Raw genomic sequence first — 57671 nt, 5'->3', positions numbered from 1 at the left:
AGTTATTTAATTATGAACAAAACAAGATGCAATGTCGAGCGTTTCTTTTTGTGAACCAGTATATGAGTCTATGAGTGAGTATGATTTGGTCGTACTTCAGGAAGAGATTGCAGAGGGACGCCTGAAGGCCGGGGATGTTGGAACAATTTTAACCGTTTACAATGGCGGTAAAGCCTACGAAGTTGAATTTGTGACCCTTACGGGCGAATCGGTGGCTGTAGAAACCTTATTGCCGCATCAGATTCGGGAAGTACGTTCGTCGGAGGTTATGTCTGTACGTGATATTGAATTACAAAACGGACTGGATTCGTAAAGTTTTGATATTTACCCTTTTTCATAATGGTAAATATTCCTAATTTTGCAGTCCAAATTGCAAAAGCATGAGCAAAAAGAACAGCGGACTGGAGTTTTTGGAAGATCCAGACGCACTGGCCGGTCAGTTAGAACGGGCCGAAGACTTTTTTGAACAGAACCGAAACATTGTTTTAGGTGTACTGGGTGGCATTTTGTTGCTGGTGGTTGGTTATTTCGGCTATCGCTACTATATCAGCGAGCAGGATGACACAGCCCAGGTCGAAATGTTTCCATCGGTTTATCAACTCGAAGCCGATTCAACCAAGAAAGCACTGAATGGTGATGGCAAAAGCCCTGGCTTGTTGGCCGTGGCAAGCAACTACGGGTCAACCCCCGCTGGTAATCTGGCCGAATTCTATGCCGGCATTGCTTTGTTGAAACAAGGTAAATACGATGACGCTATCGAGCATCTGAAAGCATTCAGCTCATCTGATCTGCTGGTACAGGCGCGGGCCTATGCCCTCACAGGTGATGCGTACATGGAGAAGAAAAGTTTCGATGAAGCCGCTGATTATTACCGGAAAGCTGCTGATTATAAGTCGAATAAATATTTTACGCCTGGTTATCTGATGAAGCTAGCTGTTGCTTACGAGCAGGCTAAACAGAACGATAAGGCCATCGATACGTATAACGAAATTATCGAGAAGTATGCTCAGTCGGCTGAGGCTGGTAGTGCCAAGAAGTACAAATCCGTACTGGAGGCTACCGTCGGCGAGTCGTAAGCGTACTTGATTGAATCAATACAGCAAAGGACAAAGCCGAAGCCGGTTTTGTCCTTTTTTTTGACCCGGATTTATATGATTTTACTGACCGACTTTGATTTGAATAAGTTAGTTTTTCTGAGCCTCATATAAATCATTGGTACAAATCAATCACAGTATATCAGTACAATCATAAAAATCCCGGTTCAGAATGGCCACTGCTGCAAAAAGCCTGAGTGTATTTTCAACCAACGACTTACCCGATGTTAGTGAACGTCGGTTTGCCATACTGGTATCAGAATGGAATAGTGAAGTTACCGAAGCCTTGTTTGAAGGGGCTTATCAGACTTTGCTGCAATACGGAGCCAGAGCCGAACATATTGTCAGGGGTAATGTACCGGGCAGTTATGAGCTAACGTTAGGGGCTCAGTGGTTTGCCCAGCGCGACGATATTGATGCGGTCATAGCCCTTGGTTGTGTGATTCAGGGTGAAACCAAACACAATGATTACATCAACCACGCCGTAGCTCAGGGTTTAACCAATGTCGGCCTGAAAACCGGAAAGCCCGTTATCTTCGGCGTTCTGACACCCAACGACCAACAGCAGGCACTCGACCGGGCAGGTGGTAAACACGGCAACAAAGGTGACGAAGCAGCCATAACTGCCATCAAAATGATCGGATTACAAGAACAGGTTTATAGCAAGTTTTAACGAGTGAAAGAGTGAATGAGTGAAAGAGCGATATTCTGCTCTCAACTTGTTCGCTCTTTCACTCATTCACTCTTTCATTAATTAAAAATGCACGTCTGGAAATTTGGCGGCACGTCGGTTGGGAAACCGGAGCGTATGCAGTCCATCCGCCATCTGATTACTGAAGATAGTACCCCCAAAATTGTGGTGTTGTCGGCTTTGTCGGGCACAACCAATGCGCTATTGGCTATCGGCGAATCGTTGAAAGCAAACAACGATACCGATGCGAACCTCAAAATTGACACGCTGAAGGCGCATTACGACAGCTTTATTGGCGAGCTGTACAAGACTGCAGACGGTAAGGCCGCCGGGCAGAAAATTGTTGATAACGAATTTGCTTTTATTCGGTCATTGACCCGGATTAAGCCTTTCACGCTGAAGCAGGAAAAAGAACTGGTTGCCGAAGGTGAGTTGCTTAGTACCCAAATGTTTCAGGCATATCTGGAAGAAGAGAAGGTTGCATCTACCTTGTTGCCTGCTCTCGAATTCATGCGGATTGACGCCGATAATGAGCCTGAGATTGGATTCACAGAGCAGGCTTTAGCCGAAATGTTGCCTCAGCATGCCGACAAACAGATCATCGTTACCCAGGGCTTTATCTGCCGTAACCCACGGGGCGAAGTCGATAACCTTAAGCGTGGAGGCTCGGATTATACGGCTTCGCTGATTGGTGGGGCTATCCGGGCCGAAGAAATCCAGATCTGGACCGACATCGACGGAATGCACAACAATGACCCACGCATTGTAAAAAACACGTTCCCCGTTCGGGAATTGACGTTCGACGAAGCGGCCGAGCTGGCGTATTTTGGGGCTAAGATATTGCACCCATCTACCATTACGCCCGCCCGGATGTTTGGTGTGCCTGTGCGCCTGAAAAATACGATGGACCCCAGCGCTCCCGGTACATTGATTGCCGACCGGACAAGCGATCAGGTATTTAAAGCCATAGCCGCCAAAGATGGAATTACAGCGTTGTACATCCACTCGACCCGTATGTTGAATGCCTATGGTTTTCTGCGCCGGATTTTCGAAATCTTCGAGAAGTACAAAACTCCGGTCGATATGATTGCTACATCGGAAGTATCGGTTTCCGTTACAATCGATAATACCGAGCGTATCGAAGAAATTAAAGCTGAGCTGGGCGCCTTCTGTACGCTGGAAGAACCCGACTACGATCAGACAATCATCTGTATTGTTGGTAATTTTAGTGCCGACAACCAAGGAGTAGCTGTTCGGGTATTCAACGCCCTGAAAAATATTCCTATTCGGATGATTTCGTATGGAGGCACGGAAAGCAACCTGTCGTTACTCATTCATGGACAGTACAAAGCCGATGCGCTGAATGCTCTAAACGATGGCTTGTTTTCAGCCTAGATTTGCTAGCGAAATCCTGAACAGTTCGTCGAATCGTTTAGGATTATTTCAAACAGAAGAATTCTTAGCTGTAATTAAACGTCTTATCCAGACAAATTAATGCTACAACTACCCTTCATCCGTGAGAATAAAGAAACCGTACTGACAGGTCTTCATAAACGACATTTTGCCAATGCCGAAGACACCATTGATCAGGTGTTAAACCTCGACCAGCAACGGCGGGATACCCAGCGCGAACTCGATGATGTACTGGCGCAGTCAAACGCTAAAGCAGGACAGATTGGGGCATTGATGAAAGCGGGTGATAAAGCAGCCGCTGATGCCGCTAAAGCCGAAACGGCTGAGTTGAAAACCCGCTCGAAAGATCTGGGAGAAACGCTCCGTCAGATCGAAATGGCTTTGCAGGCTGTTTTAGTAACGATCCCTAATATTCCGCACAGTAGCGTTCCTGAGGGACGTTCGGCCGACGATAACGAGGTGGTGCTGGAAAATGGTGAGAAACCTACCCTTCATGAAGGGGCTCAGCCACACTGGGAATTAATCAAGAAGTACGACATCATTGACTTTGAACTAGGGGTTAAAATTTCGGGCGCTGGGTTTCCGGTTTACAAAGGCAAGGGGGCACGTATTCAAAGGGCGATGATTAATTTTTTTCTCGACGAAGCCCTGAAAGCCGGGTATCTGGAGGTGCAGCCGCCTATCGTTGTCAATGAGGATTCGGGCTTTGGAACGGGACAGTTGCCCGATAAAGAAGGCCAGATGTATTACGTAACGGAAGATAAGCTTTACCTGATTCCGACGGCTGAAGTTCCCATTACGAATCTTTACCGCGACGTAATTCTACCCGAGGCTCAACTGCCTGTCAAAAATGTCGGTTATACGCCTTGTTTCCGACGGGAAGCCGGGTCGTGGGGAGCGCATGTGCGGGGGCTGAACCGCCTGCACCAGTTCGACAAAGTTGAAATAGTACGGATTGAGAAACCCGAAAATTCCTATGCCGCACTGGAAGAGATGAGTCAGCACGTGCAGGGGTTACTGCAAAAGCTGGAATTACCGTATCGGGTATTGCGGCTATGCGGGGGCGATATGGGCTTTACGTCTGCCCTAACCTACGACATGGAAGTGTGGTCGGCTGCTCAACAGCGCTGGCTGGAAGTTAGCTCGGTATCGAATTTTGAAACCTATCAGGCAAACCGTCTGAAGCTTCGTTCGAAACTGGATGGCAAAATGCAATTGATGCATACACTCAATGGCTCTGCACTAGCCCTGCCCCGCATTCTGGCGTCTATTCTGGAAAATAATCAGACGCCAGAAGGTATTCGGATACCTAACGTTCTCGTACCGTATTGTGGCTTTGATCGGATTGACTAACGGTTAACAATCGCACGAGTAATTGCCGTAGCCCGGAAAGCGGGGCGATAAATTACCTGAAACACTTACGACTCGGTCGAGCGGGATGGTTTCGCCAGTGGCCAGTTCAAGCCATTCTGCGCCATTCTCGTAGGCAAGTTGTTTGATAAGTACGTCGGCCTTTATAAATTCATTTAAGTCGGTCAGATACTCCAGCCGGACAAATTTGCCGGGAACAATGGTAGCCCGAAAGTCGGTGTCAGAAGTTAAAAAATCGGCGTTATTCGTGTTTGTTTCCATACCTCAATAACAATTTGCCCAAACGAAACGTGCCACGGTTCCAGAACCGTGGCACGTTTCGTTTTATCAGAGAAATGCCTATCAGTAGCCTACACTTTCCAATTGCTTCTGGAATTCGCGCAGGATGGTTTCTTTCATGGCAATTTTACGTTTCTGGGTGCCGATTTTATTCAGGATCATCTTGTCTTCAGCATTGTTGGGGTCGAGTCCCTCGGCATCCTGTAAAGCAAACTGAAGGTCGTTTTTCTCCCGTTTGATCAGGTATTCCATTTCCCGGATTTTGGTTCGCAACTGCTCTGCTTTACTTTTTAATTCAAAAGCAGGGTATTTCCGGGTCAATACCCGACCCAGATAGCTCAACTCAAAAATCTTATCACAAGCTGCCCGGAACCGCTCATTCAGCACTTTATCCTGTAGCTTGAACGGTACTTTTACTTCTTTCCAGCTATTCAGTAAAACTTTGGCCCGGTCGGCAGCCGCAAAAATATCGGACTGTTTCGAGAGTCGTTCGGCTTCATCGGCCATTTTCATTTGAGCCTCAATGCGCGGATCAATCTTTGGCTGGATAACAATGCCCTTCGCGTCGTTATACTTCGTGTAGAACATCGTCGTAGCTTTTTTAAACTGTTTGTACAGTTTGCCACTTTTTTTGATGGGCACTTCGCCAACCTGCTTCCAGGCGTTGTTGAGCCGCCGAACTTCCTGGAAGGCCGCATCCAGATCGCCCAGACGATTGGCCCGGAAAGCAAGCCGAATCAGCTCATCATATTTTTCCAGACGTTCCTGAATGACTTTGTTCTGTTCATTAAAGAACTCACGACGCCGTTGGAAGAACCCGTCCAGCAACTCCTGAAAACGGCCTTCAACCTCAGCCTCGACCGACTTATCAACCGGACCTGTCTTGATCCATTTCGTCTTGATTTCCTGCAGGGCATCGGCTGTGGGGCGCCAGTCGTTGCTGTCGACAATAGCTTCTGCTTCGGCAATCAAGGCTTTCTTGATGTCGTAGTTCTTGCGTTGATTGACCGTAATCAAGTCGGCCAACAGTTTCTCCTGTTCATCCAGCCGCTCAAGCAGGGGCGGGAAGTCACCTAGTGCATCAAAACCGAGGAGTTTCTTGCGGAGCTGAACCAGTTTGGTCAGATAAGAGCCTTTGTTCTGCGCTTCGGCAATATCGTTCTCTAACTGGCTGACTTTGTTCTCAGCAATGATGAAGCGATTTTTAAAATAATCGAGCGCTTCCTGCTCGGTCCGTTTTACTTCGCCAATCTGGCGATCTTCATAATTCAGGTAGCCTTTCAAAAATACCTTTCCGTCTTTGACGTAACCGTATTCATCTACCAGTGAAGCGTTTTCCATTACTGTGCTTGGTTAAGGCTGCGCTGTGGGTTAAATTTGAGGATTAATGCCAACTACAAATCTATTAGAAATTAATGAGTCAGGAAACCATAATTTTCTCTATGGCTGGCGTGAGTAAAAATATTCCGCCTAACCGACAAATCCTAAAGAACATTTACCTTTCCTTTTTTTATGGTGCAAAAATTGGTGTTTTAGGCTTAAATGGCTCTGGTAAGTCAACCCTGTTGCGCATAATTGCAGGTATAGACAAAAATTATACCGGAGAAGTAGTTTTCTCACCAGGTTATTCTGTGGGAATGCTCGAGCAGGAGCCAAAGTTTGAATCGGGCAAGACGGTTCGGGAAGTGGTTGAAGAAGGTGTTCAGGAAGTTGTCAACCTGCTAAAAGAGTTTGATGAGATTAATGAAGCCTTTGCTGACCCTGATGCCGACTTCGATAAATTGATCGCCCGGCAGGGGGAAGTTCAGGAAAAACTCGACCATTATAATGCCTGGGAGCTGGACCAGAAACTCGAACGAGCTATGGATGCCCTACGCTGCCCACCCGCCGATGTCTTGATTGACAATCTGTCGGGTGGCGAAAAACGTCGGGTTGCTTTATGCCGCCTGTTGTTGCAGCAGCCGGATGTTTTACTACTCGATGAGCCAACCAACCACCTTGATGCTGAGTCGGTTCTGTGGCTGGAAGAGCATCTTCGGCAATATGCAGGTACGGTGATTGCCGTTACGCACGATCGCTATTTTCTGGATAACGTAGCGGGCTGGATTCTCGAACTCGACCGGGGCGAAGGGATTCCCTGGAAAGGCAATTACTCATCCTGGCTGGAGCAAAAGCAGAATCGACTGGCTCGCGAAGAAAAATCCGAATCGAAACGGCAGAAGACTCTCCAGCGTGAGTTGGAATGGGTGCGGATGGCTCCAAAAGCTCGTCAGGCGAAGTCGAAGGCCCGCCTGGGTGCCTACGAAAAGCTGTTGAATGAAGATGCCAAACAACGCGACGAAAAGCTTGAAATCTTTATTCCGGCCGGCCCACGACTGGGCGCTAAAGTGATTGAAGCCGAAGATGTTTCGAAAGCATTTGGCGAGCGGCTTTTGTTCGAACATCTGGGTTTTCAGTTGCCACAAGGGGGAATTGTTGGCGTAATCGGGCCGAACGGTGCTGGTAAAACGACGCTGTTTAAGCTCATTACCGGGCGCGACAAGCCCGATAATGGCACCTTCGCCGTGGGCGAAACGGTAAAAGTGGCTTACGTCGATCAGGAGCATGACGGCCTTAACCCGAACAAAACGGTCTTTGAAACAATCTCGGGGGGCAGCGAGTGGATTATGCTTGGGGGTAAACAAACCAACGCTCGCGCGTATGTGGGCCGGTTCAACTTTACGGGTTCCGATCAGGAAAAGAAACTCGGTACACTCTCGGGTGGGGAGCGGAACCGGGTTCACCTGGCCATGACCCTCAAAGAGGGCGCTAATCTGCTGCTATTGGATGAGCCGACCAACGATCTGGATGTCAATACGCTGCGGGCTTTGGAAGAAGGGCTGGAAAATTTTGCCGGGTGTGCCGTTGTCATCAGTCACGACCGTTGGTTCCTGGACCGGATTGCCACGCACATTCTGGCTTTTGAAGGCAACTCACAGGTATATTGGTTTGAAGGGAATTTCTCGGAATACGAAGAAAATCGGCGCAAACGCCTGGGCACTGATGCTACCCCAACCCGGATAAAGTATAAGAAGCTGGGATAATTTTATTTGATCCTATACAATGGTTGCTTCATAAGAGGATTTATCTTCCTGCAATCATTGTATAGGGTTACTATGTAGGCCAAGAATCCTAGAGACCTCACATACGCCTACTTTTTTAGGGCCCTCTATAAAATATCCATGTGTACCGGCTTTAAGGCGTTGCTGATGAAGAGTGCGGAGACTACTGTTAAGTATTCCACATGGTAGCTATACCATACGGCGGAATTGGAATGCCAGAGGGAAATATCTCGTTTGTTTGTGGGTCCATTATCTCAGGATAGATCATAAAACCCTCACCAGGGAACTCTTCATAGAGAAAGTCCCATCGTATTCCTTGAAAAGGAGGTAGTTTTCGGCCTCCTTCTTCTGGAGAAAACAGTCGGTAGGTTACTTCGAAATCGGCTGAGTGACCAAATAGCTGTTGGTATGGGGTGTGCATTGATAGAAATAGGGTATACCATCGATTTCTTCATAGATCAGCGAGGAAGGAATTCTTGAGGATGGCAGCGAATTTCGTGACCTCGCCTGGGACGTTACGCTCATCGGCTGTTTCTTTGGATTTGAGTAAAGATACGAGTTTTAGCGAAGCGTACTCATGGGCACGATGTGCTTATCAGAACTTCGGACAGGGAAGTCTCTTATCCCGTTTTTTCACACCCGCCCGACGCCCTTCGGGCTTGTCGAAAATGTAGGAGATCGACAATTCGTGCGAGCCACCACTGTTTCCCAGTGTTGAAATGGTTACGTCATAGCTGTAGCCAATCGAAAATTTGTCCATCCGCCAGCCAACCAGAGCCGCTACAGCATCATGATTGTTGAGGGTTTGGTCGTATTTTTTGAAGGGAATACCCCGGTAATAAGCACCGATCGTTAACGGCGAATAGGTTAAGTAAGCCCCCAGGTCTAGTTGGTCATATTTGCCCTGATGTTTGTACATCACCACGGGTGAGATACTGATTTCCCGATCCAGTTCGTCAGCCAGCCCCGTAAAGCCCATCAGTGGGATACGAAGCCCGGCCTGAATGCTGGTTTTAACGGGGAGTCGTTCGCGCCCACCAATGAAAAATCCCTGATCGGGACGATTGATATGATGGGCCGATAGGCCAACCCAAAACCAGTCGGAATAAAAAAGACCACCCGTCGAAAAATCAACGTATTTTTGGGTCGGAAGTCCGCCCTGCAGGGCTGGATCATTGGAAACACTGCCCGTGATGAATCCACGGTCGGTAAACTGATCGCCTGTGGTAAGACCAAAATAATTGATGCTCCGATTGACGTAAGACCCCTGTAAGCCCAGGCGGACAAACGAGGCTTCACCTACCTGAAATTGGTATGCATATTGCAACCCTATATCGGTAGATTGAATCCTACCCTGACCCTGATTATCGTTTTGAATCAAAAGACCCACACCACTATTGTATTTTTCGAAAAAGTGGTCGACCGAAACCATTGTTGTTACATAGTTGGTAATTGCTGGCCATTGATTTCGATAGTTGGCGGTAATGCGCGGAGCCAGCGCTGACCCGGCAAAAGCTGGGTTCAGGTAGAGCGGAGCAGCATAAAACTGGGTAAACTGGGGGTCTTGAGCAAAGGCCGCCCGGCTTAGAGCCAGTGTCAAAATGGTCAGTATGTATTTCTTAATCATATGAGCAGAATCAGGCAAAGACTGGGCCAACTTTTTGGTTGCAACGTTATGAACGCAAATGGAGTACTAAATGATGCACACCCTATAAAATTAGTCGGATTTTAAGGGGAGTTGTGACGATCAGGCGATAAAATTTTAAGGAATCATTATCGTTTATACTAACGTAATGCCCCCGCTGTTGTTATGTTGTGGGACTGAAATTGGGAAGGCGGCTATATTCAGCGTTTGTTCATGTTAAGTTTTAGCAGTACTATTCGTGTTGTCGGACTCTGGGCTTTACTATTTCTAGTAGCAGGATTGACTACGTCCTGGGCGCAAGGGTTCAAAATTAGTGGAAAGGCCTGTATTCCTGACCAGGAGTGCGGAACCGATTCGCTTACATTTACGGATACGTCGGCTGTAAAGGCCACGACGCACGTATGGAATTTTGGAGATGGAACCACCCTTACTAAGCAACGGGACTCAGTAGCCAAGCACGTGTACAGGCAACCGGGTTTTTATACGATTACCCTAACCCGAACCGTCAATGGCGTAACACAAACCGCCGAGCGGAATATTAATGTCAGTACACCACCTCCTTCGTTTACAAACTGGCGCACAGATACAACGATCTGTAAAGGTGAAACCATTACGCTAGACCCTTATGCCGGTACTACTCAACAAGGGTTTCGCTACATCTGGTACCCTAAAGGCGATACCACCCAGAGTATTCAGGTCGACAGTTCGGGATGCTACTCAGTCGAAGCCATTAGCCCCAATGGGTGCTCCTACCAGAATCGTATCAATGTAGACGTTTGCGGTGAGAAGAAAGAATCGCAGGGCGTGAAATGGTATTTTGGGCAAAATGCAGGGCTGGACTTCAGCGGAGGAGGATCGCCAAAACCGATTACGGATGGTAGCTTAAGCACAATAGAAGGGTCGTCATCCATTGCGAACACGAAAGGGGTTTTACTTTTTTATACAGATGGCATCACCATCTACGGAAAAGACGGTAAACCATTGAAGTCACTCGTACCGGGCGACACCAATGCGGTTCAGATACCGCTCGATGGGAGTACTCGCTCAACGCAGTCGGCTCTGATCGTGCCAAAACCTACCTGTCGGGGTTGCGAATACCTGTACTATGTATATACCACTTCCGAAATCCGTGGCAAAAAAACACTGACGTATAGCGTAGTTGATATGCGTCAGAATGGTGGCAAAGGCGCTGTTGTTGAAAAAAATGTCCTGCTGTCGGATAAAGGGACTGAACAGGCGGCATCGGTTGAGAACAAACGGGACTCCACCTACTGGGTGATTACCCGAATCTACGGAACCAATAAGTTTGAGGTTCGTCACCTTACTCGTGGCGAAAGCGCCGATCCGGTGACCTACACAGGTGGGCAGGTTCTGGACTCGCTGACGAATGCCGAAGGGTATATCAAAATTGGACCGGCCGATACGACCAGTGGCAATGAAGGCAATCGGCCTATGGCGGTTGTGATTCCAGGACCTCCCAAAAACTCCGTCGAAATCTACACGTTCAACGACTCGACAGGCGTATTGAAATATGAGCGGACCATTGATCTGGGAACTGCACCCCCTAAAGCCTATGGTGCTGAGTTTTCGCCCGATGGAAAGAGTCTGTATGTAACCATGCTGGCGGATACCAATTCGGATGGTAGCCAGAAAGGGGCATCTTATATCCTGAAGTACGATCTTAGTCAGGCGGATTCGCTGGTCTCAAAATCGAAAACGGTTGTCGATAGTAGTACAACCAGGCAATATGGGTCCATACAAATCGGGCCCGACGGCCGTATTTATGTGGCTGTAAAAGGAAGCAACTCCTTAGCAACCATCGAAAACCCGAACGGCGGGTTGCTGGACAGCCTTATTTTTACCCCGAACGGACAATCGTTGGGAGGCAAAACCAGTCAATTAGGGTTACCGAACCTGGTGGCGAATTTTAATGATCCGTCGAGTGGGCCAGGGCTTACTCATGCTGATACCTGTGTCAATGCGCCGACGGTATTTACGATAGGCCCCAACTGCCCTAAACTAAAAGAAGCCTATACGCTGGATTTTGGGGATGGTAGCCGCCCGTATTCAACGACCTCAGCGCAGCCGGTTACGCACGGATACACTAAACCGGGTACTTATTACCCGACGCTTCAGATTGTTACCCGTACCAGCTCGGGCGGTATCTGTAAGGATACAGTCATCCATGACACCCTAACTATCTTAGAAACGCCACCCGATATAAACCTGGGCGCCGACACGGCTATTTGTAATAAGAAAGGGATTACGCTGGATATAAAAGTTCAGGCTAAGGTCTACGTCTGGCTGGTGAATGGGGCCGTAGCGAGCAGGCAAAAGACCATCACCCTCAATCGGCCCGGTTATTATATCGTAGTGGGCCTGGCAGCGAATGGCGAATGTTTTAAAAGTGATACCATTGAGGTTCAGATCAAACCTACTCCATCGCTCGATTTAGGACCCGATACGGTGTTCTGTTATCGATCCAGTGTATCCCTGCGAGTACCCCAGCAAACCTGGACTCAGTTTCAGTGGAGTAATGGCGAAACGACGCGCTCAATCAATGTGACCAAAGCAGGTACGTATACGGTTACGGCGCAATCGACTGTAAATGGAACCACCTGCGAAAACTCGGATACCATTCGCGTGGCTGAGTTGCCTAAATTGCGTATGGCGGCTAACCTGACTGGGCCAACTGCCTGTACATCGGCTGATGGCGCTATCCGAGTGACAACGACCCCAGCCGGAACGTATGAGTACAACTGGACGCGTGCCGATGGGAGTATTCTTACGGGTGTAGGAAGTCAGCAACTCAGTCTTACCGAAGGAGGGTATGCCGTGAGTGTATCCGATACCTTGCACGATTGTAAAGCCGATACCTCATTTACCCTAAAATCACCGCAGAATCAACTGGCTATTGTCCCATTGATCAAAGATGCGTTGTGTAGTATTCCGAACAGTGGAACTGTTAGCGTAACGGTTACGGGGGGAACAGCTGCCAGCTATAGCTGGTATGGACCAACGAATACGGTCATTGCTACAACCCCTGTTCTCGGTCAGGTGTCGCCTGGGCTTTATAAAGTACAGATCGTGGACGACAAGGGGTGTAAAGCCTTGAAAGATAGCATCAAGGTAGGGCTGGATAGCACAGGTTTTGCCCGATTAGGTCCCGATACGCTCAAGTGTAATGGTCTCGCCGTTGTACTGGCTCCGCTATCGGGCGATATTCCGGGCAATCTATATCAGTGGAGTACCGGAGCAACAAGTCCGAGCATAAGCGTAGCTCAGCCCGGTTCGTATAGCGTAACCGTTCGGAATACCCAGTCGGGTTGCGTAGGTCGAAGTAGCATTCGGGTGGGCAATCGGCCACCGCCACCCTTCTCACTCACCCAACAGGCTTCTCTTTGCGAAGGCGATCAGGGAAAAGCGACACTTACGGCCGGTGGCGCAGCAGGGTTGAAATTTTTATGGGTAAATCGAACAGATACGACCCGATCAATCCTGGTAGACCGTGCTGGCGATTATCAGGTTCAGGTGACTGACCCGTTGGGTTGTACGGCAATAGGTTCGGCACGGGTACTGAACTTGTGCGAACCTCGTGTGAATATTCCTGATGCGTTTACACCCAACAATGACGGCGTAAACGATGTACTGCAAATCTTTACGGCCTACGTTACCGATTATGAGTTCCGCATCTACAATCGATGGGGAGAAGTCATTTTTGCCAGCAACAATCCTGAGCAGAAATGGGATGGAACGTACCACGGTTCTACCTATCCATCCATGCTTTATCCGTATGTGGTGACCTATAAAAGTGAGTCATTTCCAGAGCGTGGACGAGTCACAAAAAGGGGGTCGGTATTGCTGATTCGATAGCGGTTTTCTGCAGTTTTTTTCGTATATTTGACATAAACGACCCGGTCATAATTTGCTGTTCAGGCGATAAAAAATGGCCGGGTCTGTACGTATCAAAACCATGCGAAACGACTTTTTGAAAGGTTCGGGCGATGGCATGACCGCTACCGACAAAGAAATTGAACGCGCACTCAGGCCGCTCTCATTCGAGGATTTTACGGGTCAGGAAAAAGTGCTTGAAAACCTTGAAGTGTTTGTCCGGGCTGCCATGCAACGGGGAGAAGCGCTCGACCATGTGCTGCTTCACGGCCCTCCAGGATTAGGCAAAACCACGCTGTCGCATATCATTGCCAACGAGCTTAATGCCAGCATCAAGATGACCTCCGGGCCTGTGTTGGATAAACCCAGTGATTTGGCAGGTTTGCTGACAAATCTTCAGCCCAACGACGTCCTGTTTATTGACGAGATTCACCGGCTCAATCCCATTGTTGAAGAGTATCTGTATTCGGCAATGGAAGATTACAAAATCGATATTATGCTCGATTCGGGCCCCAATGCCCGTAGTGTCCAGATCAAGCTAAATCCCTTCACGCTCATTGGCGCAACAACCCGCGCGGGTATGCTTACGTCACCGCTCCGGGCCCGGTTTGGTATTAGTTGCCGACTTGAATATTACGATGCCAAACTGTTGACCAGCATTGTTCAGCGGTCAGCGGCTATTCTGGGAACACCGATCGACGAATCAGGCGCTTTTGAGATTGCCCGTCGGAGCCGGGGTACACCACGGATTGCCAACAATCTGCTACGCCGTACCCGCGACTTTGCCCAGGTGAAAGGTAACGGGTATATAAACGTCGCTATTGCTGAAATTGCCCTGAGCGCATTGGATGTCGATCAGAATGGCCTGGACGATATGGACAATCGGATTCTGATGACGATTATCGATAAGTTTAAGGGGGGGCCGGTAGGCATCACCACCATTGCTACGGCTTGTGGCGAAGAAGCAGAAACGATCGAAGAGGTTTATGAGCCTTTTTTGATTCAGGAAGGTTTTCTGAAACGAACATCTCGCGGACGAGAGGCCACAGAAAAAGCCTACCGTCATCTTGGAATCATGCCAAACTTCCGAACGGGAGAACTGTTCGGATAGGTTACCATAGAAAACACCGTAAAACAGAATCTAATAACCCACTTATTAACGTTCTGTCTTACGGTGTTTTTCTGAAAATTCAGTTCATTAAATAAGCTTACTTTTGTAAATGCACTCGATAATTTCAGCGACCGCGTTATCTACCAGAAAATAGTAGATATTCTTACCACTACGCCGGATTTCGAGTATCCCCTTATCCCGCATATTGATCAGGTGGTGGGAAATCAGCGATTGTTCAGCATTGAGGTTTTTATAGATCGCCGATACATTCAATTCTTTATTTTCATTCAACATTTGAATGATTTTAATTCGGAGGGGGTGAGCCACAGCTTTGAGCACGTAGGCTGCCTTGTCGATCCGCTTTTCTTCATCTAAAACTTTTTCAGTTGCCATAGGAGTGATTTGTTAACAGTGGGTAATAGAGCGAAATATAGCCCGAAAATTGACATATGTAAAGAACTAACATCCTGAAAGTGAGTGTAACTTTATTTAATGGTTATTTTACCCAAACAAGTGTAACAAGAGTACACCTATAACACTTAGACTGGTAACCAATAAGTAAGTAACAAAGAAATAATAGGCACAATATTACACCAATTTTTTGCGGTAATTACTCAGGTGAATTTGCAGGAATTACTTTGTTTTTCTGTGCCGCCTGATAAATAATTTGTTAAAATTTAAAAGCAGGGGCCTCTGTGATCTGGATTGCCCTTTTTTTGACGAATGCTTCTTGACAAAAGGGAGTATTATAGGCGATTTTCGAAGTGTTACTAACAATTGCATATCTATACCTTCAACTATAAAATGCAGGGGCCCAGTAAGAAGTAGGACGGAATAGCCAATTTGGCCGTTGGCTTTTTTAAACCAGGGAAAGGGCTATCACTAAAAAGCTAACCCGCTGAATTACTACAGGATACGCTTAAGATAGATAGCAAAAATGAGGGGCAGGTATGTTGTGTCAACACCTGCCCCTGTATGATCCGGTCTATTTCTGTCGAAAAAATAAGGTGATCGGTACGCCCGTAAAATCAAAGTGATCACGGATCTTGTTTTCCAGGAATCGCTGATAAGACTCCTGAACATATTGAGGCAGATTGCAGAAGAAAACAAACGTGGGAGAAGGGGTCGGTACCTGAAGCATATATTTGATCTTGATATGCTTTGCTTTCACCGCTGGCGGAGGGTACCGTTCAATTTCCGGCTGCATAGCCTCGTTAAGTTTTGAGGTAGCGATCTTCTTATTTTTATTTTCGTACACCTCCATCGCTTTTTCCATAACCTGAAAAATGCGCTGCTTTTCGTGGACCGATGCAAAAATAATGGGCAGGTAATCAATAGGCATCATGCGCTGAATCATCTCTTTGCGCCAGACATCAGCGGTTTTGGAATCCTTCTCAATAGCATCCCATTTGTTGACCATGATAACCACACCTTTACGGGCCCGAACGGCTTGCCCGATAATGGTTAAATCCTGGGCTTCCAGACCGCGTGTGGCATCTAGCAGGATGATACAGACATCCGACTCTTCCATCGCTTTAATCGAACGCAGAGTCGAGTAAAATTCAATGTTGTCCTGGATACGGGCCTTACGTCGGATACCAGCCGTATCGGTCAAAATAAAATCTTTCCCGTAGGCCCGGTAACGTGTGTTGATGGCGTCGCGGGTGGTGCCGGCAATATCCGTGACAATACTTCGATCTTGCCCCGTCAGTACATTCAGAAACGAGGATTTTCCAACATTGGGTCGTCCCAGAATAGCCACGCGAGGGATACCCGCATCCGGGTTTTCTACCCCATCGGTCTGGAAATGCTTAACAACCTCATCCAGCAAATCGCCCGTGCCTGAACCCGTAACCGACGAAATGGGGTAAGGGTCGCCCAATCCCAGCCCGTAAAATTCAGCGGCTGCATGCGTACGTTCGATGGTTTCAGCTTTATTGGCTACCAGGTAAATTGGCTTTTTTGATCGGCGAAGCACATTGGCGAAATCTTCGTCAAGTCCGGTAATACCCGTTTGCGTATCGACAACGAACAGCAAAACCGTCGATTCCTGAATGGCGATCTCAACCTGTTCGCGGATCGACTCTTCAAAAACATCTTCGGAGCCAACAACATAGCCCCCGGTATCGATCACCGTAAAATATTTGTTGTTCCACTCTGCCGTACCATAATGCCGGTCGCGGGTAACCCCACTTTGGTTATCCATGATGGCCTGTCGCTGTTCGGTCAGGCGGTTAAACAGCGTGGATTTACCCACATTGGGGCGACCCACAATTGCAACAATGTTTGCCATTTTTAAAAGGAGGAAAGGGAGGAGAGGAGGAAAGGCAGGAAAGGGTACGGATCTGCAAAATCCTTTCTTCCCTTTTCTCCCTTTTCGCCACTTCCTCCTCTATTTATTCATCATATCCCAACCGCTTCAGCATCCGTTCTTTCTGGCGCCAGTCGGGTTCTACTTTGACGAATTGTTCTAGAAATACTTTTTTGCCGAAGAAGCGTTCGAGTTCTTCGCGGGCCATGATGCCCGTTTTTTTGATCATTTTGCCACCTTCGCCGAGTAAGATAGCGCGTTGAGTAGCGCGTTCGACCAGAATTTCAGCCTGTACGACAATTATATCTGGTTTCTCTTTAAAGCTGGTGATAATGACCTCACTGCTATAAGGCACCTCTTTTTTGTAATTCAGAAAAATCTTTTCCCGGATTATTTCCGAAGCAAAGAATCGCTCCGGCTTGTCGGTTAGCTCATCTTTCGGGAAATAAGGTGGGTGCACAGGGAGTCGATTAAAGATAGCGTCAAATACCGTATCGATATTGAATCCGTTCAAGGCCGAAATAGGAATGATTTCCTGAGCCTTGAAATGGGCTTCCCAATACGCTATTTTTTCGGTAACCTGATCATGGGTTGCCTGGTCAATCTTGTTGATAAGCAAGAGAATAGGCACTTCCGATTTCTGTAACCGATCAATAACATCATTTTCGTCATGCTGCTCAAAAATGTCTGTTACAAAAAGTACCACATCGGCATCTTCGATAGAACCGCGTACAAAGCTCATCATGGACTCGTGGAGCTTATATTGTGGCTTGATGATGCCTGGTGTATCGGAATAAACAAGCTGGAATTCCTGACCATTGTGGGTTCCATTCAGGATACCCATGATGCGGTGGCGAGTGGTCTGGGCTTTGGACGTGATGATCGACAGGCGCTCGCCAACGAGCTGATTCATTAGCGTTGACTTACCTACATTCGGCTTGCCGACGATACTGACAAAGCCGGCCTTATGATTGGCCGGAAAATTTTCGATGATTTCCGTGTTCATGCGAGGTGATCCCACCGGCTGATTACCAGTGGCTTTAGCAAACAACTCCCGATCCAGCAAAAACGTTTCAGATGGATCGTAAACTTTTTTTTACAAAGATAGTTGGTTTATAAGAAAGTTGCCGTATTTTTGCAGTCCAAACATCGCGGGATGGAGCAGTTGGTAGCTCGTTGGGCTCATAACCCAAAGGTCGCTGGTTCGAGTCCAGCTCCCGCTACTCTGAAGGTCAGGCCGTTACAGATAAATTCTGTAACGGCTTTTTCGTTTGGTATACTAATCATATCTTGTGAATGTCAAGACTTTGAACCCAGTCAGTTTGCTGCAAGACGAATTCAACAGGTTTGGTCAATGGAAAAACTATTCGCCTATTTGCTCCAGTTCGGACACGTCAATGCGCAACAGTTTGAGCTGATTAGGGCCAGGGCCAAACATAAAAAGATTGCCAAAGGAGCCTATTTTGCAGAGGCTGGAAAAGTTTCTGCTCAGATAGGCTATATAACCGACGGGATTTTCAGAGTCTGTTATTATGATAAGGCAGGCGATAGCTTCACCCGGTATTTTGTTTATGAAAACCGATTTGTTGTTGATGTCAATAGCTTTCGCGACGAAATTCCATCTGCCGAGTACATTGAAGCAATTACTGATTGTCAGCTTTTAGTGTTTTCGAAACAAGACTTCACGCAACTTTCCGCACTTATTCCCGGATGGGACGATCTATTTGTTAAAATCACGTCGTACGTGCTGGAAAATAAGCTGAAGGTGACCAGCAATATGTTGGTGCAGGATGCCCAAAAACGATACCTGAATTTTCTCGACCATTACCCTGGGCTGGCCAATCGGGTTCCGCTTCATATGCTGGCTTCTTATCTAGGCATTACCCCTTCTTCCCTCAGCCGGATACGGAAAAGTATTCACTAGTGTATTTCTTGCCATTTGGCAATTGAGCTTATCGGTTTACCCGTCAATTTTGCCCCGTCATTAATCATACATGGATGGAAGCGACAAATCTTTTCAGGCAGATTGAGTTCATAAAGGAAGTGGATAAGCTTAAGTATATCCTTCGTAAAACGAAGTTGTTCAACAGTGATCGAAACGAGAACGACGCCGAGCATAGTTGGCATCTGGCTCTTATGGCCATCGTTTTAGCCGAACAGGCGAATTTTCCGATTGATTTGCTCAAGGTTATTAAGATGTTGCTGATACACGATATTGTTGAAATAGACGCGGGTGATACCTTTATCTATGACACGCAAAAAAGCCATACCAATACGGATGAAGAACGGGAAGCGGCTAAGCGGATCTTTGGCATTTTGCCGAATGAGCAAGCTAATGAATTGATCGCCATCTGGGAAGAGTTTGAAGAACACCAGACAAACGAGGCCAAGTTTGCCCGAGCCATGGACCGTCTCGAACCGCTGCTACAAAATGCGTCGAATCAAGGGGGGACCTGGGCCGAGTTTGGTGTCGGTTACGAGCAGGTATACGCCAAAAAGAAAGTAATCGAACAAGGCTCCCTGCCAATTTGGCAATATGCCGAGCAACTGCTTAATGAGAGCGTTGAAAAAGGAATTCTAAAAAAATAAGGAATCGATGTTGCCAACCGTTACTAACGGCTGAATGGCCGTCGAGGGTTAGTACGATCACAAGGCTGATGAGAGTAGATGGCTTCTGACGGTAAAGGCGTCAAGTAGAGGAAGGCGGGAAACCACTTCTTAATGCGTCAACCCGTTTTGCTTCGACCAATGAACTATCTCTTAACCGCTGCATTCAGTCTGCTCCTACTAACCAGCAACGCCCAATCGCCCCTTCGACTTGCCATTGCGGGCCTAAGTCATGGTCATGTGGGCTGGGTATTTAACCGTCCTGACAAAAAAGACGTAGAACTTGTTGGTATTTACGAAACGGATCAGGCGCTGGTCGACCGATTTGTTACTCGCTACAAACTGGATAGAAAGCTGTTCTTTACGGACCTGGGTCAGATGCTCGATCAGGCGAAGCCGGAAGCGGTCTCGGCCTTTGGCGCTATTAGCGACCATATTGCTGTTGTCCGTGCCTGCGCCCCCCGAAAAGTCCATGTGATGGTCGAAAAGCCGCTCGCTACTACGTTTGCCGATGCCAAGGAAATTCAACAGCTCGCTCTGAAAAACAACATCAAGGTTTTGACCAATTTCGAAACCTCCTGGTACGCCAGCAATCAGTACATCCATGAACTCTACCAGGCCGGAAAATTAGGTGAGATCAAGAAGGTGATGATCAATGATGGCCACGAGGGACCTAAAGAGATTGGCGTCAGTAACGAGTTCTTCGCGATTTTGACCGACCCGGCTAAAAATGGGGGCGGTGCCTTGATCGACTTTGGTTGTTATGGGGCCAACCTGATGACCTGGCTCATGAAAGGGCAGAAGCCAATGACGGTAACGGCCGTTACCCATCAGAACAAGCCTGATATCTATCCCAAAGTAGATGATGAAGCCACCATTATCTTGCAATACCCATCGGCCCAGTGCATTATTCAGGGTTCCTGGAACTGGACATTTGCCCGTAAGGATATGGAAGTATACGGAACAAAGGGGTACGCTGTTGCGGTCGATGCGACTACCATTCGGGGGCGGCTACAGGCCAAAGAGCCCGAAGAACGAAAGAAAATAGCGCCCCGGCCCGCCCCTTTCACTGACCCGTTCTCGGTATTGGCCGATGTGGTACAGGGGCGCCTGACATTGGCGCAAAACGACTTATACGATCTTCCTGTCAATGTAACGGCGGTTGAGATACTGGAAGCGGCCAGACAATCGGCCAAGTCAGGAAAAACCGTTTCATTAAAGTAGCTCGTCTCATACGTTCCATGAATCGACGGGATTTTCTTGCTTTAACCACCGGGGCATCTGCAACCGTTGGGCTTAGCTCGTTAGGGTGGGGAGATGCTCGGCCAATCCCCATCATTGATACGCACATTCATTTGTTCGATACAAAGCGCCCACAAGGTGTACCCTGGCCAACACCCAAAGATGAGGTTCTTTATCAGCCAGCCCTTCCGGATCGCTACCGTAAAATTGCCCAGCCATTGGGCGTGGTAGGAGCCATTGTGGTAGAGGCCAGCCCCTGGGTCGAGGATAACCAATGGGTACTCGACCAGGCTGCTCAGGATACGGTCATTGTCGGCGTGGTGGGAAATCTTGAACCCGGAACTCCGAAATTTCGCCAGCAGCTCGAAAGGTTTCAACGGAATCCGTTGTTTCGGGGTATTCGGTACGGGAACCTTTGGAATCGGGATCTGGCGGGCCAATTGGCGAACCCCAGCTTTATAGCCGATCTTCGGGTATTGGCTCAGGCTGGCCTTGTGCTGGATACCGCAAATCCGAATCCTACCCTACTGGCGGCTATTGTGCAACTGACGGATCGGGTGCCAACGTTACGGGTCATTATCGACCATCTGCCTCAAATGCCTGTTTCCTCGGAAACTGCAGCCCGGAAAACCACCCAAGCCTACCTACAGACGTTGAGCCAGCGTCCCCAGGTCTATGTAAAGATTTCGGAAGTACTGCGCCGGGTAGAGGGTACGGTGCCGAGAGAATTAAGCTACTATCGAGCACGGCTGGATGAGTTGTTCGGGCTCTTTGGTGAAGATCGATTGCTGTATGGCAGCGATTGGCCCAATAGCGATCAGTGGTTGCCTTTCGATGTGGGATTACGACTGGTTCAGGAATACGTTATGGGCAAAGGCCGACCCGTGGCCGAAAAATACTTCTGGAAAAATTCCGTGAAAGCCTATCAGTGGGTTCGGCGTGATGCCACTCAACCAGCTTATGTTCGTTAAATGATGGCCGAATAGTGCCTGCGTTTGATCGAATCAGCCCGACTACCAAACGAAAATGAGGGTAGTGATCGTTTATGGGTGTAGTAAACACCTATACACCTTCACAAATGGCCGATCAGCCTAACTGGCTTCATAAATTAGGGAATCTACTGGTGCCCTCCAGCCAGAGCCAAAGCAACTCCGGCACTTCGGTAACTAACAAACGAATACTCGACGAACTGGTCAATTCGTTTCAGGACTCCATAGGTCGGGAATCGGTTGGGTCAAGTATGCTGTTCAATGCACACTTCCTCATTATCCTGCATCCCGACACGTACGAAGACCGCCAGAATGCGTTTCCGGTCATTGTCGATGAAGCAGTGAAGGCCTTCAAAGCGCTGATTGAATCGCAGAAAGGACAGTATGAACGTGTTGCCCCTGTAGCCTCAAGCTGGTTTTTTAAATTTGGGGGTGGTCGGGAATTTAGTGGAGAGACTGTTACGCCTACGGATGTGTATGTAGTGGGGGCGCTTACGGGAATTCTGCCCGGTAATGAACCGCGTCAATCTCCGGATAAGCTGCATGTGACTCGCCGAGTGAAGCAAACCAATCGTTACGAAAAAGTGGATGTGGACATCCATACGTTTCAGCATATCGACTTTCGGGAGCCGGGGGCTTTTGTGGTGAAGTTCAAATTTGAGCCAGCGCCCGCTCCTGGCGAACGGGCCCCCATGCCGGGGGCGGCTACGCGAAATGCACCTCATTTACCCCGTAGCCTTTCTGCCGGACTGGCCGAGATCACGTACTACATTGCCGAGTTGAACAAAGAGGATTTGTACCGAATGCGCGACCGGGAGGTTGTTATCGCCCGGAAAGAACCCGAAAATCAGCATTTCCCGAACTACCTGCTTCTCGAATCGGCCTACGTGTCGAATCCACACGCCCGCATCCGGTACGACGATGCAACCCAAACTTTTCAGATCGCGTCTTTCAGCCGAAATGAAACCCGTGTGAATGAGCAGCTTATTCCTCGCAGTGAACCCGCTAGTCCGCAGTGGTACACCTTACCCGACAAGGCCCAGATTCTGCTCAACAGTATGGTTACGCTAAACTTCCAACGGACTTCCTGAGATGATCGATTCGCTGATTGTTTTCGCTCTGCTTCTGTTTGTCGGCTTACTGGTCTGGAAACATTTTCAGGATTTACCTCGATAATATATCTGACAGGATTAACGGGATTGTCTTTGTTCCAGAAAATCCTGTCAATCCTGTTAAAGAAAAAAGATTTGCACCGCTGAATGAATTCATTCGTATTTACTGGACAGACCGATGTGGGCCGACGCCGAACCGACAATCAGGACGCCTTCATCTGCTCCACGATCTGGGCAGAAACCAGTGCCTTGCTGGCGGTTATTGATGGGGTTGGTGGGTATGCCGGGGGAGATAGAGCTGCGACCATTGCCAAAGAGTCCATTGAGCAATACATGGCTACTCCCAACGGTAACCCCTTGTCCATGCTACGCGAAGCGGTCGTTTTTGCCAACAACCAAATTTACCGGGAGCGGCAGCAGGAGCTTCGTCTGTCGAATATGTGTTGCGTGCTGACCTCGGCCATCGTCGATAGTCAGTCGGAAAAATTGTATTTCGTTCATGTGGGCGATACCCGCCTGTATCGGTTTCGTCAGGGCGTTCTTGAGAAACTTACCTACGATCATTCGCTGGTTGGCGTGCGGGAAGATGCCCATGAGCTAACGGAAGCCGAAGCGATGCAGCACCCGCGCCGAAACGAAATTTTGCGGGATGTCGGCTCCGCAGTGCATCGGGTCGATGACGCTGATTTTCTGGAGTCGGGCGAAACCGACTTTCGACCGGGCGATCAGCTGCTCCTTTGCAGTGATGGACTGACTGATTTAATCACAAAAGCGCAAATCAAGGCGGTTCTGGAACAAAAAATCGCCCTCGACGAGCAAATCGCCGAATTGATTCGGTTAGCGAATCAGCAGGGCGGCAATGATAACATTACGGTCGTTCTGGCGAAAAATGCTCAGATGGCCGACAAGCTTTCTGAACAAAAGCCCGCAATCCGGCTAGCACAGGCAACCTCGCTGCAACAGACTTCGGAGGTGGTTCCTAGTGTCGGCGACAAGGCCGTTTCCGCGAAACTGAAGCCGGTCAGGAAGCCCTCTAAGAGCTTGTTCATCCTGTTGGGTTTGATCGTTATGGGGTTGATTGGCGGGATCATATGGTATCAGAACCAGCCATCCGGCTCGTCTGATACGGCAAGGATTGATTCGCTGCAAAGTTCCGGCAGCCAATCGCATACAAATCTGGCATCGGTAATCGCTAAAACAGACGAACGGTTGGACTCGCTGCTCCAAATCGCATACCGGAGTAAAGATCATCGGCTGGTACTGTCTGCTGATACATTCCGACTTAGTAAGCCACTCCAGCTCACAGACTCTTTACAAAGCATACTGGGTAGTAACCGACCGACCGTTTTGATACCTGCTGATTCGGCACAGGCCCAGGTTGCTTTACAGATTACCCGCTCGGGCCCTGTTCAGGTAGAAAATATCATCATCAGCGGATTTAAGACAGGCATCGAAACAACCCACCAGGCAAAGCTGCAATTCGCCAATGTGTCCGTCAAAAACGCAGATATACCGATTCGGGTGGCTATCCGGCAGGATACTTTCCGCAAAGCGGTTATCTTTTTGTCAGTACAAAATCAGCCAGATTCAACCAAAATACGACACCATTAATGGCCACGATTCGATTTGATACGCGGTTTCCCGGTTACGAAGTGCTGAGCGAATTGGGCCGCAGCAATGCCCGTATCCTGAAGGCGCGGCACCTGGCAACCGGAGATTTGGTGGCAATTAAGCACTTTGCGCTCAATACCGATGCTGAAACGCTCCGTCGGTTTGAGCGGGAATCGGCCATCATGACCAGCCTGGCACACCCCAATATTGTTAAGGTACGGGAAGTTCGATTGGAAGCCGAATTGCCTTACCTGGTGATGGAACTGGTAGAAGGGGGCAGCGTTGATCAACTGATCAGCCGTCAGGGGGCGCTGGATGCACCGACCGTTTGCCGATTGGGCCTGCAAATAGCCAGCGCCTTTAAGGCCATTCATCCACAGGGTATTGTTCATCGTGATATTAAGCCGGAGAATATCCTGTACCGTTCTCTGCCCAGTGGGGAGCTGCATTTCCTGTTAACCGACTTTGGCGTGGCTCGTTTGCACGAACAATCGAATACACTGACTGGGCAGTCGCTGATGACCTATGAATATGCTTCTCCCGAACAGTTCAACGATCCACGAAGTGTGGGGGCTGCAACGGATTATTATTCGCTGGGGGTAGTCCTGTATGAGTGCCTGCATGGAAGCGTACCGTTTGCCCTAGATGACCATACGGGTATTGTGACGTTTATGAATAAAGTGCTGACGGAAGCGCCCCCTGCGCTAACCGTTCCGTCGAACGACCAGACGCTCAGTCCATTTGCCGACGTGTTGCGGGGTTTGTTGCAAAAGAAAGCGGCTGATCGGCTAAGCGACCCTGACGAATTGACGTGGCTGCTCAAACAGGCCGAACTCGCCTATTTGCAGGCTAATCGTACGTATCGGGACCGCCCTTCGGTAGTAGAACCCATGAAGCCCGCACTGGTCAGTGAGTCTGAAAAAAAGAAGGATACTGTATCAAACGCAGCCCCGCCGGAAGCCAGGCCCGTTCAGGGTTCCCGGTCGCGAAGGCCAATGTCGGGTAGTCTGAAATGGGCGGCTTTGGCAATCATCATTTTTCTGGGCATCGTTGGCCTGTATCTTACCGTTCTCAAACCCAAATCCGGTACGCGCACCATGATCGAGGATACACCAATCGCTCATGCGGACTCGGCCGAAGGACCTAAGCCGAGCGACGACACGGAGCGCCAGCAACGGGAAGCGGAGGAAGCAGTTCGACGAGAGCAACTTAAGCAGGAAGCTCAGGCTGCCGCAGATGGATTGACGGTGAAAGCGAATGATTACCGGGTGGGTTTTTTCGGCGGTATCAAAAATGTACAGCTTCAACTGAGCAACCCAAGCCCGATCACGTTCACATCGGTTGTCGTTAAGGTGAATTATTACAAGGATAACGGCGGGCTATATAAGTCAGAAAAGGTGTCGTTCAGGAATGTAGGGCCTAATTCATCGGCCATTCAGCGTGCACCGAACAGCGATCGGGGGACTAAACTTACCTGCAAAATTGTTGCCCATCAGTTTGCCCCTCCGCTGGACTCTTTAATGCAGACGGCTTCATCAGACTCGATCCAATAATTGACTCATGCCAACTGTAAGTGTCAATACACATTTTCCGGGTTACGAAATCATGGGCGAGCTGGGTCGGTCGAACGCCCGTGTGTTGAAAGCGCGTCATCTGGCAACGGGTGATTTGGTAGCAATCAAACACTTCACGGTCAATACCGATGCGGATACCCTTCGGCGGTTTCGGCTCGAATCGCGGTTGATGACCGACATCCAGCATCCAAATGTGGTGCGTGTGCGGGAGGTCCAGTTGGATATGCCCATGCCGTTTATCGTGATGGAATGGGTAGAGAGGGGCAACCTGCGTACGCTTCTTGGCGAACAGGGCTATCTGGACATACCCAATACCATTCAACTGGGGCTTCAACTGGCCGAAGCGTTCAAGGCGATTCATCCGCGCGGCATTATTCACCGCGACATAAAACCCGAGAATATTCTGTTCCGGCTGTTGCCGTCGGGTGAGATTCGCTTTCTGCTGACGGATTTTGGGGTGGCTCGCCTTCGGGAACAGTCACAAACCATGACGGGGCAATCGTTGATGACCTACGAGTATGCGTCGCCGGAGCAGTTCGATAATCCACGGGGTGTCGATGAGGCTACCGATTACTATTCGCTGGGTGTGGTGTTGTATGAATGCCTGTCGGGTAAGGTGCCCTTTTCGATGACAGACAGTACAGGAATTGCGCGGTTTATGAGCGATGTGCTGCGAACACCGCCCCCGGTATTGCGGCTGCCATCCGGGCAAAGCGTTCCGCCAAGTCTGGATACGATTCTGGAATGGATATTAGCCAAAAATCCATCCGCCCGATTACGGGATGTTAACGAACTTGTATTGCTGCTGGGCCAGGCCCAGATTGAACAGATACAAGGTAGCCGAAGCAACCGGGCGTCTGCCGCGTCCCGCACGATGGCCGCACCCGTACCAATGGCCCAGCCGATGATACCAGCCGAACCAATTGCGGATGTGGAACCCTACATCCGTTCGAACCGATGGCTTAAGGGACTGATCTTTTTTATGGTAACCCTGCTGATTGGATTGGCTGTGCTGTACAAAACCGATCTGGACGACACTAAAAACAGCCTCCGGGTCGTAGCCGATTCAACGCGTACAGTACCTGATACATCGGCTATGGAACCCATGGAAGACGATACGGCATCGACGGTGTCCGATAGCCCCATGGATACTACAACCGATTCGACGACCACAGAAAGTTCTTCGGAAACCGTACCTGAGTCACCAGCTACCGTACCCGATTCATCCAGTACGGCCGTTGACTCAACGAGTGCGTTTTAAATAATCGATGGTTTTATTCCTACATCTCCTGAAAGGGCTTGGCTTATTCTTAGAGAATAGTCACTTCAAGGAATTTAGGGGGTAATCGTTTACTCATACACCCACAATATGATTGTACCTTCTGGTCATTCCGGCCGTTTCTATCTGCTGGGCGCATCAATTATGCTGCTACTGCTATTTGGGCGGTTGTATAGAAACCTGCTTCCGGCGCTTGATCAGGCGAAGGACGCTCTTGCCAAAGGTCGGGCTTTACCACTCCACGCTGGGCTGAAATCAGCGTCTGTCCAGCGGCTTCTCAACACCGGAAATTATTACAGCGATCCGAACGATCGGGCGCTGGTTGCCGATTCGTTGGTGGCAAAACTCCGGCAAAGTGGTTCTCCCGAAAATCTGGGTGCTTTAAATAAACGGCAATTTTCGGTGCTGGCACCCATAGCGTGGCGGGGGCGAATGGGCGGAGCCGATTTTCAGAGCCGCTTGCAGGTGTCCCGTCAGCAGATGGGCTTCGATTCGGTTTTATACGTTCGCGAATTAAATAATCCCAGAACGTATACGGCTTCGGTCAGCGCGGGGAATGGAACAGCCTCGATAACGGGCCGGGTTACTCAGGCTGAACAGCCAATGGCCGATGTTTTGGTTCAGCTAAAGCGCCATCCGGCGACTGCTCAGCCCGATACACTTCCCGATCGGTTCGTTTATGCCCGAACCGATGCCGATGGTCGGTTTGCCTTTACAGGTTTGACGGAAGGTTCAGGTTACAGCGTTGTCCCACTAAAACCCGGTTTCGAGTTTGGAAGCCGGAGAGGGACGAGTCATGTGGCAGGTGATCAGGACTACACATTTACAGCGCGTCGGCACCAACTGCGTCTGATTGGTTCAACCGTTTACGGGCAGCTCAAGGCCGACCATGCCTTTACCGTTCGAAACCCAACGGCTTTTACGCTGCAATTCTGGTTGATTATTGGTCTGTTTATGCTGGTCTTTTGGCTCGTCCAGGGGTTCTGGGACATCCGACGCTTTCAGCCCGACCCTTTGTTGTTACCCATTCTGATGCTGCTGACGGGCATATCGGTACTCACCCTGCTGGCTATTCAGGACCCGTTGCAGGACACGCTATTTGCTTGGCAAACCCTGCAAGGGATTGCGGCTGGCCTACTGGGCATGACGATTTTATCTCAACTGCCCATTGGTCGTTTTTATGCAGACTGGCGCTACGACTGGCTGTTTGCGTTTCGGAGTCGGGCTGCCGTACGGCTCTCCGGCTGGACCTGGCTGGTGCTGGCTGTCGGTCTGGCTCTACTAACCTTACTGGTGGGCTCGGGGCCGGAGGGGAGCGGAGTACGGGTAAATCTGTCGATCCTGGGGTTTACGTTCCAGCCCAGCGAAATCACGAAATACCTGTTGCTTCTCTTTTTTGCAGGGTTCTTTGCTGCCAATGAGCAGCAGATTCGGCAACTACCCGATTTGCGCTGGCGGTTCGGCGTTAGTTTCGGGGCGCTGGCCGGAGCAGGATTACTTATGCTGCTTTATCTGCTGCTGGGCGACATGGGGCCTGCGCTGGTCGTTTGTTTTACGTTCATTTTGTTTTACAGTATTGCCCGGGGAAATCTGCCTCTCACCCTGGCGGCTGGACTAGGGTATGGGCTGGCACTCTGGCTGCTGCCCGGCTGGCTGGCTACCCTATTGAGTGTAGTGATTCTGGTTGGGTACATGTACTGGCGGGGCGATGCCCGATCTCAAACCGGACTCGGCTGGGCCGCACTGTTGACCGAAGCCCCGGTATTACTCGTACTCGTGATGGCGATGTTTGCCTTTGGCGATCAGTTGCCGTTTGTGGGGAGTCGTCTGGCCGATCGGAAAGCGATGTGGCTGAGTCCCTGGAACAACGATGTGTATGGGGGCGACCATCTGGCACACAGTTTCTGGGCTTTGGCCTCTGGCGGCTGGACAGGCCAGGGACTGGGAAAAGGCTTTGCCAGTGCCATGCCAGCCGCTCATACCGATATGATACTCCCCAGCGTGGGCGAAGAGCTGGGCGGAGTGGGGGTAGTGGCTGTTTTTCTGCTGATGGGTATTTTACTGCACCGCACCTTGCTGCACGCCCGTCGGGCTGGCCAGCCGTTTAGTTTTTTCCTGGTAACCGGTATCGCGCTGGCAACGGGTGTGCAGTTTTTGATCATTGCAGGGGGCTCTATTGGCTTACTGCCTTTAACGGGCATCAGTGTGCCTTTTCTGAGCTACGGCAAAATAGCGCTCATTGTCAATCTGATGGCTATGGGGGTTGTATTTAGTGTAGCACACCGACCGGGCCAGCCTGAGCAACGCCAATATCTGGAGAAACACTATGATGTCGTCCTGATGGCGGGTATTGCTGGGTTTTTGCTGGGTGTACTGGTCCTGATTGGTCGCCTGTTGCCCATCATTGGCTGGCGGGGTAACGAGTATGTTGTGCGGCCCGCCCGCGTAGTGACCCGCAATGGCGATCCGGTGTATAGTTACAATCCCCGAATCGAGCGACTGACCCGTGTGCTGGCTGCGGGTACGGTCTACGACCGGAATGGGCTGGTACTGGCTACCAGTTCACCCGAACGGGTTACCCAACAATTGGGCCGACTCCGGCAAAATGGCCTGAAAACTGATCAACTTCAAACCCTCGCGCAAAAACGGCTGCAACGGTATTATCCGTTTGGAGAGCACCTTTTCTTCTGGACGGGTGATGTAAATACGCAGCTCTTCTGGGGGCAAAGCAATGGGTACTATGCCGAAGCAGCCCACTTTAGTGAGTTGCGGGGTTTCAACAGTCGTCCCCGAAAAACGACCCTGGTTACGACCGACTACCGGGCCGATCGCTTTAGTCCCTCGGTCCAACAAACCCGGACACTAACCGTTTACGATTACAGCGAACTGGCTCCAGCTTTACGGGCTGGGATCGATAGTCGGGAAGTGGCCGAACGAAAAGCCAGGAATCGGGACATTCATCTGAGTGTCAATGCCGAGTTGCAGGTCGCACTACAACAGGCATTGGCACAGTCAGAGTATAACAACAAACGGTTGTCGGTCGTCGTACTGGACGCTGGCTCGGGCGATGTACTAACGTCGGCAGTTCATCCCTTGCCCAATCTGAAAACACCCGACATCTTGCTATTATCGGATCGGGATCGGCTCAAACTCCCTTATCTGGTCACCGAGCGTGATTTGGGCATGACCTATCCAACAGCGCCCGGCTCAACGGCTAAAATTCTGACGGCAATGGCCGCATTCAACAAACTGGGTTCATCGGCATCGGCGGTTCACTATCCAATTTCGTGTCAGGAAATTATTCGACGTGGGGCGCGGGAATCGGAGCCCTGCGGGGAACTGGTGGATATGCGAAAGGCTATTGTGCGCTCAAGCAATGTCTATTTTATCCGAATTGCAAATGACAACGCACTGGACACTGAACTGGCCGACCTCTATTTAGCCACCGGAATGAACGTCGATCTGATTGGTGGTTACTCCTTTTCGGATACCCATACCGATACTGAGCGCGTTCAGATCCGGCAGCATTGGCGCGACTCATCGTTTGTGGTTCGTCGGAAATTGTATCAGAGCACGCAGTACCCAAGGCGCTACCGCAGTGAGTTTTCGGGACTGGCCTGGGGACAGGGACAACTAACCGCCACCCCGGCTTCACTGGCCCGTATGGCCGGAGCTATCGCCAACAATGGTGTACTATTGCCTTCACGTTATGTACTGGATCGGGCAGGGAAATCACAGCCTGTCGGCACAGGCAAGCCCCTGGCCCGGCGACCTGATTATGCCGAACAGCTAAAAGAATTCATGATCGAACAATCAAACCCGCCGTCGGGGCGTAGTAAGATCAGTGTGGCGCGGGTAGCGGGTAAAACAGGCACCCCCGAACGGATTGTGCAGGGCAAACAACAGAATGATGGCTGGTATGTATTTTTTGCACCCACACCCAACGGGCGATCGAATACGGTTGTGGCGGTACGCATCGAGTTGGGCCAGTCTTCCGCCGATGCGGTCAATCTAGCGAATACGGTTGTCGCCCCGATTTTGAAACAGCATAACTACTTGGGAAGCTTTTAATATGACGAGGCCGGAAAGCCGCCAACATTAGGCCAACCTGGTTTTTGTCCTGTGGGTATACGGGCATCTGCACATATTACACCAATTTACTATGAACTTAATCGAAAAAGTTAAAAACCTGTTTGGGTTCACACCCGCCGAACAGCCATCGGCAGCAGGATCTGGAAATACACCTGACCAAACAGAACAACCAACTCCCGAACGGCCAAAATCGACCCCAGCAGGGCCTCCACCAGCGGCTCAGTTGCGGGAGCAGGTCATGCGGTTTATTATCGGTAAACTTCGGGTCTATCAGAACGAGCCCGACACGGCGCCCGTAGGCGTGCGATTAGCTGTTTTAGGCACTGATACGGAAGATGAAGACCTGTATCGGGTCGCTCTATGGGCAAATCAACCGGGCAAGTTCCAGGCAGAACTGGCTCGTCAACTGGCCGATCATTACATTACGCTTCCTAAAAACTGGCAGTTTGAGTACACCTTTTTCATGGACCAATTGCCCGACACTACCTATCGGGAAGGGAATCTGGGGCTTGTCGTGGTGGATAGATCGAAGCCAGAAAGTGCCCAGCTTCTGGCGAAGATAACGGCTCTGGTAGGTCAGATGGAACAGGCGGAGTACGTGCTTGATTCAACCCGGCAGCCTACATTCTGCATTGGGCGTGGGCATACGACCCAAACCGCATCAGGTCGGGTTCGGACCAACGATATTGTTCTGTTGAATGATGATGATCCTGGATTCGACGCTAAGAAAGGGGCCGGGAACGGAGCCGTAAGCCGGGCGCATGCAACGATTCGCTACGATCTGGTTCAGAAACGTTATGCGCTTCTGGTCGATCCGGGCGGGTTACCTTCTGGCGGCAATAAAACGAAGATCATTCACCCCGACGACACCATTGAACGGGCCGATATTGCTGGGATGAGTTACCCGCTTCAAAGTGGAGATCAGATTGAGTTGGGGGGCGAAGTGATGCTTTTGTTCGAGCTTCTGTAAGGCCGGCTCAACACGGGGTGGGGTAGGTAAAGTAAATCGTTGTAAGTGAGTGCTTTGGTAGGTCTAGGCACGACGAACGTCTTTTTCAACGCCTGGTTTCTTTCTACATGAAAGCCCTCTCTCTGCTTTGTCTTTGCTACTTTTTCCCGTTGATCCTGTTGGCCCAGTCAACGGAGTCGTATCCGGTTCATCCTGATAGCCAACCACAGGAGGGCGTTCCTAAAGGCGAAGTGCTCAAATTTACATTCGAGTCGTCCCGGATTTTTCCGGGCACATGGCGCGAGTACTGGGTATACATACCGGCGCAATATCAGCCGTCCCAACCCGCCTGTGTATACATAAATCAGGACGGTATTCAGTGGCAGGCCCCCGCCGTTTTTGATAACCTGATTCATAAAAAAGAGATGCCCGTTACGATTGGTGTGTTTGTCATGCACGGGCGGGTGAAAGCGGCTAATTCTGATGTGGCGTTGGATCGATTCAATCGGAGTTTTGAGTATGATGGATTAGGCGATGCCTATGCCCGCTTTCTGCTGGATGAGCTTCTGCCCGATGTTGAAACCAAAAAAACATCCGATGGGCGAGTCATTCGCCTGTCTCATAATGGGAACGATCGGGCCATTGGTGGGTCTAGCAGTGGAGCCGTTTGCGCGTTTACAGCCGCCTGGGAGCGTCCCGATGCATTTAGCCGGATATTCAGTACCATTGGTACGTATGTCGGTTTACGCGGAGCCGACCAGTACCCTACCTTGATTCGGAAGGTTGAACCTAAACCGTTGCGCATTTTTCTACAGGATGGTACCAACGACCTCAACATCTACGGTGGCGACTGGTGGATGGCCAATCAGACTATGGAACGTGCGCTGACATTTGCGGGCTACGATGTACAGCACATCTGGGGTGAAGGGGGGCATAACGGTAAACACGGAACCGCGATTTTTCCCGATGCCATGCGGTATCTGTGGAAAGGGTGGCCTGAACCGATCAAAACGGGTACCTCGAAGAACCAGATGCTTACCGAGATCGTAGTGCCCAATGAAGGCTGGCAACTGGTTGGTGAAAACTATCGAGAGGCAGAAGGCCTCTGCGCCAATGCCCAGGGTGAGGTGTTTTTTACCGATGTCCCAGCGGGAACGGTATGGAAAGTTGGTCTTGATGACAAACGAAGCCAAATCAGTGGTAAGCGTAGAGGGGTATATCGACAGGCATTCGGCCCCGATCAGCGCCTGTATGCTACCGCCGTTTCAAGCCCTGGTATAAGCGCCTACACGTCGGATGGAAAAGCGTCTCTCATTGCCGATGGACTGACCGGGCATGATCTGGTGGTAGCCAGCAATGGCAATACCTACGTTACCAGTAGGTCCACAGATGGCAAAGGTCGTAGCCAGGTGTGGCTGATTCCACCGTCGGGCAAAAAGCTTGTGGTCGATACCGATCAATTTTCTGCCAGTGGGATTGCGCTATCACCCGATCAAACCCTACTGTATGTATCGGATTCCGATTCACACTGGGTCTACAGTTATTCGATCAGGTCCGATGGCACCCTGGCTAATAAACAGAAATATTACTGGCTGCACGCACCCGATACGGCCGATAATGCGGGTGCAGAGGGACTCAAAACTGACCGTGACGGGCGGCTCTATGTAGCTACCCGTAGGGGTATTCAGGTATGCGATCAGGCGGGCCGGGTCAATGCCATCCTGCCAATGCCCACCGGGAAAGTGTCCAGCCTTTGTTTTGGGGGCGCAAACTTCGATGTACTCTACGCAACCTGTGGCGATAAGGTGTATCGGCGAAAGCTGAACGTAAAAGGAGCTAATGCATGGGATAAACCCAATAAGCCGACTGCCCCCAGACTATAAGTTAATCCACGTAGCAGGTATTCGTACTGATCCGTATAAACTTACTATTAAGTATTCGATACAGTAGGCAACATAGGCCGTTGATATTGTCAGCGAACGACAGCAGGTTTATTAGCTAATTTAGTTAAAAATAACTTATTATGTCACTTGTATTTTGTATTTAGTTTCAATTGGCTATTTTTGTACAGTATAACTTATAGGCTGTTCGGTGAGGCTATAGTTACCCTTTGCGGGAATATGGAAAAATTTGTATAGCCAGGAGTTTTTTATGAGTTAGCTAATGTGTTTTTAATCAGTGTATAGTGTCGTCCCTGCTTAAGAACTTATGGGTTTTAATTATACAGGATCTTTCCTGTATGAATGAAAAGAATAATAGACTCGTATAGTCGGAAACTAAAGATGCTAAAAAGGCAATAAATGCACTAAATACTATATAATGGTCTATTGTTGTGTTTAAAATATGTGCTTTTTGGGTAATTTAATGTATATGGCTGAGTACTTTGGCCCGATATTTATAGAGAAAAAGATAAAAAGATACTTTCCTCTTAACGTTATATTGTATGTCCTCATGTCTGCTTGTTGAGAGCGATCCTATTATTGCGAATCAATTAACTGCCTTTTTAGCGCAAACTACGCTATTTGATCCACCGATCGTGTGCTCAACAGCGATGGAAGCTTTCCAGCTACTGACGGATTGCTCTGTCGATTTAATCCTATTGGATCTGGATTTGCCCGACCTAACAGGTATTAAGTCACTTGAAGGTTTGGTTAATGCTCCTCCGGTTATTGTTCTGGCTGGTGCTGCTGAGCAGGCGGCTGCCTGTTATGATTTGGATATGGTTGTTGATTTTTTACTTAAACCTGTTCCATATTCACGTTTTCTACTTGCTATCCAACGGACCTTATTGCCACAGTTCAATCATAATTTTACCAGAGATACCAACTTGATAGTTGATAAAAAAGAGTTCAACTTAGTCAAGCCGCAGCAGATCAAACGGTTCGTACCTGGCGGTACTCGCTACTCTGAAGGATAGTATATAAACGATATATACGACAAGGAGTAGAAGTGGAGTAAATCTCTAAAAATCAATGGATTAACTGGATAGGTACTTTTCGGGGTCGTTTCTAGGCAGGTGTTTGTATATAATTAGCCATTTAGAATTTATTTGAGCTGGTGCGGGCAGATTTGAGAATCTGCCCGCACCAGCTCAAATAAATTCTTAGTTTTTACCTCCCGATACTTTTCCTGGTTTGGCCGGAACACCGGGCTGGGAGATTTCGAAGTTTTCTTTCTGCTTGGCCTCGGCAACCATCTTCCGAACATCGGCCAGCAGTTTCTTAGCATCGTACACAACCCCATCTTTCACCGTGTACGTAACGCCCCCAATCCGTTCAACCTCGTTTTTGTCGTTCAGGTGAATGGCTCCGGTGCCATATAACACTTTCAGGTTGGCGAGTGGATTCTGGTCGATGATTACAAAGTCGGCCAGTTTACCAACTTCAACAGAGCCGATCTGATCGGCCATGCCAAGGGCTTCGGCTCCTTTTAGTGTGGCAGCCCGAATCACTTCGAGCGGATGGAAACCCGCTTCGCGCAGAAGTTCGAGTTCGCGGATGTAGGCAAATCCGTAAAGCTGGTAAATAAAACCGGAGTCGGAACCCGTGGTTACGCGCCCCCCCCGATTTTTGTATTCGTTGATGAATTCCATCCAGAGCTGATAGTTTTTCTTCCAGGCTACTTCCTGCTCAGTGCCCCACGCGTGCCAGTACGACCCGTGCGAAATTCGGCTGGGCCCGTAAAATCGCCACAGGCTTGGCAGGGTATAGTCGTCATGCCATTCGGCGCGTCGGGCCAGCATCAGTTCGCGGTTGGCCTCGTAGATGTTGAAAGTAGGATCGAGCGTGAAATCGAGCGCAATCAGTTCATCCATCACCTTGTTCCAGCGCTCGCTACCGGGCTTGGCGGCCTGCTGCCATAGGTTACCCGCTTCTTCAAATCGGTTTTGCTCGTTGTTGTAATTATAGGTAGCCGGGTAATTCTGTATGGTCTTGTCGTCGAAGAGGGCTTCGGGGAGCCCATACCAGTGTTCCAGGGAAGTCAGGCCCGCTTTGGCCGTGGCCAGTGCGTTCATACGGGCCACTTCGAGCTGGGCGTGGTGGCAGGCCGACCGTAGACCAAGTTTTTTGTTTTCTTCCAGAGCTGCCCGGAAAATGGCTGGTTCGGCACCGAAAAATTTAATCCCATCAGCTCCGCGTTTAGCATTTTGCTGCACCCAGGTGCGGGCTTGTTCGGGTGTGCTGATGGGTTCTTTCGCGCCCTGCCCAAATACCGTGTAGGCTTTGATGCGGGGAGCCGTAATCTCGTTTCGGTCACTTTTTGCCCGGTGTTCCAGCACCCAATCCAGTCCGTTGCCGCACGATGGGTCGCGGATGGTGGTAATGCCGTGCCCCAGCCAGAGTTTGAACACGTACTCGGCATTGGCTCCCTGTGCCTGGCCGCCAATGTGCCCATGCATATCCACAAAGCCCGGCATCAGATACATCCCTTCGCAGTTCAGTTCCTTATCGCCGGGGTCGGCTTTGGGGCGATTCTTGGCATCGATCGGTACGCCTGGATAGCCCACCTGCCTGATTTGTACAATTCGATTCTTCTCGACCACGATATCGACTGGCCCAACGGGCGGAGCCCCCGTACTGTTGACCAGCGTAACTCCCCGGATAATTAGTTTGCCGAAAGGGCCATCGCCCTCATGGCGTGCCGGGGCCTTTTCGACCTGCGCGATCAGCGAATGCGTAACAAATAAGGCGTAATAGATAAAAAAGAGGAATCGTGTATAAGGTTGTATCATGACAGGGCAAATCGTTTTTGATAAACAGTTGTAAGATAAGCGAATCTGCCGGACTTTTGCACAGACAAATAGAACGCACATAAGTAGGGTGGATATGACTCACACAGATCAAACAATCTGCCGGGGCCGCCCTTTAGGTTCTATTCACCTGTTTACAGTATGCGCCAATTCATTATAAATAATTTCCTGCTGATTGTTCTGATGCTGGCTGTGGTCTTTGCCTTCTCGATGAAAGCGACCATTTTTCAGAAAGAACCCGATACAACAGCGAAACCAGCCGAAACCGCACCTACGGTTTTCACCAACTACTGGTTTACGAACAATGCTGAACTGAACAGCTATCGGCTCCAGCAGGCTAAAAGCGGGGCGCTCCATACGGGCGAAGCCACACTGATCTTCCAGACAGAAAACTTCTATCCTGCCAGACAGGTAAAAGCCGACCAGCCGGAAGGAACGATTCCCGTGTTGAAAACCAGCTTATTCAAAACATTTGCCACAGGACTTTATGAGTATGCGCTGTCGACTTCCGTTTTTACCCCGATTGAAAAAAGCGGCAGTCGGTCGGCCCTGTTTCCAAATACGCTGAAAGTGAGTATGGCCGGGCAGGAGTGGGACGGCCATTATTATCAGCAGATCAATTACCGCGACAATGCCTATCAGGTGATTGGAAAATCCTTTCTCGAAAAGGAGGTTGATGAAGCCTACACGCTCGAAAAAACCAGGCTCGAAGACGAACTCTGGAACCAGATTCGTATCAATCCCGACAAACTGCCAACGGGCGAAACCCGATTGATTGCCGGAACCATGACCGCCCGGCTGCGCCATAAAACGGTGGGGGTGCTACCAGCCAAAACGACGCTGGCCAATTACGAAGGGGTGCTGTTTCCGGGTAAATACCTGAAATCCTATACCATCGAATACCCGACCGACGACCGGACATTAATCATTATTTTTGAGCGTGATTTTCCCCATAAAATTGTTGGCTGGGAAGAAACCTACGATACAAAAGATAACCTTCTGACCTCCAGGGCAGTTTTACAAAAGACAATCCAGACGGATTACTGGAATCATAAGACCCCGGCCGACAGCACATTACGGAAGGGTTTATTACACGAAACACCTGTTCAGTCTGGCCGATAGAGTAGCATCAAGCCAGGGCTAAGTTCACTAACACCATGAATCGTATTATCGCGTTTTGCTTATTCGCCTTATTGCTAACGGCCTGCTCGGGCGATGGCGATAAGCCTAAAACAACTACATCAGAGCCCATATACACGCTGATTTTTCTGGATAAAACCCGCAGCGTAAACATCGATAAAGCGTTTGTTGGTCAGAAATACCAGCAGGCCCTGACCGACATCATCGAACAGAACATCCGGCAGAAGGGCGATAGACTGGAAGTGTATTTTATCCACGAGAATACCTCCAAAGCCCGGGCCCTGAACCTAACCGTTCGTTCTGAAATGGACGATGTGTCGGCCGCCAGCCCGACCGATCGTGAAGCAGCCGAAACGGAATTCAATCTGTCGCTCACGCGCGAGAAAGCGCAGATCCGCCAGCGTGTATTGCAACAGTTGGTGGCGCAAAATGTAGGCTCATCGAACCAGGAAACCGACATCTGGGCTAGCCTGCCCGTTATTGCCAAAGCCAATGAATCGGGCGCAACCGTGAAGGTGTATTACCTCAGCGACATGATCGAGAGCGTAAAAGGCGCCAATCGACGCGATTTTCAGGTAAGTCCACCCAAAGACAACGCCCAGGCCGACGAATGGGCTAAAGCGGATGCCGAACAGCTCAAAAAGTATACACTGGGTAGTCCGGAGATTACCATGATCCTGCCCTTCGAGCCGAACGCATCCGTGAAAGAAAACAACCCGGCCGTTACCCAATACTGGCAGACGCTTTTCTCCGAGCTGGGCGTTGGAACCGTAGAGGAGCAATAAGTCAGGATGAGACCGACGGGGTTTCGGCCGGGATTTCGAAGTGGTACCCTTCCGAAAAGCCTGAAAGGTCTTTGTTCAGGCAATACGACGTAAGCGATAGACCATCGCCTTCCCGCTGAACCGCCAGGTAATGAAACAGAGGTTTATAGTCGGCAGCTATATCGGGTAGTCGGCTGGATGAGGTATTGAGAGGCTGACGCAGACCGCCACCTCCTCCGATCACCAGAAAGGTTTTGCCGTCGAACTCATACCGTTCGAACGCGTGCGAATGGCCGGTAATAAACAGCTTGGCTTTTTGTGATTGCAGGTAAGGCGGCACAAACCGTTGCTGCACCAGCTTGGATGACCCCACCAGTTTACTGTTGGAATAGGGGGCATGGTGGCAGGTTACAATCACCACTTTGATCGATGGATCGTTGTCCAGCTCTTCCAGGGTTTGTTGATACCACGTTTGCTGAGTGACCAGGTCGGCCGCCGACAGGATGCCGAAATTAGAGTTCAGCATGACCACAGCAATGGCATCCGTTACTTTCACGTAGCCTGTATGAATATGATCGGGAAAGCGCTGCTGGAAGTTTTGGGCCCCTTTTCGGGGGCGGCCCATCACATCATGATTGCCCATGATGGCATAAACAGCCGTTCGGACCTCCGTACATTTCAGCAGAAACTGGTCGATGATTCGCCACTTGTTGTTCCGATAGCCCAGCGAAACAATGTCGCCCAGCCAATAAAGCACGGCAGGCTGAATGCGCAGGATTTCGTTGAAAATTACCTGCGTAGCTTTTTTGTTCTGATGGGTCCGCAATACCAGACGTTCTACCCACATAGGTGCCTGTGTATCGCTCAAAAATAAAATATCCCGTTTGCGTGTATCTGTTTCCATACCCTTATGCATTTACCAGGAGAAAGCCCGCCACACCAATTGTAATTCGGCTGTAAAGGCCGCGTTCTCGACCGCTACGGCATCGAACCATTTTAATTCCCCTGCTATTCGAAAACGACGGCCAATCGGATATGTGTATGAAGCGGCTGCCATCCAGCCTAAACTATTTGTATTTGACATCACTGTGCCCTGATAATCGAGCCGGGAGTGATTGACATATAAACCCGTTCCGGCGGTTATCGCCATCCGTCGGGCTACGCTCCGATCGGTACCCGTGAGCCAGCCCAACGGCATCGAAAAAACAACCAGAATCGGAACGGCCGACACATACACATGTGTATTGTCGCCCGCTACTTTCCCCCGATAACTATACATCGTTGTCCAGCCCGTTTCGAGCCCTACCCGCAGCCGATGATCGGGATACCACATCACCCGCAGCGACGATGGAGTGCCAAATCGGCTCAGATGAGGCTCATCAATCGTTTGAGGTACGCCCAGGTGCGTGGAATAATACGACAAGCCTCCACCCGCCGTTACGACCAGCGTATAGGGACCGCGACGCGTATCGATGAGTGAATCGGCTTCTATAGCCTGTAGCCGACGTTGCCGACGAGCCGACGGGATTCGCTGGGCCTGAGCGGTCAGGCTTAGGAGTAAAAACAAAACAACCCAGCGTATTGTCTGTAAACGGAGAGGTAGCATACTCACGGTTGTTCGGTATAGTGATAAAAAGCGACCACGGGCGAGTAATTGGAGAGAATGCCGTCGAACTGATTCTGACCGATAAACTCCCGAATAAATTCAGGCTCATCGAGGGTCCAGACAAAAACCGTGAGGCCATCAGCTTTCATGGCCTGTACCTCGGCCGTTTGCGGGCCCAGTGTCCAGCGCGGGGCCCAGATCCGTGCACCCAGACTGCGGGTAAGTGCTGTATCCAGTTCGCACAGAATAGGCGTATTTTCTTTGTTGGCCAGGGCTTTGTAGGAGTCTACCGCTTCAGTACTGGGCAATCCAATAATGATGCGCAGGTCGCGCCCCATCTGAAGGGCCTTTTGTCGATATTTTTGCTGGATCGCCTGCACTTTGTCCATTGGGCCAATGTATTTGGTGTCGAGCCAGACAAAGTTCAGGGCCGTATTGTTCACCACCGTCTCCATGGCTTCTTCCAGGGTGGGTATTTTTTCACCGTTGATGAGCCGAACAAACGTGCTTAATTGCTGATAGGTATAGTTCTCAACAGGCCCTGTCAGGCCATTCTTCTGAATAAGCCGCAGATTGAGCGTGTTGTCGTGATATAGAATCGGAACCCCATCTTTCGTATAGCGGACATCCACTTCAATGCCGGTGGCCCCCAGCCGGGACGCCAGTTTGATGATTTCCACCGAATTTTCGGAAGCAGGCAACAAATCGGAGGTACGGCCCCCGCTCCGGTGTGCCATGATGGAAAACGGGCGAGGATTGAGGGGACGATTATATGTAAAGGTGATCGGATGGCTTAGAGAACTGTTCTTATCGCCGTACAGTCCATCGATGACCATGGTATCGCCAGAGGCCAGCTTGCCTTTATAGAGCTGTAATTTTCCCTGATGTTTTACCCGAAGTGTCAACTGAACCAGGCCAATCTGATCGTTCACCAGTTTACGCCAGTAGCCGCCCAGTACCAGGCTATCTGTTTGGGGAGTGCCTTCCAGATTGAAATAGGCGGCATCCTTTCCGGTGAAAACCGATAAGTAATAGCTGGTATCAGCCCCGTTGTGCAGATACGTCCATTTGAGAGCTACCTGATCACCAAATTCGCTGGCTCCATTCGAAACGGTATAAACCCCCTCGGTAACCGACCGAACGGCCGTTCCAAACTGACCAGAGCCGGGCAAATTGGTAAAATCATAAGGGACCGGAGCCTCATAGGTCTTCCGACAACTCAGGGAGACGAGCAGCAACAAGGCTAGCAGGCTATAAATGATCGGTTTCACAGGATAAAGCCAAAAATTAGTTGGGGATAAAACAGATTACGGTCGAACGTGTCGAACAGCGACCAGAGTTGCCAGTTGAAGTTGGAATACGCGCCCCGAATACCCACCGACACATGGCGCTGGTGATAAAAAGGCTGTTCGAGCATAAACGTAAAGGCCACCCCATTCACCGCCCGACGATTATACTCTACCGCTAAGTTGCCTACCTGCGAACGGTAATACAGGTCTATAATGGCTTCGGTTCGGAACGTAAACCGAAGATCGCGGGTGAGTTTATAGCCGACTGATACGTTCGGGAAGGTTTCAACACCAAAGGCCTGACTGCTAAATACATCCTTGATTTGTAAGGCCCCCAGCCAGCCGGTTATATCGTAGCCAGCCGACATAAATAGCCGATTCGTAAACGGTTTGACCCAGCGAAAGCCCAGGCCAATGTTGCTCTGTACAAACTGGGTTTGAAAGCGGCCGGTCAGAAAGAAGTTTTTCGACAGCCCCCGTTGTACATTAAAATCAATGGCGGGCACACTCACCCGGATTTCTTCGGTCAGCTCAGGGGGTGTGGTTGTAAAGACAACCCCGACCGACTTGCGCCATGTACCGGGAAGTGGTGCCTGCGGAAAATAGATACCCGGCTGTAACGGCCAGACTGCCCTGGATTGAGCTATCCCTGATTGGGTAAGCCCGATCAGTAGAGCCGACCAGCCAAGTCGTCGGAATAGGGTACGAGAAGTGTAGAGATGTTGAATGGTAGCCACCTAAAAATCGGTATAAGCGTCAGAAGAACTAAACCGTATAGACCTGAATTTGTTGCTTCTCCGATGCTATTTAGCGAAGTAAATCGAATAAAATGCCCTACTAAGTATACATCACAGGAGTTCGGTCATCGGCATTGTCTGCAAAAGCAACCCGTTTGCTTACGGTAGGAGTTATTTAATTTCCATTAAAAAAAGTAACCAGCCCGAATCGGTCAGGCTGGTTAAATAGCAACGCAAACACTAAACTCAACTTATCTCACTATAAAACTCAGTAGCACTGGTAGAAGCACGCTTCCTAACCAGCAAAAGCATAGCTTACTTCCTGCGTTTGTTCGACCAGACAGTCAGGATTCTGGCGTAGGCTCAGGCAGCGTAGTTGTGTGTTGATCTGACGCTGACAGGCCCGGTATGTTGATAAAGCGTCGTTTTGATTAAGATCGATCAGTAAATAATCGTATCGACGAAGGAGTAAATGAATGGTTAGGACCAGTTCGGGTTCGCCCAGTAAAATTTCGGTACGAAACTCACCTAAGGCAGTTTTTGACAGGAAGCTTACCCAACGCGTCAACTGCTCATTGGCCGTTTGTTTGGCTTCCCGAAACAGGGATGCTTTTAGCGGCTGATCGGCACGCTTGTTAAGATCAAACGCGTAGACCACCGTCAGGTCAATGGGCTCCGACTGAGTTTCCAGCCACCGATTGAACGACAGTGCCATATCGACCGAACCATCCGTGAGCAAAAGAGCTTTTTTCATTGCGTAATCCTAGCGAGTGTTCCTGTCAAAATTAGGGGAGTTCGCCACGATGCATTATGAGTAACGTTAGGCATAGGCCTGATTCTGGTCAGCCAATAAGCTGGATTTCCGGGATGATGGAGCTGTGACTGAAAAACGTATGGCGAGAAGAGCTTTGTCAGAAAAATGATATATCTGAGTGACAAAAATCTGCCTGGGGCTTGACCTGCCTCAAGAATTTTGCCGAAAGGGACCGCCAACTTTACGGCTACTAATTGCCTTTGTCACATGGCACCCACGACTTCTGCATTTTCGGCTTTGCCACAGCAGCCTATCTTACTGGTCTGTACATCCGTCAGTAGTTCACACCACCTGGATATGGACTGGCTGCTGGCGAAACTTCGGTTGCTTGTCAATCCGGGCATACAGATCATGTGCATCGACGAAGCCACACATCCTGAGGTCGTTCGAAGTTTTGGCTTTACAAGCTTTCCTGCCTGCGTGTTGCTTCAACAGGGGTTCGAATTGTGGCGGTATGGAGGCCCGATTGACCATGCTGCGCTACCTTCACAACTAGCTATCAAGTAGACGTGCTTTGAGTTACTGCTTCTTAAGGATATTAGTAGCCTGTAAGTGGCTGGAATTGGCTATATTGGTAGGGAAATGAGTTGGTATTTACCTATAAAGCACAAACAAAATGAACCGTAAGTACTATGGGCTACTTATCGTTTTGTTCGGAACGGCTTCTCCTTATGGATATGCGCAACCTGATTCAGTAATGGTCGAAAGGATTGCTACTACTATCTCAAGCCAGCACAGGTTACCAGTTTTGCCCACGAAAATCGATTCCAGGCAGGATACGTCCCTGGCTGTGCAGCAACTTTTTGCCAACAAACGGTCATCCGGGAAAACGTATACCATGGTAGGGGGCTGTAATCTGATAGGGTTTATTGCTTTGCCTGCCGGGGCTCCGGCTGGCGTCGTTGGTTTACTATCAATAGGGGTTGGCGTGATTAAAAAAGCTCGGTTTGGGCATCGTCGGGAAGAGAGGCTTCTTAAAGCGTATCAGGCAGGAGTTCCGTTACCGAAGCGGATTCAACGCCGTTTAAAACCAACGTATCTGGGATAGGCTACAAACACCTGCATACAGCAAAGAAGCTATTAACGTATTCTTATTGAATAGGAATACAGGGCTTTTTCATGAATCTTTGGTAGAAGGCCTTCAAAGGTTTACATCTGACGATCCTACCAACCTAAAGCAGTTTTATGAAAACCCTAAACATGAATCGTAGGCGATTCGACTTTTGGTTGAAGCTTTTACAAAAAGAGTTTAGATGAAACATGAAAATCGATCACTTTACGGGCTAATCTTGCTATTGCTCGTTTTGGTATTTCCTATCGTCTACGAGAACTTCCGTCATTGGCCAGCAACCGGTTTATTAGGGCAAATTTTGATGGTTTTTGGGCTGGAACTCTCTGGACTTCTGCTAATCGCCTATAGCTTCCTTGTTTACCTTTTTTCGAATGTGAAAGGAAAGGAAATTCTTTCCGCAATAGCCCTGCTGATTGGACTTCCCTGGGTAGTATATATGATGTACCTCATGTCAGGAGGAATCAACTAAAGCACTTAGAGTTTAGGGAATGATGCGCAGCTACTTCGCTAACAGGCTGTGGCACATCGGTATAGCGTCCTGAACGCTGATGGGGAGTTGATAGTGCGCCAGCCCCCGGCTGATGAGTAATAAAGCCACCGCAACCGTGGCTATTGAAAGGGCGCGGTTCAGATACTGACGACCAAGAATTGAGAGCCAGCCGGTCATCAGATTGACACCCAGTAGGGCGGGAAGCGTTCCCAGGCCGAACAGGAGCATGTACGAAGCGCCTGCCAATGGGGTATTGGTGGCTAAGGTGCCAGCCAGGGCGAGGTATGTGAATCCGCAGGGAAGCAGGCCGTTCAGAATACCCAGAAGGCCAAAACCCAGCCAGCCGGGTTGTTGCAGATGCTGGCGGAAAATTCGGGTGATCTGGCTATCGAGCCAGGGCCAGCGTAAACGGGTAGGTAAGCCTTTCCGCCACAAAAAACTAATCAGCAACACAACCCCACTGACGACGGCCAGCGGACGTTGCCAACCCATAAGGTGTAACCCCAGGCTCATGGTACCGGCCAGTACGCCCAGGGTACTGTACGTAGCAACACGACCCACGTGGTATAGGCCAACGGCTTTCCAGCGTGCGTGCTTCGGGATTCGCCCGACGGGTAGAGCAGCCACCAACGGTCCGCACATACCCACACAGTGCAGGCTGCTGATCAGGCCCGTAACAAAAGCGGTAGCAAGCCAGGGCGACATGGGTTATAAATAAAGTTGACTTTCCTGATAATATTCGCGGTTGCCATCCGACCAGGTAAACTGCACGCGCCAGAGGCCACGCGCCAGAGTGGCCGTCGAAATCACCTTCTGTGCTTCGTGGCTGGCCGGAATCGTTACCTTAAAGTCCTGCTTCCGGTCGCCGGGGCGGTAAAAAACGATCTGACCATTTTGCAGGGTGTTGGGTAGTTCGCAGACGACCTGCTGCTGATCGGGCTGATTGGTAATGACGGCATCGGTATTTTGCCGGGCATTCTTCTCGCGGTCAATTTGCCGCTGATAATCTAGTTCATTCTGGTAATAGTTGTCACTTACCAGATCGATATGCTCGCGGCTCATCTGATACACCATCGTACCGATAAAACCCGCAAAGAGCACAAATACAAGAACAATTGATTTCCCCCAGTTCATAGTTTTAATGATTGAATGATAGAATTGTTGAGTGATTGAAATGTTGAATGATTGAATTGTTGAATCATGCGCCACAGTAGCATTCAATCATTCAACAATTCAATCATTGTACAGGCCCCAGAAAGGTTGTATTTACTTTATCGACAACTTCGCCATCGGAGAGTACTTCGATAACGAGTTTGGTGCTGTTCTGATGGATCGATTTTTCGGGAAGTAGAATGAAAAACATTCCTTTTGTCAGATCATCGGCAGGTGCTTTTGTGATGGGTTGAACCATCCGCAGTTTGGCGCCCGGATAAGCCACCCGGAACGAAACGGGCTTATCTTTATGCGTTTTGTTGACCAGCTCGACCAGATACAGATCGGAAATCATACCGCCTGGCTCGCGCTGGAATAATTGGCCCGGTGCCCGAAGAATGGTGGTGTCGAGGTCGCTCCGGCTCACCAGCAGAAAGCCCCATACGCTCATGAGCAATACCAGAATAAGGCTATAGGCCACCATACGAGTGGTAATCCGCCACGGCTTTTGCGTTCGGACGCCTTCGAGCGAATCGTATCGGATAAGACCACGCGGACGACCAATTTTGTCCATAATGTCATCGCAGGCATCGATACACAAGGTACAGTTTACGCATTCCATCTGGTTGCCGTTTCGAATGTCGATACCCGTTGGGCAGACCTGAACGCACAGCTTGCAGTCGATGCAGTCGCCTTTGGGCTGAGAGCTAGTGGCTAGGGGCAAGGGGTGGAAACTCTTAGCGTCAGCTTGTATCCTTTGCTCCATGCCCTTTTCCCTCTGCATTTTTCCTCTTGGCTCGCCCCGTACTTCGTCGTACGTTATCAGCACCGAGTTTTTGTCCAGCATTACGCTTTGCAGACGACCATATGGGCAAATGGTGGTGCATACGTATTCGCGCACATGGGCATATACGGTATAAAAAACGCCAGTGAACAACAAGATGGCCATTAGCCCGGCCAGGTGATTGGCCGGATTGTCGGTCATGATGGCAAGCAAGGCATCTTTCCCGATGATATACGCCAGAAACGTATTGCTGATGGCAAACGAAAGCAGGAAAAAGAGGCTGTATTTAGCCGATTTTTTGAGGATTTTTTCGGTAGTCCACGGAGACGCATCCAGTCGTTTGCGAGCATTCTGATCGCCTTCAATCCAGATTTCGATGCGTCGGAAAACCATTTCCATGAAAATGGTCTGTGGGCAGGCCCATCCGCAAAATACACGTCCGTAGATTGTTGTGAACAGAACGATGAAGACAATAAAAGCCAGCATCCCAATGGCGACCAGATAAAAATCCTGCGGCCAGAAGGTAACCCCGAAGAAATTGAATTTCCGTTCCAGAATATTGAACAGGAACAGCGGCTGGCCATTATAGGTCAAAAAAGGCCCGGAAAAGAGAGCGGCCAGTAGAACCCAGGATACGATATTTCGCCAGCGATAATACCGCCCTTTCACCACCCGTGGATAGAGCCATTCCCGCTTACCAAACGTAGGGTTGGGTTTCTTTTCAGGAGGAGCGTTGAGTGTTGCGTTCATTGATTTCGTTGTTGGAAGTTATTGCACAGAGATACACAGAGGTGTATAGAGATTCACAGAACTATCTATTATTTCTCTGTGGGACTCTGTGGTTCTTTGTGTATCTCTGTGCAATAGTCATGCTTAATTTATCGCTACTTTCTCGCCCTGGGGTTCTTTGGCCCCAATCGGTTTAGTGCCCTGTAGAGACAGGATATAGCTGGATACCTGCTGAATCTGAAGCGGGTTAAGCTGCTTTTTCCAGGAAATCATCCCTTTGTCGGGAACGCCTTCGGTAACGGTGTGGAAAACGTCTTTGATAGAGCCACCATGCAGCCAGTATTCATCGGTCAGGTTCGGGCCTACTTTCCCTTCGCCATTCTGGCCGTGGCAGGCTGTACAATATTGGTTGAACAGCGTTTTTCCGGCATCTAATCCTTTGGCTTCAGTAAGTTTGGTAACCGTATTTTCGTTGATTTTACCAGCTACGAGCTTCACGTAGGCTTCGCGTTGTTTTTCGGCAACGGCCACCTCCTGCGTGTACTCCTGTTCCATCACATTCCCCGTACCGATCACATGGAAAATCAGCAAATAAATGGCAGCAAAGCCGATGGTCAGGTAAAACAGACCCATGAACCAGGGCGGGGTGGGGTTGTCGAGTTCGGCAATACCATCGTAGGCATGTTCCAGCATCAGGTCTTTTTCGGTACTCAGGGTGTGCAGACCGGCCCATTTTTGCCAGGCTGTCCGATTATCGGCCGGTTTAGCCGAAGCAGTCGATTTTAGCCCCAGCGCCTGACGCAGGACATAAGCCAGATAAAGCGTAATAACGAGTAGCAATCCAGTGGCAACGGTCACGAAGATCATCACCATGACCCACAGCAGGTCTTCGCCGGAGCTTAAATCCCAGATCGATTTGCCAGTTGTCGGGTCAAACAAAGTTGTTACGAGAAGATTCATAAATTAGATCGGTTAAACCTCGCTGGATTCGTCGAGGGGCAGGTTACTCATTTGCTGCATGTGGCGTTTGTCGGCGAGAAACAGGTACAGTCCCACCAGCAGGAAAAAGGCGAAAAACGTCAGGAACGAGCCGATCATATAGACGTCTGCTCCCGGAATGGCTGATATGAATTGCTTGAACATGGCTTCTTGAAGGAGTTAGTATGTAGGAGCGAGGAGTGAGAGAACCCATTCGGTAGCCATTGGCTTGCGCCAGCCCTCCCAATACTCACTCCTCGCTCCTACTACTTATTTTTGTGCAGTTTCCATTTTCTTGATATCCGTTCCCAGCCGTTGCAGGTAGGCAATGAGGGCCACGATTTCGCGGTCGGGTTTGACATTGATCCCTTCCTTGGCTAGTCGGCCGCTGACTTCGGTGGCTTGTTTGGTCAGATCGTCGTTGGCCTGAGCAATGGCGAGATCATCATAGGGAACACCGATCTTGTTCAGGGCGCGGAGTTTAGCCGAGGTGGTCGAAACATCGAGTTGCTGCGTAATCAGCCATGGATAGGAAGGCATAACGGAGCCTGGCGACATCGACGTTGGATCGTTCATGTGGTGGTAGTGCCAGGAGTCGGGGTATTTGCCGCCTTCGCGGTGAAGGTCGGGCCCCGTCCGTTTGCTGCCCCACAGGAATGGGTGATCGTATACGAACTCACCTGCTTTCGAGTATTCGCCATACCGTTCGGTTTCGGACCGGAAGGGTCGTACCAACTGACTGTGACAGCTTACGCAGCCTTCGCGGATGAAGAGGTCACGGCCTTGCACTTCAAGGGCGGTATACGGCTGTACAGAAGCAATGGTCGGTACGTTCGATTTGACCATGAACGTTGGGATAAGCTCGATGAGCGAACCAATCAGGATAACAACCAGCGATGCAACCAGGAACTGGAAAGGCTTGCGTTCCAGCCAACGGTGCCAGTAGGTTTCGCTACCGGTTGGTTTGAAGCTAACGGGCAAGGCATAGGCTTCAGCTTCTTCGTTGGCCACCAGTTTTCCTGCAGCCATGGTTTTGAAGAGGTTGTAGCCCATCAGAATGGCTCCCAGCAAGTACAGCGTTCCACCCAGTGCCCGCATCATATGCATCGGCAGAATTTGCAGGGTTGTTTCGAGGAATGTCGGGTATTTCAGGACGCTGGCATCTGTAAATTCTTTCCACATCATGCCCTGCGTGAACCCCGATATATACATGGGAATGGCATAGAACAGAATACCCAGCGTGCCGATCCAGAAGTGGAAATTCAGCAGTTTTTTCGAGTACAGCGGTGTACGATAGATGCGTGGAATGAGCCAGTACAGCATCGCAAACGTCAGGAAGCCGTTCCAGCCTAATGCTCCAACGTGTACGTGCGCTACGATCCAGTCGGTAAAGTGGGCAATGGCATTCACGTTTTTGAGCGAGAGTAGCGGCCCTTCCAGCGTGGCCATACCATAGGCGGTCAGACCAACGACCATGAATTTCAGAAGGGTATCTTCCCGAACTTTATCCCAGGCACCGCGCAGCGTCAGCAGACCATTGATCATACCACCCCACGATGGGGCAATCAGCATGATCGAGAAAACGGTTCCGAGCGATTGCGCCCAGTCGGGAAGGGAACTGTACAACAGATGGTGAGGCCCCGCCCAAATGTAAAGGAATATCAACGCCCAGAAGTGTAGAATCGATAGTCGGTACGAATAAACCGGACGGTTGGCCATCTTAGGCAGGAAGTAGTACATCATGCCCAGGTAGGGTGTAGTCAGGAAGAACGCTACAGCATTGTGCCCATACCACCACTGAACCAGCGCATCCTGTACACCCGCATACATCGAATAGCTTTTCAGGAAGCTTACCGGCATCTCCATCGAATTGACGATGTGCAGCACGGCGACCGTTACGAACGTAGCAATGTAAAACCAGATGGCTACGTACAGGTGCCGCTCACGTCGTTTTACGATGGTGCCGAACATATTGATACCAAAAACCACCCAGATCAGCGTAATGGCAATGTCGATAGGCCATTCCAGCTCGGCGTATTCTTTCGAACTGGTAAGGCCGAGGGGTAGTGTTGCCACGGCCGACAGAATAATCAATTGCCAGCCCCAGAAGTGAATTTTGCTCAGTACGTCGCTGAACATCCGGGTTTTGCAGAGCCGTTGGAGCGAGTAATACACGCCCATAAAAATGGCATTGCCCACAAAAGCAAAAATGACCGCGTTGGTGTGCAGCGGACGAATCCGGCCGAAGGTGGTATACTGATTGCCCAGGTTGGCGGCTGGAGCGAACAATTGGGTGGCGGCAATGACACCCACGAGCATCCCGATGATGCCCCAGATGATCGATGCTACAGCAAAGTCACGGACAATTTTGTTGTCGTAGGCGAAACGTTCCACCAGTGTATCACCGCCGGGTGGTTGCTGCCCAATGGAAACCTTGCCGGGCTTAACCAGGTTAGAAGCCGCATCAGCAGGTTGATTAATCGAGACATTCATAATGAACGAGATAGGGGTTACTTTGCGTGTGATTGAGGTTCAGCAGTATCCGGTGCGTCGTCTTCCAGGAGCATCCGAATCGAGGGGGTGTACAGATCATCCTGCTGCCCGGTCCGCATCGACCAGAAAAAGGCGCCCAGAAAACCCAGTGCCATCATCAGGCTGACACCAATCATGAAGAAGATAATGCTCATCACCGTATCGATTTTGCTGGCTCAAAATTGAGATGGTTTGCCTCCGCGAATTATGAGTTTCGTCAGGTCGGAGACTGATTTTGGCCCGGCCAGGTAATGAGCTGACAAACGTCAGATAATAAGTTGACGAGCGTCAGGTAGGAGGGAGATGGCAAAGGGCAACTTTGCAGAAACATCTTGTCATTACGTAGCGCGGACTTCTGGTCCGCATAGCTATAATTCTGTCGTTACAAGCTATCCTCAGATAGTTGGCTATGCGGACCAGAGGTCCGCGCTACACAATCGTATATGATCATCCTCGCTTTCTTTCTGGCGCACTGGTACCTATCGGTACTGATGCAGACCTTTTTTCTTCACCGCTATGCCGCCCACCAGATGTTTACGATGAGTAAAGGCTGGGAGAAGTTTTTCTACGTCGTAACGTTTGTGGCCCAGGGCTCGTCGTTTCTGAGCCCACGCGCCTATGGGATTATGCACCGGCTGCACCACGCTCATGCTGATACCGAGCAGGACCCACATTCACCCGAGTTTTCCAAAAATCTGTTCGATATGATGTGGAAAACCCGGATCTACTATAATGACATTCTGAATAACCGCGACCATATTCCGGCCAAGTATAAGAAAGGTGTTCCCAACTGGCCGTGGATGGAGTGGTTTGGCGATCGCTGGCCGGTTCGGCTGGCCTGGGGAACGGCCTATACCTTGTTTTATATCCAGTTTGCTTCTTCGCCCTGGTTTTTTCTGCTTCTGCCGTTCCATTTCCTGATGGGGCCAGTTCATGGCGCGATCATCAACTGGTATGCGCATCGGTATGGCTACACCAATTTCGAGGTAAACGATACAGCTAAAAACCTGCTTCCCTTCGATTTTCTGATGATGGGCGAGTCGTATCATAACAATCACCATAAATACGGTGGCCGGGCCAACTTCGGTGGTTTCCGCTGGCATGAGTTCGACCCAGCTTATCCACTGCTGAAATTGCTGAATGCCCTGCACGTAATCAAGCTGCGATTCGGCCGCGACGAAGCTTATATGTGATAGTATATATGGGTGTGAAATGTCAAAGACGCGAAGCAATGCGCTAATTTATAAGGCATTGTCTCTCGCGTCTTTGCCGTTTAAGAGTAGATGGCTACCTGTTGGTGCGTACTCATCCGGCTGAAAGCCACGTTCTTCCGGCTTTTCCCAGCGTTCGTCGTCTTTGATTTTCGGGCCTGTTCAACGGGATGCAACTTTGGTTCATCAAACAAAAACAAATCGAGAACAGACCATGAAAAAATTATTCATTCTGATGCTGGGACTGGTAGCCGGTTCTGCATCGTTCGCCAAAACAACTACCAACCAGGCACCTGCTACGGCCATAACGCTGACGGCCGATAACAAGGTTAAACTGATTGTAGCCCCCGAAGCCGCCAAAGCGACCATAGCCCTACAGGATCGGGAAGGTCATTTGCTCTATACGTCCTCGGTCGATTTACGCCAGGGAATCAACCAGAAATTTAATATCAATGAGTTAGGTGTTGGTACGTACCAGATTGCCGTTAAGGTGGGCGACCAAAGTACGGTGAAAACCTTCGTGGTTCAGGAACGCCCGGCCGAAACGTTCGTCATGCTCGAATCCTAATTCATTAGGCTATACTATACAAAAACCGGTCAAGAAAGCCGGTTTTTGTAGTTTTAGATAATCCCTAAATGGTAGGAGATGCCTGTTTAACTGAGGGTTACCATTAGTTTTTTCCTATTGTACGCTTCGTCTATTTATGGATAATCGGCTTACATCGACACAGAAGTGGCAGCTGGCCATTCGACTGCTGGTGCTTTTTTCGCCCTTGCTGCTTTACGTCAATTTGCCCGAATCAGCCCGAAATACAACGGTTCTGATTCATTCGATACCGTTCTTTATCCTGATCAGTATCATCAATCTGGGATTGTATTACCTCTGGATTAGCGCGACCGACTGGTGCCAGCGGCAGCTATCGAATCGGTTTAGTAGCGATATTCTGATGCAGTTCAACTGGCGGTCAATTCTGCTGACCTTCCTTATTTCGTTCTCATTAGCTCTCCTGTTCACGAAAGTGCTCCCCGTGCTTTTATTCGGAGCGATCCATGTTGTCAAGCAGATTTGGCCGTCGTTGTTACCTAGCCGTGGTCCTTCTCCTTTTCCACCTATGATGATGGCCTACATTGGCCGGGCTAACAATGTCTTTTCTATCGTCATTATGCTCACAGCCTTTTATCTAACCATCAGCGAACGATCCTATCGGCAATTGAAAGATGTTCAGCTAAAGGCAGAGAAACTGGAAAAAGAAGCGCTATTGAGTCAATTTGGCGCTTTGAAGAGCCAGTTAAGCCCACACTTCCTGTTCAATAGTCTGAGTATTCTGACGTCGTTGATTCATGAAGATGTCGACCTGTCGGAGCAGTTTATCAAGCGGTTATCCAAAGCGTATCGGTATATTCTGGAGCAGCGTGATCAGGATTTAGTGCCGTTGTCTACCGAACTTGATTTCATCCAGGCCTATACGTTTCTGCTCAAAATCCGATTCGAGAACAAATTCGATGTCCTGATCGATGTTCCTCAAGCGGCTCAACTCCAGTATCGAATCGCTCCGCTCACGTTGCAGCTACTGGTCGAAAACGCCGTAAAGCACAACCGGATGTCGCAGCGTGAAAAGCTTAAAGTACGTATCTATGTCGAACAGGATTGGCTGCTGGTCGAAAACCCCATTCAGGCCCGCGACCAGCCCGAACCGTCGACGGGTATTGGCCTTTCTAATATCACCAATCGGTATTCGCTCCTAACCGACCGACCTGTTTGGTGCGGAGAGGAGCAGGGCCAGTTTGTTGTCAAAATCCCACTTTTAACGTAAAGAGCGAAAGAGTGAAAGAGCGACGAGCTGGGTTTCACTCTTTCGCTCTTTCACTCTTTAAACATGAACGTAATCATTATCGAAGACGAAGACCGCTCGGCCCGGCAGTTGGAGCGAATGCTTAAAAAGTACGACCCAGCCACCCAGGTGCTGGCTCAACTGCCCTCGGTGAATGAGTCAGTCGCCTGGCTTAGCCAACATTCCGTACCCGATTTGATTCTGATGGATATTCACCTGGAAGATGGATTGGCGTTCAGTATTTTCGAGCAAATCCAGTTGACGGTACCCATCATTTTTACGACGGCCTACGATGAGTACATGATCAAGGCGTTTAAGGTCAACAGCATCGACTATTTGCTGAAACCCGTCGATTACGACGAACTGGTCAACGCCCTCGACAAATTCAAAACCCTGCGCGGTGTAGCGTCCACCCCCGACCTGACCAAACTGCTTCAGGTAGTGCAGCAGTTTCGGGAGTCGCCGTTTAAGGAGCGGTTTATGATCAGCATCGGCACCAAAATCCGAAGTATTGAAACAGGCGAGATAGCCTATTTTTTCTCCGAGGAAAAAGCCACCTTTCTGACCACTAAAGAAGGTCAGTTACTTCCGCTTGAGTACAGCCTTGACCAACTGACGGGGATGCTGAACCCGTCGCAGTTTTTTCGGGTAAACCGACAGTTTCTGGTGGCCCGAACAGCCATTCAGACCATTCATGTGTACTCCGCCGGGAAGTTAAAAGTCGATCTTCGACCAGCTTCCCGCCAGGAAGTGTTGGTGAGCCTAAGCCGAATCGCTGATTTTAAAGACTGGCTGGGAAGGTGAGGTTTGAGGAGGGATTTTTAGATGCCTTTTAACAGGTTCACTCAATAACCCTTCGTTTGACTTTGTTTACGCGGCTGCCAATTCGGAGTAGATAGAATAACCAGCCTGCTAAGACGACCCCAATCACGGCCACAACTACCCAAATTTTGCCATCCTGTCTTAAGATTTCTGCTAACTGATTCATGGTACACTCGCTTATGGATTGGTAAGGTTTTGCATGTTGGCTGAGCGCTTGCTGACCGATTTTTCCAGTTCCTGCTGCTCATCTAATTGGCTTTCTACCCGTCGCAGGCGCACCCGGAGTTGGGTGATCCAAAAGCCTAACAGCGTAAAACCAACAAAAGCGGGTCGGATGATGCGTTTGATGGAGTTGTCGGCATCATACTGGTTGAAGCCAGGATTGCCACCATTACCAGGATGTAAGGAATCCGTTAATCGCGGTAGAATAAGAATCAAGGGAATGAAAACGGCAAACGCGAAGATGTTGTACACCGAAGATATTCTGGCCCGGCGGACCTCATCATCCACAGATCCCCGCAATACAAAATAGGCCAGATACAGAAGCATGCCGACGGCTACTCCATTGGTTTTAGGGTCATTGGGCCACAGATCGCCCCAGGCAAAGTAAGCCCATACCGATCCGGTAATACAGCCGAGCACCCCGAATAGCAAGGCTGTGTTAGCCAGCTCAACCGACACCAGATCGTCGTCCAGCTTTCCTTTTCTCAGGTAGCGAACCGAGAAAATGGCTGACCCTAGCAGCATGGTCATCATGGCAATCCAGAGAGGAGGGTGGAAGAATGTGTTGCGGATGGCTTCGTGCAAAATGGGCAACTTAGGAACAGGACTCATTAGACCTGCAATAAAAACATAAGCCAGAATGAGAACAGTAAGGGCTTTCCACCAGTGTTTCAGCATAAACAGCGCAATTTTAGAAATGGGTATTCCGTGTTAAGAAGCTTTGGATCGGTAAGTTATACCATACCTGACGGAATCAGATAGCTTTTATGACCGTTCACTCCGCATCGCCAGTACGCCCAGAATGGGGCCGGGGAGCAGGATATAAAATAACCAGCCAGATAAACCGATCTGTGTAACCAGCCAGGCCATCAACTGAATCGAGATGACCGTGATCAGAAAACCTATGCAGGTGACCAGTGTGAGGATACTACCCCGGTTTTCGACGGCAGCATGACTAGCCACAAGGGTTGAAAATTGGGGCGAATCACCGGCTACAGAACTTCCCCATACCAGTAGGAAAATACCGAATACGGCTACCGAAGTCTTCAATAGGAATGGCAGCAGGATAATGCACAAGCCAGAGGCAACCAATAGTGCCCGGGCTACACGGGCACTACCCATCCGCAAGGCAAGATACCCCCCGCCAATGCAGCCTAAGGCTCCGGCACCAATGGCGCCAAAGGCCCAAAGCGAAGTGGCTACTGGAGTATCGGGATGGTGCTGTTGGTAGTAGCTGATGAGAGCTGGTAGAAAAGCCCAAAGCGTGTATATTTCCCACATATGCCCAAAATACCCAAGCATGGCCGGGCGAAAGGCAGAGGGTTGAAATAATGCGTGCAGGGCCTGAAACCGGAATCGGGTTTTTGTTGATGGAATGGGGCTGACGGGTACCAGGAAAATCAGTAAAAGCCCCCCAACCAGGGCCAGCGAACTTACGGATAGCATCAGACTACGATAGGGTAGACTGGTTCCTAACCCTCGAATCAAATGCGGAAAGGCCGTTCCGACTACCAGCGCCCCAACCAGAAAACCCATGGCTTTGCCGAGTATGGGCTTAAATCGGTCAGCCGCTATTTTCATGCCCACCGGATAAACACCCGCCAGAAAGAAACCCGTCAGAAAGCGGCTTGCCAGGATCGTTGCGGGGTGTATCGGCAGAAACAGCCACAGTACATTGACCGTTGCCGCCAGCATAACCGAAACCAGAAAGACCTGCGTGGCCCGAAACCGATCGGGGATGGCTAACAGCGCGTAAAGGAGCGTTCCGGCAATAAAGCCGATCTGTACCGCTGAGGTTATCCAGCTCGTGAACTCGGTTGTTTTCAGGAGTGCTTGCAGTTCCGGCAGGATGGCGTTTCCGGCAAACCAGAGCGAGGTGCCCGCAAACTGGGCAAATACCACAACGATTAGTTGAAGATTGGTATTGGTCTTTGAGGAAGGAAGCATCCTCAAAGATAGGTATAATGAACTTTTCGACAGGATTTACAGCCGGGCCGACGTTTCGGATTAACGAGGAGCCTGTTTAAATGTTCCTTTTAGAAAATGTCCGGCTCTTTTTTGTCATTCCGACGCAGGAGGAATCTCAAGCTTGACTAATAAGTAACGTTGAGATTCCTCCTGCGTCGGGATGAACTGTGTTACGAAACAAGAGGTAAGGCTAGTTTTTGATCAAAGTTTACCCCACTTCGGGCTACGGCAAAACACTGACGAACTAACTTATGCGCCACCGCTATCAAAGCCACCAGCTTGGGCTTACCTGCCCCCACCAACCGATCATACAAAGCAGCACAGGCCGGATTGGTTTTCTTGGCCTGCATACTGGCCATGTACAACAACTGACGAATTCGGCTGTTGCCCAACTTACAGATATGCCCCTTACCTTTC

The 57671-nt window shown here is 49.7% G+C and carries 50 protein-coding genes, 1 tRNA gene and 1 pseudogene; 29 read left to right on the top strand and 23 right to left on the bottom strand.

Annotation, left to right across the window (positions count from 1 at the left end; translation table 11 throughout):
* Positions 1–70 precede the first annotated feature (70 nt).
* From B153_RS0108700 to serS, 5 genes are all read left to right on the top strand, one after another.
* Entirely contained in the window at positions 71–313 is a 243-nt protein-coding gene (locus B153_RS0108700) for a DUF4926 domain-containing protein (protein WP_020596309.1), read from the top strand.
* 67 nt (positions 314–380) lie between these two features.
* Positions 381–1076: a tetratricopeptide repeat protein gene (locus B153_RS0108695; protein WP_020596308.1), complete on the top strand. Its 696-nt coding sequence runs from the start codon at positions 381–383 to the stop codon at positions 1074–1076.
* A 190-nt stretch (positions 1077–1266) separates the two neighbouring features.
* The gene (ribH, locus tag B153_RS0108690) at positions 1267–1767 is read left to right on the top strand and encodes a 6,7-dimethyl-8-ribityllumazine synthase (protein WP_020596307.1); all 501 of its coding nucleotides are present in this window, start codon (positions 1267–1269) and stop codon (positions 1765–1767) included.
* An 87-nt stretch (positions 1768–1854) separates the two neighbouring features.
* Positions 1855–3180, top strand: coding sequence for an aspartate kinase (locus tag B153_RS0108685; protein ID WP_020596306.1), 1326 nt, complete (start codon positions 1855–1857; stop codon positions 3178–3180).
* A gap of 99 nt (positions 3181–3279) precedes the next feature.
* On the top strand, positions 3280–4551 hold the full coding sequence (serS, locus tag B153_RS0108680) for a serine--tRNA ligase (protein WP_020596305.1): 1272 nt from the start codon (positions 3280–3282) through the stop codon (positions 4549–4551).
* Positions 4552–4554: 3 nt separating this feature from the next.
* On the opposite strand, the gene B153_RS0108675 is transcribed toward serS, so the two are convergent.
* Positions 4555–4830, bottom strand: a complete 276-nt coding sequence (locus B153_RS0108675; RefSeq protein ID WP_020596304.1) for a hypothetical protein — start codon at positions 4828–4830, stop codon at positions 4555–4557.
* A gap of 81 nt (positions 4831–4911) precedes the next feature.
* A complete protein-coding gene (locus B153_RS0108670; RefSeq protein WP_020596303.1) occupies positions 4912–6189 on the bottom strand; it encodes a DUF349 domain-containing protein in 1278 nt (425 codons plus the stop codon).
* Between the two features lie 74 nt (positions 6190–6263).
* Here B153_RS0108670 and ettA point away from each other — a divergent pair, with 74 nt between their 5' ends.
* Positions 6264–7931: an energy-dependent translational throttle protein EttA gene (ettA, locus tag B153_RS0108665; RefSeq protein ID WP_026262006.1), complete on the top strand. Its 1668-nt coding sequence runs from the start codon at positions 6264–6266 to the stop codon at positions 7929–7931.
* 613 nt (positions 7932–8544) lie between these two features.
* Here ettA and B153_RS0108655 read toward each other — a convergent pair.
* Positions 8545–9576 carry a PorP/SprF family type IX secretion system membrane protein gene (locus tag B153_RS0108655; RefSeq protein WP_020596300.1) on the bottom strand — a complete coding sequence of 344 codons (1032 nt, stop codon included), beginning with the start codon at positions 9574–9576 and terminating at the stop codon, positions 8545–8547.
* A gap of 231 nt (positions 9577–9807) precedes the next feature.
* Between B153_RS0108655 and B153_RS0108650 the strand changes: the two genes are divergently transcribed.
* Entirely contained in the window at positions 9808–13467 is a 3660-nt protein-coding gene (locus B153_RS0108650; RefSeq protein ID WP_020596299.1) for a T9SS type B sorting domain-containing protein, read from the top strand.
* A 100-nt stretch (positions 13468–13567) separates the two neighbouring features.
* A complete protein-coding gene (ruvB, locus tag B153_RS0108645; RefSeq protein WP_026262004.1) occupies positions 13568–14596 on the top strand; it encodes a Holliday junction branch migration DNA helicase RuvB in 1029 nt (342 codons plus the stop codon).
* An 87-nt stretch (positions 14597–14683) separates the two neighbouring features.
* On the opposite strand, the gene B153_RS0108640 is transcribed toward ruvB, so the two are convergent.
* The 3 genes from B153_RS0108640 to era all read right to left on the bottom strand — a co-directional run bounded on the left by B153_RS0108640 (position 14684) and on the right by era (position 17913).
* Positions 14684–14989, bottom strand: a complete 306-nt coding sequence (locus B153_RS0108640; RefSeq protein WP_020596297.1) for an ArsR/SmtB family transcription factor — start codon at positions 14987–14989, stop codon at positions 14684–14686.
* A 592-nt stretch (positions 14990–15581) separates the two neighbouring features.
* Positions 15582–16889 carry a ribosome biogenesis GTPase Der gene (gene der, locus B153_RS0108635; protein WP_026262003.1) on the bottom strand — a complete coding sequence of 436 codons (1308 nt, stop codon included), beginning with the start codon at positions 16887–16889 and terminating at the stop codon, positions 15582–15584.
* A 103-nt stretch (positions 16890–16992) separates the two neighbouring features.
* Positions 16993–17913: a GTPase Era gene (era, locus tag B153_RS0108630; protein ID WP_026262002.1), complete on the bottom strand. Its 921-nt coding sequence runs from the start codon at positions 17911–17913 to the stop codon at positions 16993–16995.
* 144 nt (positions 17914–18057) lie between these two features.
* On the opposite strand from era, the gene B153_RS0108625 reads away from it, so the two are divergent.
* The 13 genes from B153_RS0108625 to B153_RS36570 all read left to right on the top strand — a co-directional run bounded on the left by B153_RS0108625 (position 18058) and on the right by B153_RS36570 (position 35279).
* Positions 18058–18130, top strand: a tRNA-Met gene (locus tag B153_RS0108625).
* Positions 18131–18261: 131 nt separating this feature from the next.
* Positions 18262–18831 (top strand): Crp/Fnr family transcriptional regulator, encoded by a 570-nt coding sequence (locus tag B153_RS0108620; RefSeq protein WP_020596294.1) that lies wholly within the window; start codon positions 18262–18264, stop codon positions 18829–18831.
* A gap of 74 nt (positions 18832–18905) precedes the next feature.
* Complete coding sequence (locus B153_RS0108615; protein WP_020596293.1) at positions 18906–19496, top strand: HD domain-containing protein; 591 nt, start codon at positions 18906–18908, stop codon at positions 19494–19496.
* Positions 19497–19655: 159 nt separating this feature from the next.
* On the top strand, positions 19656–20738 hold the full coding sequence (locus B153_RS0108610; RefSeq protein WP_020596292.1) for a Gfo/Idh/MocA family protein: 1083 nt from the start codon (positions 19656–19658) through the stop codon (positions 20736–20738).
* A gap of 17 nt (positions 20739–20755) precedes the next feature.
* A complete protein-coding gene (locus B153_RS0108605) occupies positions 20756–21727 on the top strand; it encodes an amidohydrolase family protein (RefSeq protein WP_020596291.1) in 972 nt (323 codons plus the stop codon).
* Between the two features lie 74 nt (positions 21728–21801).
* The gene (locus B153_RS0108600) at positions 21802–22836 is read left to right on the top strand and encodes an FHA domain-containing protein (protein ID WP_245564853.1); all 1035 of its coding nucleotides are present in this window, start codon (positions 21802–21804) and stop codon (positions 22834–22836) included.
* Positions 22837–23004: 168 nt separating this feature from the next.
* Positions 23005–24468, top strand: a complete 1464-nt coding sequence (locus tag B153_RS0108590) for a PP2C family protein-serine/threonine phosphatase (RefSeq protein ID WP_020596289.1) — start codon at positions 23005–23007, stop codon at positions 24466–24468.
* Entirely contained in the window at positions 24468–26021 is a 1554-nt protein-coding gene (locus B153_RS0108585) for a serine/threonine protein kinase (RefSeq protein WP_020596288.1), read from the top strand. Before B153_RS0108590 ends, B153_RS0108585 begins: the two co-directional genes overlap by 1 nt.
* Before the next feature lie 7 nt (positions 26022–26028).
* Positions 26029–27303: a serine/threonine-protein kinase gene (locus B153_RS0108580; RefSeq protein ID WP_020596287.1), complete on the top strand. Its 1275-nt coding sequence runs from the start codon at positions 26029–26031 to the stop codon at positions 27301–27303.
* Between the two features lie 108 nt (positions 27304–27411).
* A complete protein-coding gene (locus B153_RS0108575; protein ID WP_020596286.1) occupies positions 27412–31392 on the top strand; it encodes an FtsW/RodA/SpoVE family cell cycle protein in 3981 nt (1326 codons plus the stop codon).
* 91 nt (positions 31393–31483) lie between these two features.
* Positions 31484–32383 (top strand): FHA domain-containing protein, encoded by a 900-nt coding sequence (locus tag B153_RS0108570; RefSeq protein WP_020596285.1) that lies wholly within the window; start codon positions 31484–31486, stop codon positions 32381–32383.
* A 107-nt stretch (positions 32384–32490) separates the two neighbouring features.
* A complete protein-coding gene (locus tag B153_RS0108565) occupies positions 32491–34245 on the top strand; it encodes an SMP-30/gluconolactonase/LRE family protein (RefSeq protein ID WP_020596284.1) in 1755 nt (584 codons plus the stop codon).
* Positions 34246–34805: 560 nt separating this feature from the next.
* Entirely contained in the window at positions 34806–35279 is a 474-nt protein-coding gene (locus B153_RS36570; RefSeq protein ID WP_083928182.1) for a response regulator, read from the top strand.
* A gap of 186 nt (positions 35280–35465) precedes the next feature.
* On the opposite strand, the gene B153_RS0108555 is transcribed toward B153_RS36570, so the two are convergent.
* Entirely contained in the window at positions 35466–37094 is a 1629-nt protein-coding gene (locus B153_RS0108555) for an amidohydrolase family protein (protein ID WP_020596282.1), read from the bottom strand.
* Between the two features lie 159 nt (positions 37095–37253).
* On the opposite strand from B153_RS0108555, the gene B153_RS0108550 reads away from it, so the two are divergent.
* Both B153_RS0108550 and B153_RS0108545 read left to right on the top strand, forming a co-directional pair.
* Positions 37254–38234: a hypothetical protein gene (locus tag B153_RS0108550; RefSeq protein ID WP_020596281.1), complete on the top strand. Its 981-nt coding sequence runs from the start codon at positions 37254–37256 to the stop codon at positions 38232–38234.
* Positions 38235–38269: 35 nt separating this feature from the next.
* Complete coding sequence (locus B153_RS0108545) at positions 38270–39037, top strand: hypothetical protein (protein WP_020596280.1); 768 nt, start codon at positions 38270–38272, stop codon at positions 39035–39037.
* A 1-nt stretch (position 39038) separates the two neighbouring features.
* Here B153_RS0108545 and B153_RS0108540 read toward each other — a convergent pair whose 3' ends face one another.
* The 5 genes from B153_RS0108540 to B153_RS0108520 all read right to left on the bottom strand — a co-directional run bounded on the left by B153_RS0108540 (position 39039) and on the right by B153_RS0108520 (position 43402).
* Positions 39039–39920: a metallophosphoesterase family protein gene (locus B153_RS0108540; RefSeq protein ID WP_020596279.1), complete on the bottom strand. Its 882-nt coding sequence runs from the start codon at positions 39918–39920 to the stop codon at positions 39039–39041.
* Positions 39921–39932: 12 nt separating this feature from the next.
* Positions 39933–40622 (bottom strand): hypothetical protein, encoded by a 690-nt coding sequence (locus tag B153_RS0108535; protein ID WP_020596278.1) that lies wholly within the window; start codon positions 40620–40622, stop codon positions 39933–39935.
* A gap of 2 nt (positions 40623–40624) precedes the next feature.
* Complete coding sequence (locus B153_RS0108530) at positions 40625–41893, bottom strand: glycerophosphodiester phosphodiesterase (protein WP_020596277.1); 1269 nt, start codon at positions 41891–41893, stop codon at positions 40625–40627.
* Complete coding sequence (locus B153_RS0108525) at positions 41890–42648, bottom strand: hypothetical protein (RefSeq protein WP_020596276.1); 759 nt, start codon at positions 42646–42648, stop codon at positions 41890–41892. The genes B153_RS0108530 and B153_RS0108525 overlap by 4 nt, the downstream gene beginning before the upstream one ends.
* 295 nt (positions 42649–42943) lie before the next feature.
* The gene (locus tag B153_RS0108520) at positions 42944–43402 is read right to left on the bottom strand and encodes a hypothetical protein (protein WP_020596275.1); all 459 of its coding nucleotides are present in this window, start codon (positions 43400–43402) and stop codon (positions 42944–42946) included.
* 267 nt (positions 43403–43669) lie between these two features.
* On the opposite strand from B153_RS0108520, the gene B153_RS34890 reads away from it, so the two are divergent.
* Together B153_RS34890 and B153_RS0108510 are read left to right on the top strand one after the other, a co-directional pair.
* Positions 43670–43969, top strand: coding sequence for a hypothetical protein (locus tag B153_RS34890; protein ID WP_051097242.1), 300 nt, complete (start codon positions 43670–43672; stop codon positions 43967–43969).
* Positions 43970–44078: 109 nt separating this feature from the next.
* A complete protein-coding gene (locus tag B153_RS0108510; RefSeq protein WP_020596273.1) occupies positions 44079–44510 on the top strand; it encodes a hypothetical protein in 432 nt (143 codons plus the stop codon).
* A gap of 523 nt (positions 44511–45033) precedes the next feature.
* Here B153_RS0108510 and B153_RS0108500 read toward each other — a convergent pair.
* From B153_RS0108500 to ccoS, 7 genes are all read right to left on the bottom strand, one after another.
* Positions 45034–45729 (bottom strand): sulfite exporter TauE/SafE family protein, encoded by a 696-nt coding sequence (locus tag B153_RS0108500; RefSeq protein ID WP_020596271.1) that lies wholly within the window; start codon positions 45727–45729, stop codon positions 45034–45036.
* A gap of 3 nt (positions 45730–45732) precedes the next feature.
* Positions 45733–46158, bottom strand: a complete 426-nt coding sequence (locus tag B153_RS0108495; RefSeq protein WP_020596270.1) for a FixH family protein — start codon at positions 46156–46158, stop codon at positions 45733–45735.
* Positions 46159–46261: 103 nt separating this feature from the next.
* Positions 46262–47710: a cytochrome c oxidase accessory protein CcoG gene (gene ccoG, locus B153_RS0108490; RefSeq protein ID WP_020596269.1), complete on the bottom strand. Its 1449-nt coding sequence runs from the start codon at positions 47708–47710 to the stop codon at positions 46262–46264.
* A 123-nt stretch (positions 47711–47833) separates the two neighbouring features.
* Complete coding sequence (locus tag B153_RS0108485; RefSeq protein WP_020596268.1) at positions 47834–48649, bottom strand: cbb3-type cytochrome c oxidase N-terminal domain-containing protein; 816 nt, start codon at positions 48647–48649, stop codon at positions 47834–47836.
* 12 nt (positions 48650–48661) lie between these two features.
* Positions 48662–48832 (bottom strand): hypothetical protein, encoded by a 171-nt coding sequence (locus B153_RS37990; RefSeq protein WP_020596267.1) that lies wholly within the window; start codon positions 48830–48832, stop codon positions 48662–48664.
* Between the two features lie 105 nt (positions 48833–48937).
* On the bottom strand, positions 48938–51160 hold the full coding sequence (ccoN, locus tag B153_RS0108475) for a cytochrome-c oxidase, cbb3-type subunit I (RefSeq protein WP_020596266.1): 2223 nt from the start codon (positions 51158–51160) through the stop codon (positions 48938–48940).
* Positions 51161–51177: 17 nt separating this feature from the next.
* Positions 51178–51354 (bottom strand): cbb3-type cytochrome oxidase assembly protein CcoS, encoded by a 177-nt coding sequence (gene ccoS / locus B153_RS0108470; protein ID WP_020596265.1) that lies wholly within the window; start codon positions 51352–51354, stop codon positions 51178–51180.
* A 288-nt stretch (positions 51355–51642) separates the two neighbouring features.
* On the opposite strand from ccoS, the gene B153_RS0108465 reads away from it, so the two are divergent.
* The 4 genes from B153_RS0108465 to B153_RS0108450 all read left to right on the top strand — a co-directional run bounded on the left by B153_RS0108465 (position 51643) and on the right by B153_RS0108450 (position 55046).
* On the top strand, positions 51643–52392 hold the full coding sequence (locus B153_RS0108465) for an acyl-CoA desaturase (RefSeq protein ID WP_020596264.1): 750 nt from the start codon (positions 51643–51645) through the stop codon (positions 52390–52392).
* 232 nt (positions 52393–52624) lie between these two features.
* Entirely contained in the window at positions 52625–52978 is a 354-nt protein-coding gene (locus tag B153_RS0108460) for a hypothetical protein (protein ID WP_020596263.1), read from the top strand.
* Positions 52979–53114: 136 nt separating this feature from the next.
* On the top strand, positions 53115–54224 hold the full coding sequence (locus B153_RS0108455; RefSeq protein WP_020596262.1) for a sensor histidine kinase: 1110 nt from the start codon (positions 53115–53117) through the stop codon (positions 54222–54224).
* Positions 54225–54287: 63 nt separating this feature from the next.
* Positions 54288–55046, top strand: a complete 759-nt coding sequence (locus B153_RS0108450; protein WP_020596261.1) for a LytR/AlgR family response regulator transcription factor — start codon at positions 54288–54290, stop codon at positions 55044–55046.
* A 37-nt stretch (positions 55047–55083) separates the two neighbouring features.
* Here B153_RS0108450 and B153_RS38520 read toward each other — a convergent pair whose 3' ends face one another.
* The 4 genes and pseudogenes from B153_RS38520 to B153_RS0108430 all read right to left on the bottom strand — a co-directional run.
* Entirely contained in the window at positions 55084–55230 is a 147-nt protein-coding gene (locus B153_RS38520; protein WP_020596260.1) for a CcmD family protein, read from the bottom strand.
* 11 nt (positions 55231–55241) lie between these two features.
* Positions 55242–55964 (bottom strand): cytochrome c biogenesis protein CcsA, encoded by a 723-nt coding sequence (gene ccsA / locus B153_RS34885; RefSeq protein ID WP_020596259.1) that lies wholly within the window; start codon positions 55962–55964, stop codon positions 55242–55244.
* An 87-nt stretch (positions 55965–56051) separates the two neighbouring features.
* Complete coding sequence (locus tag B153_RS0108435; RefSeq protein WP_020596258.1) at positions 56052–57233, bottom strand: MFS transporter; 1182 nt, start codon at positions 57231–57233, stop codon at positions 56052–56054.
* Between the two features lie 191 nt (positions 57234–57424).
* Positions 57425–57671 (bottom strand): annotated as a pseudogene (locus B153_RS0108430) (hypothetical protein); the annotation flags it as partial.

Origin of the sequence: Spirosoma panaciterrae DSM 21099 (assembly GCF_000374025.1) — a bacterium.
Lineage (GTDB): Bacteria > Bacteroidota > Bacteroidia > Cytophagales > Spirosomataceae > Spirosoma > Spirosoma panaciterrae.
The sequence above is the reverse complement of the archived record's forward strand: the minus strand, read 5'-3'. Positions and strand labels throughout refer to the sequence as shown.

Excerpts from the sequence above, each read along its gene's own strand:
- era (WP_026262002.1), bottom strand. The coding sequence starts at position 17,913 with ATGAACACGGAAATCATCGAAAATTTTCCGGCCAATCATAAGGCCGGC.
- B153_RS0108460 (WP_020596263.1), top strand. The coding sequence starts at position 52,625 with ATGAAAAAATTATTCATTCTGATGCTGGGACTGGTAGCCGGTTCTGCA.
- B153_RS0108510 (WP_020596273.1), top strand. The coding sequence starts at position 44,079 with ATGAACCGTAAGTACTATGGGCTACTTATCGTTTTGTTCGGAACGGCT.
- B153_RS0108580 (WP_020596287.1), top strand. The coding sequence starts at position 26,029 with ATGCCAACTGTAAGTGTCAATACACATTTTCCGGGTTACGAAATCATG.
- B153_RS0108610 (WP_020596292.1), top strand. The coding sequence starts at position 19,656 with ATGAACTATCTCTTAACCGCTGCATTCAGTCTGCTCCTACTAACCAGC.
- B153_RS0108565 (WP_020596284.1), top strand. The coding sequence starts at position 32,491 with ATGAAAGCCCTCTCTCTGCTTTGTCTTTGCTACTTTTTCCCGTTGATC.
- ettA (WP_026262006.1), top strand. The coding sequence starts at position 6,264 with ATGAGTCAGGAAACCATAATTTTCTCTATGGCTGGCGTGAGTAAAAAT.
- ccoS (WP_020596265.1), bottom strand. The coding sequence starts at position 51,354 with ATGAGCATTATCTTCTTCATGATTGGTGTCAGCCTGATGATGGCACTG.
- B153_RS0108555 (WP_020596282.1), bottom strand. The coding sequence starts at position 37,094 with ATGATACAACCTTATACACGATTCCTCTTTTTTATCTATTACGCCTTA.
- ruvB (WP_026262004.1), top strand. The coding sequence starts at position 13,568 with ATGCGAAACGACTTTTTGAAAGGTTCGGGCGATGGCATGACCGCTACC.
- B153_RS0108570 (WP_020596285.1), top strand. The coding sequence starts at position 31,484 with ATGAACTTAATCGAAAAAGTTAAAAACCTGTTTGGGTTCACACCCGCC.
- B153_RS0108495 (WP_020596270.1), bottom strand. The coding sequence starts at position 46,158 with ATGAACTGGGGGAAATCAATTGTTCTTGTATTTGTGCTCTTTGCGGGT.
- B153_RS38520 (WP_020596260.1), bottom strand. The coding sequence starts at position 55,230 with ATGAATCAGTTAGCAGAAATCTTAAGACAGGATGGCAAAATTTGGGTA.
- B153_RS0108535 (WP_020596278.1), bottom strand. The coding sequence starts at position 40,622 with ATGCTACCTCTCCGTTTACAGACAATACGCTGGGTTGTTTTGTTTTTA.
- ccsA (WP_020596259.1), bottom strand. The coding sequence starts at position 55,964 with ATGCTGAAACACTGGTGGAAAGCCCTTACTGTTCTCATTCTGGCTTAT.
- B153_RS0108545 (WP_020596280.1), top strand. The coding sequence starts at position 38,270 with ATGAATCGTATTATCGCGTTTTGCTTATTCGCCTTATTGCTAACGGCC.
- B153_RS0108520 (WP_020596275.1), bottom strand. The coding sequence starts at position 43,402 with ATGAAAAAAGCTCTTTTGCTCACGGATGGTTCGGTCGATATGGCACTG.
- B153_RS0108550 (WP_020596281.1), top strand. The coding sequence starts at position 37,254 with ATGCGCCAATTCATTATAAATAATTTCCTGCTGATTGTTCTGATGCTG.
- B153_RS0108455 (WP_020596262.1), top strand. The coding sequence starts at position 53,115 with ATGGATAATCGGCTTACATCGACACAGAAGTGGCAGCTGGCCATTCGA.
- B153_RS0108605 (WP_020596291.1), top strand. The coding sequence starts at position 20,756 with ATGAATCGACGGGATTTTCTTGCTTTAACCACCGGGGCATCTGCAACC.
- B153_RS34890 (WP_051097242.1), top strand. The coding sequence starts at position 43,670 with ATGGCACCCACGACTTCTGCATTTTCGGCTTTGCCACAGCAGCCTATC.
- B153_RS0108685 (WP_020596306.1), top strand. The coding sequence starts at position 1,855 with ATGCACGTCTGGAAATTTGGCGGCACGTCGGTTGGGAAACCGGAGCGT.
- B153_RS0108700 (WP_020596309.1), top strand. The coding sequence starts at position 71 with ATGAGTGAGTATGATTTGGTCGTACTTCAGGAAGAGATTGCAGAGGGA.
- B153_RS0108575 (WP_020596286.1), top strand. The coding sequence starts at position 27,412 with ATGATTGTACCTTCTGGTCATTCCGGCCGTTTCTATCTGCTGGGCGCA.
- B153_RS37990 (WP_020596267.1), bottom strand. The coding sequence starts at position 48,832 with ATGTTCAAGCAATTCATATCAGCCATTCCGGGAGCAGACGTCTATATG.
- der (WP_026262003.1), bottom strand. The coding sequence starts at position 16,889 with ATGGCAAACATTGTTGCAATTGTGGGTCGCCCCAATGTGGGTAAATCC.
- B153_RS0108640 (WP_020596297.1), bottom strand. The coding sequence starts at position 14,989 with ATGGCAACTGAAAAAGTTTTAGATGAAGAAAAGCGGATCGACAAGGCA.
- B153_RS0108585 (WP_020596288.1), top strand. The coding sequence starts at position 24,468 with ATGGCCACGATTCGATTTGATACGCGGTTTCCCGGTTACGAAGTGCTG.
- B153_RS0108620 (WP_020596294.1), top strand. The coding sequence starts at position 18,262 with ATGGAAAAACTATTCGCCTATTTGCTCCAGTTCGGACACGTCAATGCG.
- ccoG (WP_020596269.1), bottom strand. The coding sequence starts at position 47,710 with ATGAACGCAACACTCAACGCTCCTCCTGAAAAGAAACCCAACCCTACG.
- B153_RS0108435 (WP_020596258.1), bottom strand. The coding sequence starts at position 57,233 with ATGCTTCCTTCCTCAAAGACCAATACCAATCTTCAACTAATCGTTGTG.
- B153_RS0108500 (WP_020596271.1), bottom strand. The coding sequence starts at position 45,729 with ATGTCGCCCTGGCTTGCTACCGCTTTTGTTACGGGCCTGATCAGCAGC.
- B153_RS0108600 (WP_245564853.1), top strand. The coding sequence starts at position 21,802 with ATGGGTGTAGTAAACACCTATACACCTTCACAAATGGCCGATCAGCCT.
- B153_RS0108650 (WP_020596299.1), top strand. The coding sequence starts at position 9,808 with ATGTTAAGTTTTAGCAGTACTATTCGTGTTGTCGGACTCTGGGCTTTA.
- serS (WP_020596305.1), top strand. The coding sequence starts at position 3,280 with ATGCTACAACTACCCTTCATCCGTGAGAATAAAGAAACCGTACTGACA.
- ribH (WP_020596307.1), top strand. The coding sequence starts at position 1,267 with ATGGCCACTGCTGCAAAAAGCCTGAGTGTATTTTCAACCAACGACTTA.
- B153_RS0108670 (WP_020596303.1), bottom strand. The coding sequence starts at position 6,189 with ATGGAAAACGCTTCACTGGTAGATGAATACGGTTACGTCAAAGACGGA.
- B153_RS0108615 (WP_020596293.1), top strand. The coding sequence starts at position 18,906 with ATGGAAGCGACAAATCTTTTCAGGCAGATTGAGTTCATAAAGGAAGTG.
- B153_RS0108450 (WP_020596261.1), top strand. The coding sequence starts at position 54,288 with ATGAACGTAATCATTATCGAAGACGAAGACCGCTCGGCCCGGCAGTTG.
- B153_RS0108655 (WP_020596300.1), bottom strand. The coding sequence starts at position 9,576 with ATGATTAAGAAATACATACTGACCATTTTGACACTGGCTCTAAGCCGG.
- B153_RS0108695 (WP_020596308.1), top strand. The coding sequence starts at position 381 with ATGAGCAAAAAGAACAGCGGACTGGAGTTTTTGGAAGATCCAGACGCA.
- ccoN (WP_020596266.1), bottom strand. The coding sequence starts at position 51,160 with ATGAATGTCTCGATTAATCAACCTGCTGATGCGGCTTCTAACCTGGTT.
- B153_RS0108485 (WP_020596268.1), bottom strand. The coding sequence starts at position 48,649 with ATGAATCTTCTCGTAACAACTTTGTTTGACCCGACAACTGGCAAATCG.
- B153_RS0108540 (WP_020596279.1), bottom strand. The coding sequence starts at position 39,920 with ATGGAAACAGATACACGCAAACGGGATATTTTATTTTTGAGCGATACA.
- B153_RS36570 (WP_083928182.1), top strand. The coding sequence starts at position 34,806 with ATGTCCTCATGTCTGCTTGTTGAGAGCGATCCTATTATTGCGAATCAA.
- B153_RS0108590 (WP_020596289.1), top strand. The coding sequence starts at position 23,005 with ATGAATTCATTCGTATTTACTGGACAGACCGATGTGGGCCGACGCCGA.
- B153_RS0108465 (WP_020596264.1), top strand. The coding sequence starts at position 51,643 with ATGATCATCCTCGCTTTCTTTCTGGCGCACTGGTACCTATCGGTACTG.
- B153_RS0108675 (WP_020596304.1), bottom strand. The coding sequence starts at position 4,830 with ATGGAAACAAACACGAATAACGCCGATTTTTTAACTTCTGACACCGAC.